The sequence below is a fragment of the Aeromonas popoffii genome, assembly GCF_000820025.1.
Lineage (GTDB): Bacteria > Pseudomonadota > Gammaproteobacteria > Enterobacterales > Aeromonadaceae > Aeromonas > Aeromonas popoffii.
In genome coordinates this window covers 170,050-214,514 of the sequence record NZ_CDBI01000055.1, presented here as the reverse complement: position 1 = coordinate 214,514, position 44,465 = coordinate 170,050, and the positions used below count along the sequence as shown (strand labels likewise).

43 protein-coding genes and 1 pseudogene (1 of these 44 running past the window's edge) are annotated in these 44,465 nt (G+C 56.1%); 6 read left to right on the top strand and 38 right to left on the bottom strand.

Going from position 1 to position 44,465, the window contains the following annotated elements:
* Positions 1 to 518 precede the first annotated feature (518 nt).
* A pseudogene (locus BN1129_RS24220) lies at positions 519 to 1,127 on the top strand (IS5 family transposase); the annotation flags it as partial.
* Positions 1,128 to 1,780: 653 nt separating this feature from the next.
* On the opposite strand, the gene BN1129_RS11560 reads toward BN1129_RS24220, so the two are convergent.
* The 34 genes from BN1129_RS11560 to BN1129_RS23340 form a co-directional block, all read right to left on the bottom strand.
* Positions 1,781 to 1,984 carry a hypothetical protein gene (locus tag BN1129_RS11560; protein ID WP_042036615.1) on the bottom strand — a complete coding sequence of 68 codons (204 nt, stop codon included), beginning with the start codon at positions 1,982 to 1,984 and terminating at the stop codon, positions 1,781 to 1,783.
* 61 nt (positions 1,985 to 2,045) lie between these two features.
* On the bottom strand, positions 2,046 to 11,552 hold the full coding sequence (locus tag BN1129_RS24215) for an LPD38 domain-containing protein (RefSeq protein ID WP_052449344.1): 9,507 nt from the start codon (positions 11,550 to 11,552) through the stop codon (positions 2,046 to 2,048).
* Positions 11,553 to 11,711: 159 nt separating this feature from the next.
* Positions 11,712 to 12,542, bottom strand: a complete 831-nt coding sequence (locus BN1129_RS11540; RefSeq protein WP_052449343.1) for a DUF7946 domain-containing protein — start codon at positions 12,540 to 12,542, stop codon at positions 11,712 to 11,714.
* A 106-nt stretch (positions 12,543 to 12,648) separates the two neighbouring features.
* On the bottom strand, positions 12,649 to 14,049 hold the full coding sequence (locus tag BN1129_RS11535; protein ID WP_084204635.1) for a hypothetical protein: 1,401 nt from the start codon (positions 14,047 to 14,049) through the stop codon (positions 12,649 to 12,651).
* 10 nt (positions 14,050 to 14,059) lie between these two features.
* Positions 14,060 to 14,299, bottom strand: a complete 240-nt coding sequence (locus tag BN1129_RS11530) for a hypothetical protein (RefSeq protein ID WP_042036613.1) — start codon at positions 14,297 to 14,299, stop codon at positions 14,060 to 14,062.
* A complete protein-coding gene (locus BN1129_RS11525; RefSeq protein ID WP_042036612.1) occupies positions 14,299 to 14,679 on the bottom strand; it encodes a hypothetical protein in 381 nt (126 codons plus the stop codon). The genes BN1129_RS11530 and BN1129_RS11525 overlap by 1 nt, the downstream gene beginning before the upstream one ends.
* A 10-nt stretch (positions 14,680 to 14,689) precedes the next feature.
* Positions 14,690 to 15,322 carry a hypothetical protein gene (locus BN1129_RS11520; RefSeq protein ID WP_042036611.1) on the bottom strand — a complete coding sequence of 211 codons (633 nt, stop codon included), beginning with the start codon at positions 15,320 to 15,322 and terminating at the stop codon, positions 14,690 to 14,692.
* 9 nt (positions 15,323 to 15,331) lie between these two features.
* A complete protein-coding gene (locus tag BN1129_RS11515) occupies positions 15,332 to 15,691 on the bottom strand; it encodes a hypothetical protein (protein ID WP_042036610.1) in 360 nt (119 codons plus the stop codon).
* Positions 15,688 to 17,556: a phage tail tip fiber protein gene (locus BN1129_RS11510; protein WP_052449342.1), complete on the bottom strand. Its 1,869-nt coding sequence runs from the start codon at positions 17,554 to 17,556 to the stop codon at positions 15,688 to 15,690. The genes BN1129_RS11515 and BN1129_RS11510 overlap by 4 nt, the downstream gene beginning before the upstream one ends.
* Positions 17,553 to 19,118, bottom strand: coding sequence for a hypothetical protein (locus BN1129_RS11505; RefSeq protein WP_244463049.1), 1,566 nt, complete (start codon positions 19,116 to 19,118; stop codon positions 17,553 to 17,555). The genes BN1129_RS11510 and BN1129_RS11505 overlap by 4 nt, the downstream gene beginning before the upstream one ends.
* Before the next feature lie 139 nt (positions 19,119 to 19,257).
* Positions 19,258 to 19,503, bottom strand: a complete 246-nt coding sequence (locus BN1129_RS11500) for a hypothetical protein (RefSeq protein ID WP_042036607.1) — start codon at positions 19,501 to 19,503, stop codon at positions 19,258 to 19,260.
* Between the two features lie 8 nt (positions 19,504 to 19,511).
* Complete coding sequence (locus BN1129_RS23355; RefSeq protein ID WP_157013355.1) at positions 19,512 to 20,003, bottom strand: hypothetical protein; 492 nt, start codon at positions 20,001 to 20,003, stop codon at positions 19,512 to 19,514.
* Positions 19,987 to 23,001: a tail fiber domain-containing protein gene (locus tag BN1129_RS21845; RefSeq protein WP_052449341.1), complete on the bottom strand. Its 3,015-nt coding sequence runs from the start codon at positions 22,999 to 23,001 to the stop codon at positions 19,987 to 19,989. Before BN1129_RS21845 ends, BN1129_RS23355 begins: the two co-directional genes overlap by 17 nt.
* Positions 22,998 to 23,663, bottom strand: a complete 666-nt coding sequence (locus tag BN1129_RS11490) for a phage adaptor protein (RefSeq protein ID WP_042036606.1) — start codon at positions 23,661 to 23,663, stop codon at positions 22,998 to 23,000. The genes BN1129_RS21845 and BN1129_RS11490 overlap by 4 nt, the downstream gene beginning before the upstream one ends.
* A 13-nt stretch (positions 23,664 to 23,676) precedes the next feature.
* The gene (locus BN1129_RS11485) at positions 23,677 to 24,321 is read right to left on the bottom strand and encodes a hypothetical protein (protein WP_042036605.1); all 645 of its coding nucleotides are present in this window, start codon (positions 24,319 to 24,321) and stop codon (positions 23,677 to 23,679) included.
* The gene (locus tag BN1129_RS11480) at positions 24,321 to 24,764 is read right to left on the bottom strand and encodes a hypothetical protein (RefSeq protein ID WP_042036604.1); all 444 of its coding nucleotides are present in this window, start codon (positions 24,762 to 24,764) and stop codon (positions 24,321 to 24,323) included. Before BN1129_RS11480 ends, BN1129_RS11485 begins: the two co-directional genes overlap by 1 nt.
* Before the next feature lie 66 nt (positions 24,765 to 24,830).
* Positions 24,831 to 25,220 carry a hypothetical protein gene (locus tag BN1129_RS11475; RefSeq protein WP_042036603.1) on the bottom strand — a complete coding sequence of 130 codons (390 nt, stop codon included), beginning with the start codon at positions 25,218 to 25,220 and terminating at the stop codon, positions 24,831 to 24,833.
* 66 nt (positions 25,221 to 25,286) lie between these two features.
* Positions 25,287 to 26,504: a phage capsid family protein gene (locus BN1129_RS11470; protein WP_042036601.1), complete on the bottom strand. Its 1,218-nt coding sequence runs from the start codon at positions 26,502 to 26,504 to the stop codon at positions 25,287 to 25,289.
* Positions 26,505 to 26,575: 71 nt separating this feature from the next.
* On the bottom strand, positions 26,576 to 27,508 hold the full coding sequence (locus BN1129_RS11465; protein ID WP_042036600.1) for a hypothetical protein: 933 nt from the start codon (positions 27,506 to 27,508) through the stop codon (positions 26,576 to 26,578).
* A 274-nt stretch (positions 27,509 to 27,782) separates the two neighbouring features.
* Positions 27,783 to 29,909 (bottom strand): portal protein, encoded by a 2,127-nt coding sequence (locus BN1129_RS11460; protein WP_042036599.1) that lies wholly within the window; start codon positions 29,907 to 29,909, stop codon positions 27,783 to 27,785.
* Positions 29,909 to 31,606: a terminase large subunit gene (locus BN1129_RS11455; protein WP_042036598.1), complete on the bottom strand. Its 1,698-nt coding sequence runs from the start codon at positions 31,604 to 31,606 to the stop codon at positions 29,909 to 29,911. The genes BN1129_RS11460 and BN1129_RS11455 overlap by 1 nt, the downstream gene beginning before the upstream one ends.
* A 66-nt stretch (positions 31,607 to 31,672) precedes the next feature.
* Positions 31,673 to 32,140: a gas vesicle accessory protein GvpU gene (gene gvpU / locus BN1129_RS23350; protein ID WP_157013354.1), complete on the bottom strand. Its 468-nt coding sequence runs from the start codon at positions 32,138 to 32,140 to the stop codon at positions 31,673 to 31,675.
* A 44-nt stretch (positions 32,141 to 32,184) separates the two neighbouring features.
* Positions 32,185 to 33,057 carry a hypothetical protein gene (locus BN1129_RS11450; protein WP_042036597.1) on the bottom strand — a complete coding sequence of 291 codons (873 nt, stop codon included), beginning with the start codon at positions 33,055 to 33,057 and terminating at the stop codon, positions 32,185 to 32,187.
* Positions 33,058 to 33,237 carry a hypothetical protein gene (locus BN1129_RS11445; RefSeq protein ID WP_244463048.1) on the bottom strand — a complete coding sequence of 60 codons (180 nt, stop codon included), beginning with the start codon at positions 33,235 to 33,237 and terminating at the stop codon, positions 33,058 to 33,060.
* A gap of 43 nt (positions 33,238 to 33,280) precedes the next feature.
* A complete protein-coding gene (locus BN1129_RS11440; RefSeq protein WP_042036594.1) occupies positions 33,281 to 33,835 on the bottom strand; it encodes a DUF2514 domain-containing protein in 555 nt (184 codons plus the stop codon).
* Positions 33,835 to 34,326 (bottom strand): lysozyme, encoded by a 492-nt coding sequence (locus tag BN1129_RS11435; RefSeq protein WP_042036593.1) that lies wholly within the window; start codon positions 34,324 to 34,326, stop codon positions 33,835 to 33,837. The genes BN1129_RS11440 and BN1129_RS11435 overlap by 1 nt, the downstream gene beginning before the upstream one ends.
* On the bottom strand, positions 34,326 to 34,535 hold the full coding sequence (locus tag BN1129_RS11430; protein WP_005906222.1) for a hypothetical protein: 210 nt from the start codon (positions 34,533 to 34,535) through the stop codon (positions 34,326 to 34,328). The genes BN1129_RS11435 and BN1129_RS11430 overlap by 1 nt, the downstream gene beginning before the upstream one ends.
* Before the next feature lie 116 nt (positions 34,536 to 34,651).
* The gene (locus BN1129_RS23345) at positions 34,652 to 34,960 is read right to left on the bottom strand and encodes a hypothetical protein (protein ID WP_157013353.1); all 309 of its coding nucleotides are present in this window, start codon (positions 34,958 to 34,960) and stop codon (positions 34,652 to 34,654) included.
* A gap of 383 nt (positions 34,961 to 35,343) precedes the next feature.
* Positions 35,344 to 35,757: a DUF6201 family protein gene (locus BN1129_RS24590; RefSeq protein WP_422614007.1), complete on the bottom strand. Its 414-nt coding sequence runs from the start codon at positions 35,755 to 35,757 to the stop codon at positions 35,344 to 35,346.
* Positions 35,758 to 35,759: 2 nt separating this feature from the next.
* Positions 35,760 to 36,626, bottom strand: a complete 867-nt coding sequence (locus BN1129_RS11415) for a DUF6402 family protein (protein WP_042036589.1) — start codon at positions 36,624 to 36,626, stop codon at positions 35,760 to 35,762.
* A complete protein-coding gene (locus BN1129_RS22515; RefSeq protein WP_042036588.1) occupies positions 36,626 to 37,150 on the bottom strand; it encodes a type VI secretion system PAAR protein in 525 nt (174 codons plus the stop codon). Before BN1129_RS22515 ends, BN1129_RS11415 begins: the two co-directional genes overlap by 1 nt.
* A 136-nt stretch (positions 37,151 to 37,286) precedes the next feature.
* The gene (locus tag BN1129_RS11405) at positions 37,287 to 37,685 is read right to left on the bottom strand and encodes a hypothetical protein (RefSeq protein WP_042036586.1); all 399 of its coding nucleotides are present in this window, start codon (positions 37,683 to 37,685) and stop codon (positions 37,287 to 37,289) included.
* Entirely contained in the window at positions 37,682 to 37,885 is a 204-nt protein-coding gene (locus BN1129_RS11400) for a DUF3283 family protein (RefSeq protein ID WP_042036584.1), read from the bottom strand. The genes BN1129_RS11405 and BN1129_RS11400 overlap by 4 nt, the downstream gene beginning before the upstream one ends.
* Positions 37,885 to 38,382, bottom strand: coding sequence for a hypothetical protein (locus tag BN1129_RS23340; RefSeq protein WP_157013352.1), 498 nt, complete (start codon positions 38,380 to 38,382; stop codon positions 37,885 to 37,887). Before BN1129_RS23340 ends, BN1129_RS11400 begins: the two co-directional genes overlap by 1 nt.
* 170 nt (positions 38,383 to 38,552) lie before the next feature.
* Here BN1129_RS23340 and umuD point away from each other — a divergent pair, with 170 nt between their 5' ends.
* Both umuD and umuC read left to right on the top strand, forming a co-directional pair.
* Positions 38,553 to 38,975 (top strand): translesion error-prone DNA polymerase V autoproteolytic subunit, encoded by a 423-nt coding sequence (gene umuD, locus BN1129_RS11395; RefSeq protein ID WP_042036583.1) that lies wholly within the window; start codon positions 38,553 to 38,555, stop codon positions 38,973 to 38,975.
* Complete coding sequence (gene umuC, locus BN1129_RS11390; protein WP_042036582.1) at positions 38,972 to 40,252, top strand: translesion error-prone DNA polymerase V subunit UmuC; 1,281 nt, start codon at positions 38,972 to 38,974, stop codon at positions 40,250 to 40,252. The genes umuD and umuC overlap by 4 nt, the downstream gene beginning before the upstream one ends.
* Positions 40,253 to 40,642: 390 nt before the next feature.
* On the opposite strand, the gene BN1129_RS11380 is transcribed toward umuC, so the two are convergent.
* Genes BN1129_RS11380 through BN1129_RS11365 form a run of 4 tightly spaced genes read right to left on the bottom strand, consistent with a single transcriptional unit; the run spans position 40,643 to position 42,513 of the window.
* Positions 40,643 to 41,341: a TIGR02642 family protein gene (locus tag BN1129_RS11380; RefSeq protein ID WP_042036581.1), complete on the bottom strand. Its 699-nt coding sequence runs from the start codon at positions 41,339 to 41,341 to the stop codon at positions 40,643 to 40,645.
* Positions 41,334 to 41,759, bottom strand: a complete 426-nt coding sequence (locus tag BN1129_RS11375) for a hypothetical protein (protein ID WP_042036580.1) — start codon at positions 41,757 to 41,759, stop codon at positions 41,334 to 41,336. Before BN1129_RS11375 ends, BN1129_RS11380 begins: the two co-directional genes overlap by 8 nt.
* On the bottom strand, positions 41,756 to 42,073 hold the full coding sequence (locus tag BN1129_RS11370; RefSeq protein ID WP_042036579.1) for a Ref family recombination enhancement nuclease: 318 nt from the start codon (positions 42,071 to 42,073) through the stop codon (positions 41,756 to 41,758). The genes BN1129_RS11375 and BN1129_RS11370 overlap by 4 nt, the downstream gene beginning before the upstream one ends.
* Entirely contained in the window at positions 42,070 to 42,513 is a 444-nt protein-coding gene (locus BN1129_RS11365) for a recombination protein NinB (RefSeq protein WP_042036578.1), read from the bottom strand. The genes BN1129_RS11370 and BN1129_RS11365 overlap by 4 nt, the downstream gene beginning before the upstream one ends.
* 383 nt (positions 42,514 to 42,896) lie before the next feature.
* Between BN1129_RS11365 and BN1129_RS11360 the strand changes: the two genes are divergently transcribed.
* The 3 genes from BN1129_RS11360 to BN1129_RS11350 form a co-directional block, all read left to right on the top strand.
* Entirely contained in the window at positions 42,897 to 43,517 is a 621-nt protein-coding gene (locus BN1129_RS11360; protein ID WP_042036577.1) for a hypothetical protein, read from the top strand.
* A 105-nt stretch (positions 43,518 to 43,622) separates the two neighbouring features.
* A complete protein-coding gene (locus tag BN1129_RS11355; protein ID WP_042036576.1) occupies positions 43,623 to 43,952 on the top strand; it encodes a hypothetical protein in 330 nt (109 codons plus the stop codon).
* A gap of 110 nt (positions 43,953 to 44,062) precedes the next feature.
* Positions 44,063 to 44,465, top strand: the 5' portion of a protein-coding gene (locus BN1129_RS11350) for a hypothetical protein (RefSeq protein WP_042036574.1). It continues 86 nt past the right edge of the window; only the first 403 of its 489 coding nucleotides appear in the window; its start codon is at positions 44,063 to 44,065; the stop codon falls past the right edge of the window.

Sequence of the window (44,465 nt, the reverse complement as noted above, 5' to 3'; positions counted from 1 at the left end):
CGTTCGCGATCTTGCCCTGCGGTGACACTGCCGGATTGGCCGTCGAAGATGCGAACGTTCTGGAACAACGTTGTCGCAGGCAATAACGTTTGTGCGCTGAGCGGGGCTATAAGCATGCCCATTAGGAAAAATGCGACAAATCTAGCGATCATGAGTGCAACTCCCTTCTTCCAACGGTTTATATGGTGGATCAGTTTTCTGGACACCCAACAGTGATGAAATGAAAGGTAGCACTAAATAGTGTTGCTAAAGTGGTTGAAAAACGATCTCCCCATTTTCTGGGGCCCCACCCTTCCAGAAATACCGCATTTATTCACTTCACAATCATCTGAATGGACCTCTTAAGAGGCACTGTGTATGGCTTGAAATTACAGCGCCTGAAATTTTCACACGTTGAGAACACAACCTAATCCGATATGGAGCCTTCCATATAACTCCGAACCGCCATAGGGGCTGTCGTCTTCAACTGATGTATTTCAGTACAATATCAGCCCCGTTAACGTAAAAATCATCGCCTCATGCCAACACCCGCTCACCGCAGCAACGATATCTCCGACCATGTGTGGTCCTTACTCGCACCTCATTTACTGGGCCAAAAAGGTCAATGGGGACGTGCGGATCGTGATAACTGATTTTTTATCAATGCTGTTTTCTAAGTTTTACGCACTGCTGCTCCCTGGCGAGACTTGCCATCTGATTACGGGGGCTGGAAAAACACCCTCCGTCGCTTTTGTCGCTGGCGCGACAAGGGTATCTGGGCCCGGCTTCAAGAACGTCTGAGAAAAGAACCTGATTATGAATGGCTGATGATCGACGCCAGCCATATCAAAGTCCATCCCCATGCCAGTGGTGCTCAAGGTGGTAACCAAGATATGGGGGTTACCAAAGGGAGATAAACAACAAGATCCACTTGGCATCCGACTGACACGGGATACCAATAACATGCATCATCACATCGGGAACGACAGAGGATTGTATGCAAGCCGCGACCTTGATTGATGACCTGGAAGCTGGATATTTATTGGCAGATAGGGGATACGTACCAATGCGTTGCTTGCGTAGCCAGAGCCAGGGCCAGGGGGATAGAGCCAGTCATTCCTTCGAAACGTAATCGTAAGGAGCTGCGAGCAGCATGACAGAGAACTTTACAAGTCCCTGCTGTTGATAGCGTGAAAAAGCAGTGAAGTATTAGGAATATGTTAGGAATCGGTAAAAACAAAAAGGCCACTATTGCTAGTGGCCTTCGTAAGTCTTTGATTTTAATGGTGCCCGAGGCCGGAATCGAACCGGCACGACGCGAACGTCGAGGGATTTTAAATCCCGACTTATTTCATTTAAAATCATATAGTTATGGATTTTCTTGGGAATATGCAAGATCCGTAACTATATGATTTTACAAGCCTCCGTACCAGCGTAATCCCTCACTATTCCCTCAGTTTCCCCCCACCCAGAAGCATAGAAAAGCCCGCGCAGTGGCGGGCCAATCCGAATCCAATCCGCGTCATGACGCGCCGGCTTCTTCGCGAAGTTTCTCAAGAATGCGCGCGATACTTCTCCCCTCCTCCGGAGCCAGATCCAAGGTCTCAATAAACTCTTCCAGTTCGATCAATGCTGATTCCATCCGCTTTCCCTCTTGCTCTCCCAGTCTCTCGACTGTGAAACACTGTATGCACATACAGTGCATTGCATGAATCTAACATTTTCGGACTGATTTGGATATTAAAAATGGGGCCGAAGCCCCTTCTAATCAAAATGACATGTCATAACGCCGAACCCAGGATCACCAGATGCTAATGAGGATATTCAGGGCAAATCCAATCAGACCGATGATGAATGCGAAAGCCATGAAGTTCTCCAGACTATCTCTGTCAGATTTGCTGAAACACCAACACCCGATCGCCGCGGGGAGCAATGCCAGTGTGAAGCTGAAACTGAACGCCTTCAGTGCCAGCACCATGCACCCTATTGCAAGTAACAGCCACATGGTCAAATCCTCCCTAAAAAGGCCTCATTCTAACCCCGTCAATGAGGCCTCGCCAGGGCCGCTATTCCCAGTTTGACATGTTGCTGTTGACCGCCTGATATACCAGATCGTTGCGACGAGCCAACAGCTCATCGATACGGCGGCGCTTCTCTTCCGCTGCCATGGTCTTGTCGCGCTGGATCAGCTCAATCTTGTTACGCACCACCCTGACCTGCTGCTGAGTGCGGCTCAGGCTGCGCCGTGACTTCAAGATCCCGCCCTGTTCTTCCAGCAATTCGCTCGCCTTCTCGGTCAACCCTTCACTGCGGTACTGGTCAACGGTGCGCTTGAGCTGGTTCACCTCGTTCAGCATCCGGTAAAACTCTTCCATATGCTGGGTGGACTTGGCCGGCCCGGTGCCACGATACACGGCTTTAACCAGAGGGATCTCATCGGCACGCCAGCTGGCTGACTCCCCTGGGGTGCTGGCTCGTATCAGGCCATCGGCCGCCGCCATTACATAGCTGCCCATGGTGCCGGTATAGCCGATCACCAGGTGCTCCAATTGCTTTGGTGATAAGCCAGACATCTCGCCTAGCTCCCGCATCAGCAGGCTGGTCTGTTCGTTGTAGCGCGCCTCGGCACGCACGGCCTGATCCTGTGGGCTATCGATAGGACCACCTCTGAAACTGTCGTAGTTGAAAGCAGCCTCCACCATCGGCTTGACGATCTGGGGGGTCGGGTTAAGGGCGAAGGTATCGCCAATCGCGCGCGCCACCGCCTTACCGAACTGGGCTCCAGTATCCTTGTCGCCCAAGGCGCGCACCATGCGCTCAGGGATGGTGCCGAACAACACCCCGATCTCAAACGGCTTGGGGATCCGCCAGTGCTGATCGCCGACAAAGAAATGCCAGTTGGCATCTTTGTCCCAATCTGGCAGCTCCTCATAGCGCTCATCATCCCAGTTGGCAGCCAGCAGCCCGAGCGACATTGCGGTGATCATGCCAGCGCGCTTCGCTATTTCCCGCGGGTTGTCGCGTAGCTCGCGCGTCAGCTTGCCCAAGCCCTGGATACGGGCATTGAAGAACGGCAGCACCATGGCCGCCCCTTGGATGGCGCGAGCCGCCCCCAACATGGAGAAGTCCATCAGGTCCTTCGACTCAAAGGCTGCCTGAGCATGGCTCTTGCCTGCCTTGATGGCTGCATCATAGACCGCCTCACGGTTGCCGTTCTCCACCGCCTCGCCAAGCCGGCTGTACCTCTCCCACACGTCAGCCACAACGCCCTTGGCATGTGCCGCATTGCGGATGATGGACTTCTCATAACGAGCAATCTGCTCCGGTGTCATCCCCTTGCGGCGCAGCGACTTGCGCACGGTATCGGCCATAGCCCCCGGGTCATTGCCATTGACGTAGCCACCCAGGAAGCTGGCTCCACTGAACATCACATCAATGGTGCTGCCATCCATCGTCAAGGTCTTCTTCACACCACGGATCGAGCCGATCACCGGCTTGAAACCATCCTTGCTGATTGCCCAACTGGAGAGAGAGTCGCGCAAGAAGTTGCGCAGCATGAACTCGGGTGATGCTGTTACCCCGGCCGTCAGCAGGCGCTTGGCCTTGGCGGCCACGTTGACCATGGTTCCGAACGGCTGGCGATCAAAGAAGGTCATCGCGCGATACAGGTCAGGATCCTCAACCCGGATCATGTAGTCCTCCCCCTCCATCTTCACGGTGATCAGGTCTTTCCCGTTCTTGAGGGCACGCCAATCCATCATGTTGGGCTTGGCTACCACCTCGATGATGCCCGTTTCAGCCAAATTCCAGACGGTCTTTTGGGCCGCCATGTTCTTCATGGATGCGTCGATCAGCTTGCTGGTGCTGGTAAAGATGTTCTCGAGCAGGTCGTTGGTGTTGGCCTCGCCCCCCTTGAGCTTCTTAATGCCGGCGTTCTGGTTGGCAACGCCCCTCGGCTTGAAGGGGGCAATGACATCGCCGTCGTCAGATTCACGGAAAAAGGGGATATACCACTCACTTTCGAACTCGGCCCGTGCCTCTTGGGTAAACAGGCCTGCCTCCTGCGCCAGATCCAGAGTGGCGGCGTTGAGGCGGTTCCAGCGGGCTTTGGCCGCCATGAACTTGGCCTCTTTGCCCTTACCCTGGGCCTTGAGCGCTGCAATGTCATTGGCATCGAGCAGGTTCTCACGCCCCTGAGCAAGCAGGATCTCCGCCCGGTGACCAGCCATCCAGCCAAGCCAGTTGTGAAGGTCGCTCCCCAGATCAGAGAAGATGCCGAGCAACGCATCTTTCTCACCAGTGCCAGCCTTGCGCTGGATCACTCCATCCTTCCACTCCGGCAGACCATAGAGCATGGTGGCCTGCATGGTGGAGGCCGCACCGGTTGCCATGCGCGCAGCCACATAGCCGGAATCCGCCGCATCAGTTATACCTGCAGCCTCCTCGGCATACTTGATGGGAGCTAGGGCGTCGAGCACCTCGGTGTTGGCCTTCTTGATGAAGCGGTCTACCCAGAACTTGACCACGCCGCGATCCACTTCGCGCAGCTTGCCCAGGTTGGCCTTGGTTTTGTCGATAACATCAGGTTTTGGCCCCAGGTTAAGTTTCCCCATGGCCTTGTCTGTAGCGGTATTGGTCTGACTGAATTTCAGGCTACGTTTGACAATATCCTTCTCACTAAGTACATTTGTAACTGAACCATCCATGCTTGAACCTAAGGGCAATTGCAGCCCAGTGAGTAAAGAGCTAGGGTGGTTTTTCTTTATATACCTTGTCATGCCATCAGCTACCCATCGGCCAACCTGATCATCAGGGCGCCCATGAATACTGGCAATTCTATTTACTTCAAGATACTTACCTGCACTAACACCCAATTGAATGGCAGTTACAACTGGCCGGCCAGATTGATCTTTTGCATCCAGTAACACTACGAGTGATTCACCTGGATGAGTTTTCGAATCAAATATTGCCAGTGGGTCACTTAATAATTCAGGTAGCGTTTCTACTGTCGTTATATCTACGTCATGCTTCACCCCGTTTATAGCCTTGCGCACCGTATCCCGACTAATCCGCATTGTTAGGTTTGGGGCCCCGACAGCCATGAGAACTGCGGGTGTTGAGCCAACATCAATGGCGATATCACTGGTTCGAAGTGAGCTCATTGCTTTAGTCAACTGCTGGCGATAACCATCAGCCTCTTTACTATCGGGAGTAAATGCCTCATTGCCAGAGCTCGTCTCTTGGCTAAATTTCTTGCCACTGTCAGGGCCATTGTCATCAGGGCCTTTGCGCTTCATCTTCTTGCCCAGCACCTCGATAAGGCTTCGTGTCTCAGCAGCAGTAATGCCCTCTGGTACAAAACCGACAGCACGCAGTGCCCGGGTAATCCAAGCAGACACGCTATCCCAGCCGCGACGCCAGGCGCTCTGTTCCAGCTCAGCAAGATGGGCAACAACCTCCTCTGCCTTGGTGCCGATGTCCTCGTCGGCATAGTGAGTATCAACCCAGTCCCATACCTCCTTCATGCTTGGATCTTGCTTGGACTGGATCAGGCGGCTCATCAGCTTGGTGTATTCACCATCGCCCAGTACGTTGGCCAAGCCATAGTGGGCCAGCACTTCATGGCGCAGGATCTCGCGCATCCGCTTGGGGTCAGAAATCGTATCAGCGGCCACATGCAGTGAGCCCGTGTCATCATCGAACGCCGCGCGCCGAATCAGCCCTTCTTTGGCATTGAGCCCCAGGGCCCCCTCAAGTTCTGCCTGTGTGGCGTGGATCTGCACATCAATGCCGGCTGCGCCGCGGTACTGCTTGAACCACTCCTTGGTTACCAGCTCCGCCTCTTTACGGGTCAGGTGCTTGACTGGCCTCTCGCCCTGCGCCATTGCCTGCTTGGAGAACAGCACCTTGGCTCGCTGCTCAGTTGCACCTGACCTCGCAGCACCATCAACCGGCTTTTCAATGGTGATGATCTTGGTGCGCACGCTGGTTGGGTTGAGCGAATCCTTGAATGCCCCCTCCGGCATCATCTCCTCGCTGGCGCCAAGGTCATCAAGCCAATCGCGGAACGCCTGATTTTTCTTGTTGCTACGCTGGCCAGCCATGCTGGATACGATGGCGGCCATGCGTCCGCCTGGCTTGAGGTGACCAAAGGCATGGCGCACATGGTCAATATCCATGTCATTGGAGAATGGCGGGTTCATGATTACGGCGTCATAGCGCTGGGATGGTGTGGTCTCCATAAAGTCATCACCGACCAGAGAGAACCCCTTTTCCTGCAGGATGTCGCGCAGATCGCCAGCCAGCTCCACGGCCTCCACCGTTGCCCCGGCATCCCGGGCAGCTTCTGCCAGCATGCCGTGACCGGCAGATGGTTCGAGTACCACCATGCCAGGCTCAATACCAAGGCGATCCACCAGGTCGGCCGCGTACTCTTCCGGAGTGGGGAAGAAGTCGATAAAGGCGTTGCGGTTGTTCAGCAACCGACGCTTCAATGCGTTTGTTTTTTCTGTCACCGGATCCCGCTGCGGTGCCGTCTCATTCAGCCCGCGCTGCAGTCTGACCAGCTCACGCAATGCCGCGCGCAGTTCGGTGTGATTGGTAATGCCCATGCGCTCTAGGCGACCATACCCGGCGATCTGATCCTTGATGGTGCTGGTGCTGTAGTCATCACTACCAGTGACATACGCCTTGAGCTTGGCAATCAGCTCTGGATCGCTCAGGGTTGTGGTCTTGTTGTCCCTGTTTGCCGCAGCTTTGACCAGGCTCATTACCTTGGCGCCAGCCTGCTTAAAGCCGCTTGCCCCCTGCATCTTTAGGGCCACCTCACGAAGCCGATCGGTGTGGTAATCCATGCCGGGCATGGATACCCCCTCCACCATCTGCTCAGGGGTTGCCTTGTCGCTCCAGGAATAACGGCTGCTGTCATCGCGATTGATCACCCCATCGTTCACCAGCGCATCAATCTTGGTGGCTGGCAGCGACCACAGCCCACGATTGAGCGCCGACTGCAACTCTTCAAGTTGCGCGCCGTTGGCAAGGTTGCGCAGGTAGGTGATCTCCCCGCCCTCGATGCCGGTGGCGATAGCCTCGAGCAAACCAGCAAAACGCAGGTCTCGCTCGGCGTTGGCTCTGGCGTTGGCCGCCATGCTTGCGCGGCGTGCGGTATTCTCCTTGCGATCGGCATTAAGTACCGCCTCCGCCTTGGCTTTCGCTGACGCAGCGCGATTGCGCAGCGCCTCCACCTGTTTGGACTTGCCAGCCGGCTGCACCTCGCTATCAGTAGACTGATCAGGTGTAACCTCTGGGATCGCCCCGCCAACCTGACCTCCCAGCCATGCACGAAACTCGGACGCCCTGTCCTCATCCTTGAACTGGAAGCCTGGCACGGCACCCTTACCTCGAAACGAGGAGTACCACCCGCCCATGCTCTTGGCGTGAGCGTTGATGCTGTTATAGGTGTCGCGATCAACCCGATCACCCATCTGCACCACAAACAGGTCATCACCCGTCTTGGTGTGCTTGGTCTTGATAATGTCGCCGGAGGCGATAGGGGATACCATCTCCTTGCTCTTGGTATCTCGCTCCTGCTCCCTGCGATCCAGATTGCGAGCGGCAACCATGTCCTCATAGCGGGCGCGCTGCTCCGTGGTTAGCTTGTCAATCCCGCGCCGCTCGATGAACGCCTTGAAGTCATCCATGGTTTGCGGGTTGGTGAGCGACTGCTTGAGCTCTTCACGGCGACGCTGCGTCTCGGCAATGTCGGACAACTGCTTATCACGAAATTGCTGATACCGCTCTGGGGTTAGGCCATCCAGCGCTTTGGCAACTCGCTCTTCGATACTCTGGCGGGCGGCACCAATGGCATAGGTTTCACTGATAGTATTGCTATCACCATTGGCAGCCCAACGCAGATCACCGATCAGTTGGTTGTATGCGGCCTCTACTACGACTGCTTTTTTGTCATTTTTGTAGCGAGCAGCATTGAAGTGGCTCATCTGATCAAGCAAATCCTGCTTGGTTTTCTTTTCCAGTTCAGCCTGCAGGGTGGCAGCGTTATCCAAGGCGGAACGGCTCATCGCCTTAAATTCGGAAAACTCCATCTCGCCAGAGAACAAGCGACGCTTCGCGGCGTGGTAATCCGCAGCGCTCTTGGTACCGCTCCAGTCGTTGGCTGGCTTGGTGGTATCACCCTCCTTCACCCAGCCCTTGAACTCCTCCACCGGCATTGCCTTGATGGAGCCAAGCCCCTGCCATCCCTTCTCATAGTTGGCAAGGTAGCCATCCCGGGCGGCCTGCTCGTCGGCAAAGCCCATCATCACCTTGTGCTCGTCAAACTTGCCGGTCTTGGGGTCTACCTGATCCACCACATAGACCGTTTCGCTATCTGGCTGGTCACCGATGAACACATCGACATGATCCCCGTCCGCCCCCAGAGTACGCTTGATATAGCCGTAGTCGTGGGCCATGGTGGATTGCCACGCCTTGCCATCCTTGTCTGTGCCGGAACGGGTAGAGCCCTTGGGGTTCTCGAGCGCGATATCCAGCCCCAGCAGCTTGAGGTGACCCTTCTTGTAATTTCCCGCCTCCTTCTGCGCCTCGGTGGGCTCCGGCGCCACCTCAGCACGGGCTGCCTCGATCTGCTGTGACTTGGCACCAGAGTCAGCAGTCTCGCGGTCGCGGCGAAGCTGAATGTATCGCTCCAACTCCATCTTTTCTTGTCCGCTCTGGCGAGCCCCCTCGCTAGCCACTGCGGCCCCGGTGCGTCGTCCGCCCTTCCCATTCATCTCGTTGCGACCAGCCTGCTGCAAATCAGCAATGGCTCCGCCCAGCTTGCGGCGGCGCTCCTCAAGCTCAGGAATGGTCATTATTCCGAATCGCCCATCCATGCGTTCGGCAAACTCTTGCTCCTCTTTTGCCCAACGTTCAGCGCGAGTCGGGGTGGGAATCCCTTTGGCTAGCGCATTGCGGTATGCATCCTCGGCTCGCTCAACAGCACCCTCCTTAGTGTTGGCAGTAAACCAGCCAGCGCCGACTGCAGAGCGATACTTCCAGCGCCCGTTGTGCTCGGTGAGCAGGTTGCGATCTCGCAGCTCATCCTCACCAATGCGGCCAGAAACAGCAGCCCCGGCATCAGTGGCCGGGGCTGTCAGTGTTTGGTCATCTTGCTGCTGTCCATCAGGTACAGGTGGAGCAGGAGTGTTGTCTGCCGGATTTCCGGATCCAGCTCGATCGGTGAGTCCGGCAATGGCTGGTCTAGCGCCTGCTGCAACTGGTTCGCCTGTGCCAGGCTGATCGCCTTGTCCTTCACTGCTGATTGCAGGTACTGGGGTAACTGGCTCATTGCTCACCTCTGCTTGCGGTTGGTTATTGCCCTGCGGGCCATTGATTGCATTGGAGTTGTTGGCAGCCTTCACCTGCTCGACTTCGGCGATCTCGGCCACCCCAAAGCCGCCACCATTGAGCGGTACCGGCATCTCCTTGCCCTTGCGGCTGGCCATGGCAGCCTCTTTCTCGGTTGCGAACGGCTTGCCTTTGCGGGTGATGCGGAGTGTCTGGAGCGAGCCAACTGACGATTCTGTGGCACTGCCGCGCATCGGTTTGGCGTCAGGCTGTCGCTGATCTGCTCCATAGACCACATCACGGTGTGGCAACTCGGTACCAACCTCGCGAGCCTCACCCTCAATCACCGCGCCCGGCAACTCGCCGGCTGGCTTGGTGGCAGAGGTCTCCGGCGGCAACACATCCCCCTCCTGCCCACTCTGCCAGCGAGTACGCTCTGCGCCGCGGTACTGGGGGCCGGTGCCAGCCTGCTTGTCGTCAAAGTGGCCTTCTTGACTCACCTCCCTGCTAGCATTGGCATCACCGGCAAAGATCACATCCTTGAGCGGCAGGGCTGGGCGGTGGTTCTCCATGGCCACCTGCTGGGCGCTCTTGTTGCCTGCGAAAGGGTCAACCCCGAGCTCGCCAGCCTGAGCCCGCTCATAAAGGCTCTTGCCCTGATCGCCAGCCTGCATCTGGGAAGCAACCAACTCCTGCACTGACTGGCCAAACTCACCGGCCAAGGCGCGCTGCACCTCGCTATCGGCAGCCATGCCCTTGTACCGTTTGGCGGTATCGTCGCGGCGCAGGTAGGCCGGCACATCACGCAGCTCGTCAAACTGGCTGGCGCTGGGGCCAAGCGGGGATTGCTCGCCAGAGGGTGCAACCACCGGTTCGGCCATGGCGTCAGCGGCAGGTGCCAAGTCTGGCTCTGCCGGTGCGGTAGCTGGGTTAGCCTGCACTGGGTCACCCTGCTCAACAGGTACGACATCCTCCACGGTGGCGGGGTCTACCTGTGCGCCCCTTTCGCTTTCGGCCTGCGACTTGCTGCCGCGCATCCCGCCAACGCCACCCAGGGCGCCACCGGTACCCATGCCAATCAGGCCGCCTTCCAGCGCACTGGACACCACTCCTTTCATCGGGTCGATATCGGCAGCGGCCACCTCGTTGAGGGACTCGTTGATGGTGTATTGCTGCACCCCCTCCTCGAGGGTTTCGCCGATCCCCTCACCTACTGCCCCCTTGGCCGCCCCCTTGAGCACGCCGCCAGTCGCCACCTTACCTGCCAACATCTTGAACAACATGGCATCACCCATCATGGATCCCATGGCTGCCGCCCCCCAGGTCTTGGCATCGCTCATGGTCGCGCGACTGGCCACATTGGCGGTTTCTTCCCTGGCCAGTGCCAATTTCTCATCGTCTGTGAGGTGAAGAGTTTGCTGATCTTGGTCGATACGGGAGAATGCCTGGCGGAACGTGTCACTCGCTGCCAGCTCGTCATAGCTCATGCCAAGCACTGACTCTTTGGCATTCACCCCGGCACTGCCTACAGAACCGGTCGCACCGGTTGTGACGGCAGCTCCGGTGGCAAGCTTGGAGACGGCCTTGGCGGCCACGGCCTCTGCCACTTCTTGTGTTGCACCACGCTTGATCATGGATGCTGTCACGGCGCGGCCCAAGGTTGCCTTGGCTGCGACCCCAGTCACGCCGCCGGCAAGCAGGGTTGGCACCAAAGAACCGACACCTTGTGCCATCTTCATGGCCCAGACATCGATATCACCCGCACCGTCCCCCATGATCAGACGGCCCTCCGGCGTTTCATCAACAAGCCGGCGGTTCATGGCCTCTTTCGCATCGGAGCTCATCCCTTCGGTCAGGGACTCGGCGCCAGACTTGGCCAGATCACCGGCCCCGGCAACGAAGTCCAGCACTGGGCTGAGCTTGCTGGCCAGGTTGGCGCGCGCCTGCTCCAGGTAGTCCCCTCCCTGCTTGCCAGCATTCTCTCTGCCGAATTCGCTGGCTTGACCCGCCAGCTCACCGATCCCGCCTACCAGATCCAGTGCGCCAGCACCGACGCCGCGAGCAAGATCGCCAAGCCCCACATCAAGATTGCGAGCCGGGGCGGCTTTGGATAGGGGCGAGGTGGAAGAGACGGCAGATAGGTTGCTATCAAGGTCGCCCCAAAATTGGTCGTTACGGGTGTCGGATTGTTGCGGCTGTGGCAGGGCGTCACGCAGTCCAGGCTTATCCATGGTGTCCTCGGCTTTCGGGCAAAAGAAAAGCCCCGAACGGCGAACCGTTCAGGGCTTGAAATGGTGGGGGCAGGCCGATAAACAGACTGGCCGACTATGGGGAGATGCTAACTCTGGGGGGATTAATATTCAACCGGAACGAACCATCACACTTCGGTGTTAAATTGCATCGCTGACATAGAACCTGTCCAAGTCACCATCTTTGAGCATAGCTTTTGCCTTGATAGTGATGACTTGATCGTGAGCATAACTGGCCAGATACTTATTATCGGGCATCATAAATGCTGGGTCACTGACCTCTGCCTTGATTCGGGCGTTGCTCTCATCACCAACCAAGCGCACCTTGCCGGTTCTTGACTCTTTATCTAACTCGGTAAACACAACCTCCCAGTCACGCAAATCTGTCAGCGAGACATCTCCATCAGACAGAATTGCATCACGGGTGGCCTTGTCTATCGTTGTTTTATAAGGGTCTGTCTTCTTACCAATAGTGAGGGTATCGCACTCCTGACCCACGGGGTCTACAGCAGAGCGAACAGCAGGGCGCAGCGCATCCGCCATCTTCTCGATGGTGGACATCATGCGATCGATAACTTGCTGATCACGGTTGCCAAGTTCTCTAATCGCCTGCTCGAGTCGCTGGCTTAGTAGTTTCATCTCTTCCCTATTACCGCTCGCTTTCGCAACTACAAAAGCAATAATGCCTCCGAACAAGGCACCGCCAAAGCCACTAAATAGCTGTTGCTGCTGTGCAAACTCAATAATAGCTGAAAGTTCAAAGCACTTCGCCCTCGGTTCTGAGGCATAAACTTTAACGCCCTGTGATCCAAATTGCTTGGCATACTCGCCAGTGACAACAAAATGAGACGACACCGCAAGCACCCTGGCAATCCCCTGCAAAGACCCGCCAAGCGCATATAGATCTATCTTGTGCTCATCTGCCATCTTCCCGTCATAGGTAACGGGTACTTCCATTAACTCAATCGCCACTTAGATCTCCTTGATCATTTCAAGGATTTTACGGTGCCGAGTGAAAACTTCAAAGTGACCACCATTGTATTTTAAGAAAAATTGAGTGGCATCTGGCCCCTTTGCATCAATTTCTTGCCTGCGCCAAGCTCATTGCCTGATAAGCATTGGTTTCAGTATCACGCAGCCGATTGGCCGTGACTGTGGCCTGCTCCGTTTGCTTTTTCTTGGCCGCCTGCTGGCGCCACATCTCAAAAGCGGTGTTCATTCTGGTGGGGTTCTCGAGCAGTCCATGGAGCTTGCCATGTTGGTTTGCCTCTTTAATGAACTGCAGTCGGTCAGGATCACGCGCAGTCCACTCCTTGATGGGGGCGCTGTCTGTCGGGGCTTCACGCTTGCTGGCCATGCCATGCGTGTCAGCTGCAGCGGCTTTGCTCGACTCGAGCTGGGCGTCCAATGCCTCCAGCTGGATATCTTTGTCTTCCGCATTACTGGCCGAAATCCGAGCCCGATTCTGGCCATGCTGCTTCTCAAGGTCTGTCACCGCCTTCTTGTAGCCTGCCTGATCCGGGCCTGCCGTCAGGCCAAGGGCGGTGCGCAGCTGGTCAGCGTTGCCGATCATGTGCTTGGCCAGCGCCGCCCGCTGATAGGCCGGTTTCAGGAAGTCATTGATGGGGATCACCTTGGGGGTGTCATCCGGCGCAGAGGTCCGGTTATTGGTAACGGGGCGAACATCGGTGCTACCGTCGTCATAAGTAACCGTGACCCCCAGTACAACACCGCGCCCATCGGGGCTCACCATGATGTTGCTCAGCTCTTTACCAGTGATGGTCTTACCGCTATCCGGGTCGATGTCACCCACGCCTCTGCGGATCTCATCCTGATAAATAGTGTCAAGCGACTTGATGAACTTGCCATCATTGATGAGCGCATGCCCTTCCGGAGAGTTGGGGTCCAGCTTCCCCTCTTGCGCTAAACGCATAAGCTTGCCTCCGTGTTTCACTGCCACTTCTCCAGCATCTGCATAGTCTTGCTGCAGGTATCGCTCAGGATTAAATGAGCCCGCTCGTGGATCACGCACCACATCCCAGAACTGCTGACCCGGGGCCTTTCCTTCTGCGACTGACTGCCAACCAGATTGGATAATGGGAAGATTTTCCTGTTGGAATAGCTGCTTCTCCCGCTGCTCAGTCTGCCACTGATATTCCTTCTGTTGGCGGGCTTCGCTGGCAGAAGCCCGGCGTTCAGCCGCATTTGCCCGAGCTTCAGCAGACTTTGCTTGCCGCTCATTAAGCGCAAACTCTTTCTCATAGCGGGCATCCCCAAGGCTATCCCGCTCTTTGGCGTAATCAACGTTCTCTTGATACCGTTGATCCGCAACCTTCTGGCGGTCCTGCTCGTTCTGCCATTGTGCGTCACGCAGGCTCATTGACTTGTCCATGAGCTCGTTTTCTTTCTGACCACGCTGATACCGGTCCATCGTATTGAAACCAGCCAGGAACCCTTCCGCTAATCCTGAAACACCCATCGACTCCCCCTTAAAACAGACTGTCCGCCAGAAAACCTACGCCTGCACCAATCGCAGTACCAATGCCCGGCATAACCATCGTGCCGACGGCTGCTCCAGCCCCGACGGCGCTCAGGGCCTGCCCCTTGCGTGCAGTTTTGAGGCCCTTGTTGGCCGCCTCCAGTTCTGACTCTCGATTGGCTGCGTCTCGCAAGCCCACCATGCCTTGCTGCCGAGTCTGGGCACCAATATCTAATATCCCGTACCCCATCAGGCTTTACCTCCCGTTTTGATTGCTTCACGCAGCCCAGCATCAGCACCTGTCAAAATGCCCATCTGACGGGACTGCTCTTGCTCGCGCAGCCCGTTCTCCGTCCCTGCCGTCATCAGAGCCATGCGTAGACCTTGGCTGTTGTCGTTGGCGTTCTGATTGGTCCCAACCCCCATTCTTGCCATTCGGTTGTCAGTGGCTTGCTTTGCTGCAACCAGAGAGTGCTGATTGTTCTGGTCAACCCGACCAAGCTGCTCTCGCAACAACTGTCCATTCGTAGCCAGATCCATCAGCTCCTTCTGCTTGGGGTAGAAGCGAGTCTTCCAGTCCTGATACTGCTCCCGGGTGATTTTGGCGTACGTATCTGCGGCATATCCCATGGCTTACCCCTTAGTAACCTTTGTTTTGCAGTACAGATGCCGTAGGGCTGATCTTCTTGCTATCAGCAGCAACGGGGGCTTTCATCTGCCCAAGGCCATACGCAGTTGCACCGCCTAACAAGGTGCCAACCAAGCCCGAGGTTGCCTGCTTATTTTGAAAGGAGGTCTGGGCATCATTGGTGGCCTTGCGAAGGCTGGTGCTTGCCACATCCCCCATTCCCGCGAGGGATTCCGCCTTCTGGCCGGCACCAATACTCACCACATCCTTGAGGCCAGCCACGTACTTGTCCTGTTGACTGGACTGGGCCCGGTTAGTGGTGTCGGCTTGGCTCAGGGCTTGATCCGTTTCCAGTGTGCCCATTGCCTCCTGGTACTTGCCGCTGGTCGGGTCAACCCCGCCCACAGCAAGGCTGTCAGCCAACCCAACGCGAGCCTCACCAAAGGATTGAGCCGTGCCGAGCGCAGCAGTCCCGGCCAGCTTGTCGTATTCCCGCTCGCTGTTGAGGTCGTCCACCTTGTCCATAAAGAGGTCCTCGTATTGCTGCAGATCGCTCTTGTAGAGGTCCCACTGCTCCATGGCCACCCCAGCAGCAGCTTTCTGGGCCTCGGTTTCCTTGATTTCGTTTGAACCGCCCTTACCCATCGCCCCACCTCACAGGTTGATTTGAAATACATTCAGGCCGTCAGCATCATCTGGCTGACGCGCCCACCCCATCTTGGGAGCCACTTTCAGCCACCCCTTGCGTGCCGAATGAAAGCGCAGCCAGCGTGCTCCGATCAGACGAGCCAACCGCTTCACCTCTGGCAAGTGTCGCCCTGGGGCTCCGCCGTCACCCCATCCAACCCACACCAGAACACCAGTAACACCTCGCTCAACCACCGGTTTCAGGACAAAACCATCTGCACCGCGCACAAACAAAAACGCCACCCGGTTTTGGATGGCGTCTTGCAGTTCAGTTGAAAGATTAGGATTTCTGGTATCGCTGGCAATGCGATCAATGCTTGCCTTCATGATAGTGAGCTGCCTTGCTTAAACAGCACAACACGCCCACTTTGAGAAGGGTCGCTACGCACCCATCCGTCCCCCTTGATCCGCTGGATCCTGATGGTGATGAGCGGTTCACGATTCGCGGGGATGGTAATGTCACCAATATAAGAGCCGACTTCATCTACACTGGTCACCGGTCCTTGTGATGGATTGGATGTCGCATATGCTGAGGCCCTCGCTGTCAGCGTTTTCACCACAGCACCATCCATTAAAACGGTAATCTGCATCGTCGTCGAATTGGAGTTCGATATAGGTGAGGAACCACCACCAGATGCAGTCACAGAGCACCCCACCATGCCAGCAACCCCAGGGATAGTAAGTGTTCGAGCGAAACCAACAGGTTGGTTAATTTTGATACTGCAAACATCAATCGGGCCAACCTGTTTTGCATGTGTCACGCAGGCATAGTCTCGGGCAACATATACGTCCCCTACAATGCGATCGGCAAAAACTGTTCCTTTGACCACACAGTCCTGCTCAATGGTGCAATTACGCATCGTCATGTTATCGATACGGCCACCCTGCGCAGTCAGCCGGTTAGTGTAGAGGTTCCCATCGCTGTAGATGATGGTGTACCAGCCCTTCCCCCACCCACTATAAGGCCCCCCGAGGCCAAAACCGGCGGATCCCCCCGACATGAAGGAATTCCCCATATCGAAGGAACCACCCGAGATAGACGGTGCTGAGATGCTGACCCCGGCCTTGATATAGTCCGCCATGATCTTCTCAGAGTTCAGGATCTGGATTGTGGCCTTACGGATGATGGCCTCCGCCATCACGACCTGGCCATTGTCGATAGCAAAAAGCGGAGCCATCGGCTTGCTGCTGTTCGGGTCAAACACAAAGACCTGAGAAGCAGAGATGGCCACCTGACTGGTACCATCCGATTTGGCTATAAGGCCAATCCCAGCAGTGATCTCGCCAGCGCTCGCCTTGGCACTCCACATGGCCAGGGCACCGCCCTTGAGATCCGCGATGGCCTGACTTTGTTGCTGAACGGCTGCCCCTAACTCACCCGCCTTGGCGTTCACTGTGTCAATCCGCTTCCCCAACGCACCATCGGCCGAAGCCCTGGCCTGGGTTTCGGTGGTGATCTGGCCGGCTAGCTGAGTATCTCCTTCCTTGAATCCCGCGGTGACTTGCGTGATCTTCTTGGCCAATGCCTCCTCAGCATTAGTGCGTGCTTGGACTTCTTCATCAAAACTGGCACCAAGCCGGTTGAGGTTGTTGGAAAGCTGCGGCACCTGCTGTATAGGCTCCAGCAGTGACTGGACTAGGTGGCTTGCCTCGATTTTGCCCTGCAGCTCATCCAGGATGTCCTGTACATCTCGGCTGGTTACAGCATGCAACCCCTCGGTGCCTTGATAGGGGCCCTCCATGGCATTCTTGTTGACAAACCGCACCCAGTAGAAGGCTGCAAACTCCTTGCCCACCGCATCGGCATAGACGTTGGCCAGCGTCGCCCCGACCCTGACCGCATGGCTCAGGTTGTCATCCTCGGATCGCCACACCTCGGCAAAGGCGTGCCCCCAATATGTCGGAGCATCCCAGGTCAGCACGATGGTATGAAATGCTCCGCTGGCTGAAACGTTAGCTGGTGCATGGGGCGGCTGAACACCGCTCCACTCCGGATCGACGTTGTTGGCTGGGGGGAGCTCTGGCACCAGTGAGCCGCTAGCGGTACGCCGCAGATTTAGCATTCCCAGGCCAGCGGCTTCCCGCAACGTTAGCGCTTTATCCAGACGGTCCCCTTTCTGACCGGTCAAGATCTGCATGTTCTCGGTTAGCCCCTGCTGGGTGCTGCTGGACCGGAAGGTGCTCTTGTTCATTGCAGACAGATCTCCACCATACTTCCGCCTAGGGTAATCCGCTCAACCTCGGTTGTTCCCCTCACCTCAACTTGCCAGCGCCGGCCCCGTAGCGGCGGCAACCGAAAACCGGACGGCGGGACCTGGCCTTCCATCAGCTCGAACACCCTGGTCCCATCGACAATCAGTACGAAGCTAATTTGATCTACCGCCTCACTCGTCACCCGAGCACAGCTGAGTCTCACACCGGGGGGCAGCACAAACGCCTTTGACCTCCAGCACATTGGCAGGGCGGTAGCGCCACCAAGCCATTGATGCAGTTGCGCGCCCTTGGCGATCATCAAGGCATCAAGCTGCATGTCTGCAACCGCCGCATCCCAGCGCCCGGATATCCAGCGCAGATCACCTGATCTAGGGTCAAACACAAAGCCATGGCTATCGGTCTGGGCCACATAACGCCCCTCGCAGTACCAAGCCCGCAGCGTGTCGGGTTTCAGTGCCTGCCACTGCTCTCGGGTGATGATCCCCTCGGTCACGAGAGCGCCACCGTCAGCCCCCACGCCAACCAACCCATCCGGCGCGGCGTATAAGACCATCCCATCCAGTGCCACCATGGAGCGGGCGCTGACACAAGCCTGTGGGGTGGGCGAGAGTTTCTGCCCAGTGATGGAAGACGGCGACGCACCTTGGAAGAGATAGGGATAACCCTTGGTACCCACAACCAGCGCCGTATCTATGGCAGCGATCGCCACGATGTCATGCTCAGTGGTCAGCTTGTACTTCTCCGGCCAGGCGTAAGGCAGAAACGGCTCAGAGAACAAAACAGCATTACCGACAAACCCGGCACAGATGCCATTGGCCATCTGGCAGATCCCACGCATCTTTTCTGGGGGCATGTTGTAACCGTAGGTCTCAAGCACCGCCCCCAGGTCCCCATCTTTCTTGGCATCGCTGTAGCTAGCTGTCGCAATGGGGATATCGGCAACCAGCAGATAGTCAGCAAGACCACCACCCGACACCGATCGGTAGAGTCGCCGCCGTGTGATGTTGCTGTTGTTGGTCGGGACGGCAGACAGGCCCACAACCACTGTCGAACCCGGAATCGTGATAGTCGTCTTTCCGCTGGCGGGTCCTGGCGCGCCCTCCTCCCCCAGCCCGGTCACGTAGGTCTCCACGTAGAAACGGGTCTCGTCATCCGTCGGATCATCGTCCTTGCTGCCAGAAGGTGGCGTGACTGACTGCACGTTCGGTGGTGTAGCCGGCACAGGTACACCCAGCCGATACCAGGCCGTGGGCTTATTGCTGCCGCCAGTGGCAATCGCATCGTAGGTCAGCTTGGGAAACTCCCCATCGGTGAAGTAGACGCGGTTGTACTGATCCTGGGCGATAGGTGATCGCATGACCTCCACCTGCTTGTTCCAGGCAAACCAGTGCGCTCCGTAGTAGTGGAACAGCGTCTTGGGGGTGATCGGTAACGAGATCCCAGCCGCCTTGTCAGTCATCAGTGGTGCCACCACCCCACTGTCAAAATGACAATCCTGGGCCAGGGTGGCCGCTTCGTCCGGCAATAGATGGTCTGCCACGCGCGGCACCATGCCTCGCATAGTCACGATGTCGATCAATGGCATGGAGTTTCTCGAAGTCTAGAAATGAAAAAGCCCCACTCGTTAGAGCAGGGCCATGATGGAGCTATGCTAACGCTGCACCTGACGATGAGCAAGCTCACCAAGCATTGCGAAGCGGAATCTTGCGTTCGTCATACTCGATGCTGTCCCTGCAGTGCGTCGGGCTGCGCATGATGAAGTTGATGATTTTCTCTGCCCTTATTGCCCAGCGCTTCCCCAGCTTGGCGTTGTAGCCTACGTTGCCAGAGATGGTCTCGTCGGGCCTGCCGCCCAAAAGAGTGTTGCCAAACTGATCCATCGAAACCAGCACGCGGAAAAAGTATCGAGTGACTCGGTTACTCATGATCTTCCTTATCGATAGGTGGAGCCTTCTGCCGTAATGTTCACCGTTTTAACTACGGCACCGTTCAAAATGAAGTCGATTGCAGCGGTAATAACCTGATATCCCGAAGAACCAGGGGCTCTACACCCCACCCCGCGCCACGTTCCATCCGGGGTAAAAGCAGTGCTGTTAGAGGCGCCAGAGAAAATCACCGATCCATCTCCCCCTGTGTGCCGGATCCGGATTTGGCACATCCCTCTTGTGAGCTGGGTATTAGAGATCCCGGAACCACCTCCCCATATGTCATTTCCAAAACGCCAAAAATAAAGCATACCGTCTGCATTCTCTGCCACTGGGTTACCGGGGTTCCCAATTATCGAAAACGCACTTTTACCGCTAAGTTCCCCCACATAACGGGGGGCACTGATACCTGCTTTGCTCAGAATATTGGAAGCCCAGCCGTTCCCCCCAAACTCGCTGTTGGCCTGGGATAGCCAGAAGGGCTTATTGGGAACGGTCATCCAGGGCCTCCACCTTCTTGTCCAGCTCTTTAATGGCTTCGACTACCAGTGCCAGGATGCCCGCCTGAGCCAACGACAAGTAACCATCGTGGTTTAAAAATACTGATTCAGGCTGCACGGCGGCCACCTCCTGCGCGATCAACCCTGCTTCACGCCGACCCATTTTGTCGTATAGCTTTCCGTGCAATCTCTTGACCTTACCTAACGCATCTCGAATCGACTCAAAGTTCCTTTTGAGTCGTGAATCTGAGCGAATGTAGACATCATTGAAATTTCCGTTCTGCGCAACAACATCTGCATATGCGCCAGCGCCTTGTTTGTAGAAATAGAACGTCGATCCATCTCTCATTTGAATGCTGCCAGCAAACAACCCGGGTTGGTGGAATCCATAGGTTGGGAACACAGTGTTGGCAGCTCCATTCCCATTTGCCTCAAAACTCCCTGCGCTGTAGTCATTCCCTGTGCCGTAACCAACCCAACGAGTAGGTTTACCTGTTACTTCGCCCCAAGATGGCCAACGCGTGGCAAAAATTGGTAACCCCGTCAGTTGTGACCAAGCGTGAGTATGGCTCGCCGCGGCCGCACCAATTTCCCCCGGCGTCGGCTTGTTCAGGGTGTTGTATTCCCTTGCCCACCCAGTCCACGCTCCAGTGCTGTACTGCGCTCGGGTCCAAACCCGTGAAGTGTTGTAGACGTGGTAACGCTGCTGAACTCCAGCGCCAGAAGTCACTGTCAAACTGCCAGCCAGATTCTCCGGATAGTTTCGTGCGGCCGAGGTGTTAACGTTGGCATGCTGGGCATACACCTTTGGGTCAATCAGTGTATCAAGGTCCTCGGTGCCCAAGTTGATGGGATTGAGCCAAGAGCCTGGATGATTGTGACTAGCGGCAGCCAGATCCGGTTTGCTGGTCACCTCTCCCCAGGCAGGCCACCGGGTCGCCTGAACCGGAACCTGATCAAGTTGACTCCACTGATGTCGATGAGCTGCAGCAGCAAAATTAGGCTTATCAGTCACCTCGTTAAAGCTCGGCCAGCGGCTAGCGGTTACTGGTACCTCATCCAGCTCACTCCAGGAATGCCGGTGTGCCGCAGCAGCGACACTGGGCTTGCCGGTGATCTCGTCCCAAGCTGGCCAACGAGACGCTGTGACTGGGATCTGGTCGAGCTGGCTCCAGGGATGTCGGTGCGTCGCAGGGGCCAAATCAGGTTTATCTGCCACCTCCCCCCAAGCTGGCCAGCGGGTCGCATACGCAGGGATCCCCGTCAACTGCGCCCAGGAATGAGTGTGGCTCGCGGCGGCAGCTCCCAATTCTGCAAGAGTGGGCCAGCGTGAAGCGTAAACGGGGACGTTAGAGAGCTGCGACCAGGGATGAGTGTGCTCAGAGGGTGGAATGGTCACCGGTTTGTTGGTGATGTCAGCCCATCCGGGTACCCAGCTGGCTGGCCTGGCCCCCACATCGGCAGCACTCAGCACTACGGCCCCTGTCATGCCATTGACCGAGATCACAGCGTCAGAGCCATCTATCTTGAACCAGGTGCGAGTGCTCGGGTCCCAGTGCAGATAGTCACCCGCCACATAGGGGACGCTGGCAATCACCCCTGGGTGAGATATCCGATAAAACGGCACGCCACGATTCGCGGCTGGCACAGCTGGCGCCCCCGCGGCGGCATTCCAAGGACCAGACCAGACCAACTGCGAAGAGATGGCCTGTGCCCACTTCTGAGCCTGCAGCGCCCAATGCAAAGCTGAAAACTCCCCGGGGCGCCCGTTGATATCGCTCCCTTCCGGATTCTGCGCCCAGGCCTCCGCCATGCCCTCTGACACGCCGGCCCGCAGGGCACTAGCGTTGGCCGAGGCCTGATCTTGCGCTGCCTGGCTCGCCTTTGTGCTCGCCGTATCTGCCGCAGCCTGTGCCTGAGCCGTTTTCACGACCACCACATCCCGCATGCCCTCAACGGCGGTTTTCGCCTGTGAGACGGCATAGGTATTGGTGCTGACTTCCTTGTACTGCCCGGCGACTGTCGCCGCGTTCGCCACAACCTGAGTGGCCTTCTCCTGCACTTGAGCACGATCAGCTGTGACCTGCTGCGCCAACGTGCTGACCTTCGCCGCGTTATCAAGCGTCAGCACCTTTGCCCCCTCTGCCGCCAGGGCCGCCTTCTCGGCATTATTGGCGTGGGTACCTGCATTGGTCGCTGAGGTGGCCGCAGCGACCTTAGCATTGTTGGCGGCACTCGCTTGAGTGGCCGCTGCACTAGCACTGGTTGCGGCCTCATTAGCCTGGGCTGTGGCCTTGGTTGCACTGGTATTAGCCTCGGTAGCCTTGGCTGATGCGGTACTGGCACTGGCCGCTGCGGCCATTGCGCGTGCCGCGGATTCCGATGCCGAGGCATTTGCCTTGGTCGCGTGGTGCAATGCGGAATACTTGCCGGGAACCACCGCCATATCCACCGGATTCTCAGCCCACTTCTGGGCTCTGCCCGCAGACTCAGCAGCCACTCCTGCGCTGGTTTCCGCGTCACTAGCCTTATTGCCTGCAGTTAAGGCCGATTGAGATGCCGCCGCAGCCTGTTCAGTGGCTTGCTGGCTCGCCAGCTCCGCGGCACTCACAGCGTTACCTGCTTTCTGGCGGTCCTGAGCGGCAGCCTCAGCAGCGAACTCGGACCTTTGCATTGCCTCCACGGCTCGATCGAGTAGAGGAGGTGTCAGGGTGATACCACCATCAACCAGGATGTCGTTCAGGGGGCCATCTGTGCTGTGAATCGTCACTACCCCGGTACCCATGTAATCCATGTCCCCACAAAGATCGTTCTGGGTGTAGACATCATATGTGCCGACTGCCAGCTTGAATCGGTACCCCCCAGCCTGGTCGCATTTAAAGATCATTTCTGAGCCCATCAACACTTCACCCGTAGTGCTGAGGGAGCGCAGCTCGATGATTGCCCCCGGAACCAACTTGCCAGAGGGGTCAGTGATCACACCGTGGATCAGGATCATTGACGCCCCCCTTTGGTGCTGGCCTGACTGTCACGCATAGCCAACATGGTGGCGTCCGTTTCGGTACTGACCGACAGAGCATGCGTGAAGGATTGAAGGTGAAGCTGCCCTCTTGATGCATTGGCCGTCACCTCTGAATCACGCATAAACGCGCGATACATGATCCAATCCAGGCAAGGGGTGACGTATCGGTCATCTATCTGAACAGAGGCACCTGACCCAACCTCGCTTTTAGTGACTGGAGTTGGGAGAATACTTAACACGAGATCGACACTCGTCCCCGCCTTTACTCCCGGATACAGCCAGAAAGTCGTGATATTGGTTGGCTCGTGGATATAAAGCTCCGCCTCTGTTCCACCGACACTACTGGCCCAGCTCGGGATTAAGCTCTCCAGATCGGCGCGAGAGACGTAACGGATCGTTTTGCCGGTCAGCGAGTTGCGTTCCACATCGATTAGTTTGATGGTCCCTGCGGGGGCGGTTTGCCGAGTACCGGCGGCACAGGCAAAAGGCTGGGTCTTAATGAAGATGTCGGGTCTGGCGCTGGCGATCGCGGATATCGCACTGTTGTAGTAAGAGATCAAATCCTCCAGACCCCAGCTAATCCGCGGTGTATCAATCAACTCAGTTGAGGCTCTATTCAATAATTCACTGACCAGCATGGCTCACCTCAGATTAGAAGAAATCTCTCTTTCGGACAGGGTTGTGAATCCTTGCACTTGCGGTTTGCTCTATGCGGAAGCGGTACGCAGAGCGAATCCCGTCATAGAACTTGCTGCGGTTTAACTGAGCCAGCTCATGGTTTGTCCATGGCTTGGCTGGAAGCTGCTGCAGGAGATAGGCCGCACCACACACCAGCTCATGCGCATAATCCTCAACCAGTGCGCAGGGAATGAGTATTGCCGTCGGTAAAGGCTCAATAGCCCCCACAATACAAACGCTACTCAGCGGCTCAAGGAAGCGGATAGACTCGGCTGACTGTGCGTGATAGTGCCTACCAGGCGTCAGAGGGATGCCGTTTGCAGTGATGCGATGAAGTACCGAACCGGTCACCTGTGGTACTCGCACATTTTGCCTAGCCTGACGATTGATACTGCTGGCCATCGCAAAGCTGACAGTTTGTCCTTCGAGGACACTGTCGAAGTGGCGCTCCAAGTGAACAAGTGAGCTTTCTTTACAAAAAACGATTGCAGCTTCGATAAGGTAGCTATGTATTAATGCGTCAGCGCCTTCTGTGTGAGGCAAGTGGAGAACCCGCTGGCGAACCAGCGGGATCAGTGTGTCCGGACTAACCAGACGGCTATCCAGCACCGGTACCATTACTCACCACCCAACCCAGCGGCAAGCTTGGCCTTCATGGCATCACGAACGCGCACCCGGAAATCGCCGACCTTCTCTTGCGGGCCCTGCGCCTCGATATCCAGATCTTCCCCCTCCACCAAGGTGGCCAGCTGCGCAGAGGTCAGCTTGGCCAAGTCGCGGCCCCCGACAACCATGCTCTGCTCTTCGGCCAAGCGAGCTTCTTCTGCCGCCAGGCGCTCAGCCTCTTCAATAGCAGCTTGTTCCAGTGCTTCTTGTTGGGCCTTCACATCACCCAGCTCTTCGGAACGACGCCATACAGAGGGGAATTCCAGCAGCTGCATAGCGATGTGGCTCTCTACATCCACCGGGTTGTGACGAGGGAACACCAGGCGGGAGCCGGTGACGGTGTCTTTCTTGCTCGGCTTGTCGCCGATATAAACCACAGCAATCTTGTCGCTCACGGTTGTCTCTCCAATCCAGAAATATAAACGCCCGGCACAGGGCCGGGCGCACAGTGATGGGCAACCTTAGAGATTGCCGACCACCTCGTAATGCAGCTTGATCTTGACGGTACCCGTTGCAGTGCCGCCGCCGACGGTGAGGCTGATCTCCTGATCCGCCTCGGTCATCAGGTCATCGACCGGGATGTACTTGGCCACCGCCGCCGCTGTGCTCTCGGCATTGATGATGGAGGTAGCGCCGACCTTGGCGGTGATGGTGGTGCTCGCACCCAGGGCCCCACTGAACAGGGTGACCCCCACCACTTTCAGGTTGGGCTCCACCTTGTCACCAAACGCGACAACATCGCCGGCGGGCACTGCAGCCAGTTTGGCCACCAGGGTCGGGGAGATAGAGAGGTTGCCGAACGCACCGACAAACCAGCGGTACGCTTTGGCAATCAGAGTAGTCTTAGCCATGATATGGCTCCTTGTGAGGTCAGATAGTACAGAGAAGGGGCCGGATAGCCCCCCTGGGTTGGTGGCTTAGCGGCCGATGGCGCTCACTGCGGTATCCAGTGCCATGCAACCGTGGTCCTGAATGTTGCCGTTCTTCTGCTTGAAGCGGATCTTCTGCAGACCGGACACCCAACGGATAGAGATCTCGTTCGCGTTACCGTGATCGGTCGGCTCTTGGTGCATGCCGAAAGAGCCGCCCTGCTCGCCAGAACCGAAGGCATTGGCCAGTGCCTGGCCTCCCAGCAGTACGGCACGGTCGATCAGGGTGCCGGCAGTCTTGTCCACTTCTGCGCCGGTCGTGGAGTTGGCAGCACATACCTTGACGGTACTGCCTTGGTTGAAGCGGATCGGCATGCCCTTGTATTGCTTGACCAGGATGCCGCGCCACATGGCACCTTCCCCGCGGAAGATGGGGTGGTTCCAGCCTTTGGCTCGTTCTGCCACTGCGGCCAGCATGGCATTCCAGTCTTTACCAGAGCTGGAGGTGTAGAAGTCATGCCATTGACGGGGGGTGACGTAGAGCACATAGAGCGGCTCACCACCGGACGGGTCGGCTACCATCCGGATCGGCTGGATGGGGTTGGCCATCTCCGCCAGGTAGAGCGCCATATTGTCCACGCAGCCGAGGTTGAAGCGATCCGCCGCGTCGATGGCTTCGAAGGTGGTCGCGTCACCACCGAAGAAGTGGCGCTCGTAGGTCGGCGCGGTCAGCGGGTTGATCATGATGTCGGCAAACTCAGCATCATCTGCCAGCGGCAGAATGATGTCGGTGGCCGCGTAGTCGCCGCGTGCGCCGGCCAATTGAGCAAAGCCGCGCTGGTCAACCAAACGGCCGTAGTAGCCATCCCCCAGCAGTACACGGGCGGTCTTGATGAGATCGTGCTTGGTGCGCTTCTGGCTCATCTTGCCGCCAGCATCCACACCATGCCGGGTCTGGTTGATCTTGAGCGAGAAGTCGGCGAAGGACATGCTTTCGAGGCGCCCGGCCAGCTTCTTGTCGCCCATGGTCGGACGGCCAGACAGTTGGTGGAACAGCTGCATATCGACTTCGTCGCCTGCACCCTTGCCGAGATCGGTGATGCGAACAACAGGGGCGCCAGCACTGGTCTGCTTGCCGCCGTTGACCTTGGCCCCCTTGGGAGCCTCTTCGGTCAGCATGTTCACCAGCGAGTGGGAACGATTGGCGGACGTAAACAGTGCCGCCTGCAAAATCTTGTTGGCTTGCGCCGAGGTGACTTGGGTCATGGTCCTCTCCTACATGAAAACAAAAACCCCGACACAGTGGTCGGGGTTGGCTTGTATAAACGGGTTGTTGGTTAGTACCCGGCCTGCTCCAGCAGCGCCTCCATTTGGGCTTCCGTCATGGCGCCCATCTCGCCGATAAGCTCGGCTTGAGACATGGCGCCATAGCGCTCCACACCAGTTGGTGCTGCATGATGGGTTTGGCCGAGTACCGAGGGGCTGGACGGGATGAAGTCAGCGGGCTTATCTGCTTCCTTGCTGGGTGCCTTGGCTGGCGGTGGAGTAGTTTCCACGGCATCACCAAAGGCCAGCTTGGTGCGACGAGCCGCCTCTGCAAATCGCTCGTCCAGTGACCTGCCTTGCCACGCAGGATCAGCCTGGAGCTTTTCATCAACGATGATGGCGAAGTCGAAGCGGTCTTGGTCCTTCTCCCGCCAATCAACCAGATCAGGTACCGCCTGCAGCGCGGCCTGCACCGGATTGGTGGCTGGTTGAACCGGTTGTGCTACTGGCTGTTCCAGTCGATGGATCTTGTTGGCCATCGCAGTCAGGGTCTTACCGATCTCCGGATAGTCCTGAGCCAGCAGCTCTACCTCCTTCAGGTCGAGCTGGTCCGGGTCGGCATCAGGGTTAATCCCGTGCTTCTCCAGCAACGCCTGAAGCTTGTCCCGTTCGACCTGAGCCTGCTGAGACTGGCCAAGCTGCTCACGCAGGGCCTTGTTCTCATTGCGCGCCTGCTCCAGCACGTCATACGGGATGGTGTGTTGACCACTCTTGGCCAGGATCACCTTCTCAGGCGCCTTGGCCGCTTCACCGCCCTGATCGGTGTTCGCTTGTTCAGTACCGGCTGCTACTTCGACCGCCGACGGCGCGGTGTCTACGTCCGTTTTCTCGGTGGCAGTACCATCACCCAGCTCGACATCGGGCGATTGCTCGATCTCCGCCAGCATGGCTTCCAGTTCGTCCAGGCTTTCAGTCCCGGTCAGGTTGTCGATGTTCGTATCCATGGTTGTCCTCGTGGGTTTTCAGTGGGTGGTATCGCTGCCCAAGCGGGGGAAAGTTCTCGGGGAAAGCTATCCCCGGCTGGGGCTGGGCACAAAAAAACCCGCACGAGGCGGGCAATAGAGCATGACACTACAGGTGAGGAAAGCACCTGTCTGAGATTGTCCTGCGTTTAATTTTTACTAACAACTGTCAAATGTAACAAACAAAAAGGCCCAATCTCGAAAGACTGGGCCATGTTGGGGAAATCCTAACGCTGGGCGGTGAGGAAAGCAACTATCAGAGCGTGATGGCGTCGATCTGCTGCTCAATGGTTGCTAACAACTGAGCCTGTAGGGCCGCTTGTTCAACCTGGATCCCCTCTTGCTCTGCAACAAGCAGTTCCATTTCCTGCAGAGTCTTGCCGGTCTGTGCCTGCTTGAGGGCATCCTCGAACCGGATAGAGTCTGTCAGCTTGGCGATGCGCTGTGCCTCAGCTTGCCACTTGGCGGCCTTGCCCTCTAACTCGGCCAACTTGGCCTGCATCTCGCGCATGACCATCTCCTGCTCCATCTGTTGCTGCTGGGCCTGCTGTTCGGCGACGGCACGCTCCTCCTCGGTCATCTCCTCTGGATCCTTCTGGATGTTCAGCGCTTTGCGCACTCGCTCCACGAACTCAGCCTTGCGTGGCACGTCCATCAGCTCAACCAGCAAGTCAAAGCAGGCGCCGGCTGCCTCTGGCGGTAGTTGCGACATCGCCTGGGTCATCCGCTCAGCCAGCTGCTGCTTGTAGGCGGCGGTCTGCTGGATCGGTGCCAGGGCAATGTGGGCGCGCAGGCGAGTCACGTCATTGGTGAGCTTGCCGTCCTCCTGCTCCACGTTGATCACAACGGCCTTGCGGCGGCGCGGGTCATCCCTGTTCACCGTCACCTTGTGGTTGCGCTTGCTGGCCATGTCCTCAAGCAGGTAAGAGAGCGCTAGCTGTCCCACCTGCTGGCAACCCATCCGGTAGTTGTCGTTGATCTCGGAGAGTGTGGTGGCCCCCTGCTCTACCAGGTTGCTGATGGCCACACCAGATTGACCAGTGGTGCCCTGCCCCAAGAAAGCGGCGTAAACCCCCATGGTGTCCTGGATCAGCTTCACTGAATCCTGCATCACCTGGAACTGCTGGGCGGCAACGTTGAAGTCCTGCTCCACCTTGAAGGCATCACTCACGCTGGTCTTGTTCGCCCGATCTGGGTTGAGCTCGATATAACCATCAGGGCGCTCGACCTGTTCCAGCACCTGATCCCGGCTCATGTTGGTGGCGTCCTTGTCCATGATGACGCGCTTGGCCTGCAGCAGGAAGGTAAGCTTGATGCGGCGCAGGTTTACTTCGTCCTGTGCCGGCATGGCGCGGGCAATCAGGCCATAGGGCTCGCCAGAGCGGTCCTTGCGGTATCCCCAGAACGGGACAAGCGGGTACATGTTGTGGGGCGCAGTGCAGGGGCGATCCACCAGATGATGGGGACCAACAAACCAGGACTCCCGGATCGAGGCTACCGGGCAGCGTTCCAGCTTGGCGCGTCCCATGGCCACGGCAGCCAGGTGCAGTTGATTGGTCTTGTCATACTCCAGCGCCCGACCAGAATCCAGCATCAGCACCTGACGCATGGTGTAGGTGCGGTAGTAAACCACCTGCAGCAGCACCCGATCCCGATTGCGACTGCACCACTCGACCTGTTTGCGGTCGAAGTGCCCCCACTCCTCAAAAGCGCTGGCAAGATTGGGGTCCATCCCCTCTATGGTGCTGAGGCTGACAAACCCGTCCCAGTCGTTCACTCCCCAGGTGAGAGCCTCGACCTTGCTCGGGAACATGGTCTTTGCCTCATCCAGATCTACCCAACGGCGCCGCATCAACCAGCGGTTGTCACTCAGGTCTGGCTCGCGGCTGTGCCAATCCCAGTAAACCTCGTCTCGCGGTACATTGCTGAACCGGTAGCGTGGGCCAAAAGGGTCATCATTGCGGCGCACCTCCACCCAGCCGATGCCGGTCTTGATCTGACCTGCGTAGGCTTCCCCACGGGCGCGGTCCAGCCCACCAAGTCGGCACATGTCGGCGTATTCCGCATTGACGGCCTCAGCCAGCAGCTCCAACTCGTCATCGTGGTCGTCGGCAATGACCATCAGATCGGTGCGGCTCTTGGCCTCCATGCCCAGCACCCCATCAATGGTGGGCGCGATCAGGTTGTGAATGGTGATCGGCTGCCCGCGCTCCTCGAGCACCTTGACCACTTCTGGCGGCAGCTGGTCGCCGTCGTAGTAGGCGCAGGCTCGGTTGGCCATGGTGCGCCAATCTGGCTGGCCATCTATGTCGCTCATCAGATTGAGCAGGCGTGAGGTATCGAAGCCTCCCTGTTCGGGGGCCTTGGGTTGGGTCTGGTTCATCAGTTGGCCATCCAGTGCTTGGGTTTACGGGTGGTTTCGGATTTGACGATGCGGGCAGGCATGCGGGCTCGCATCTCTTGGGCGATCATGTAGCTCATCAACTGGTCGTCGTAACAGCCGGTCTGGGCGTTCATGCTGCCGCTTTTGTCGTAGACGTAGGTGGTTGCCTCGGAGATGGTGCCAACCCAGCGGATCCCGGACTGGCCGGCGCGCAACAGGTCTTTGAGGCCATCAACCACGATCGGCTTGGATTGCCGGGTAGTGAGCCAACCAAGGCGCGGCGTCTCGTCGTCGCGGTCCCGGTCGATGTACTCCTGGGCATAGATGCGGCGCACTGGGTAGTGATCCCGCAGGGCCAGCAGCACCGCATGGCCGTGGTTGTTTCGCTCTGGGCCAATGAAGGCTGGGCCATGCTCAGCGGTGCCGTACCACTTGCCCACATGGGCCAGCAGTTGGGCAAACAGCCCGGGGTCCAGGTGCCCAAACCAGTGGGCTACCTGCCGGCCATCGCTCTTGGCCACAACATCAAAGCTCGAGCGGTCGCCATGCTCCAGGCCTTCAGCCACGTCAGCGCCGACGGCATAATCCTCATCGGGGTCAGGTAGCTCCCAGACCAGCAGCATGTTCTCGAGCGAGCGTTGCCCCCGCTCGTCCAACTGCTCTGGCTTGCGAGCCTTCTCGCGCCTGCCGGTAACCGGGTCCATGTCATAGACGATGAGCGGGGCCATGCAGTCGCCCTCTGCCTCCATCGTAACGATGGGGTCGAACACTCTGCGGCCTGATGTCAGGAAGGCCTCCAGCGGCGTGCTGGGGAACTCCTGTTTCATCTCTGCGCCCTGGTTAGCCTCCTTGAGTACGTACCATTGGCGCTGCTCGTCGGTGATGGTGCAATCCATCGCCTTCTCGACGGCGGCGAAATACTCGGCCTGGGTCTTGCTCATCACCACGCCGGATGCGGGAACGTCGGCGCGATACTTGGGGTCTTGCCACCAGGCGAAGAAGTGAAACTTCCAGTCGAGCTGGCTCAGCTCACCAGAGGCTCGCGCCAGCTCCAGAGACTTCATGCTCATGCTGTGGAAGTCGCCGCCCACTCCTTCCGCTGTGCTCTCGATAAAGGCGATTGCCCCAGGGTGAATGGCGTTGAGGGTACCGGTGCGCACCTCCTTGGCCTTCTCTGGGTACTTGGCGCAAATCTTCCCGTGCTCGGATACATGCAGGCGCTGGACGGTACCGGAGCGAAAGGAGGTGGCCACCTGAATGCTGGAGCCATGCCGGAACAGGATATGGCCGCCATTCGCCCCGCCACGCCGGGTCACCACCTTGAACTGGGCCTTGAGCCAGCCAGGCAGGTTATCGAACGGCACTTCAATCTTGGTCCGGTATATCTCGCCGGCCGCAGTCAGATCCTGGGCGATGATCCCGCACTTGATGTTGTTGTTGAACAGCGCCTCGTCCAGCAGGTAGATATCAATGGCCGTGGAGAACCCGAGCTGGCGCGCCTTGAGGATGATGTTCAGATACCACATGGTCCGGAACAGTAGCTCCTGCGCCGGGCGCAACCGGAAGCGTACCAGCTTGCCCTGCTCGTTCTCGATCATGTAGAGGTTGTTCATCCGCCACCACTTATCGCTGAGCTTCAAACGGATGTAGTCCATCTGCTCCTGCTCAGTCATGATGGAGATATCGAGTTCAGTCATGGGGGATCTCAGGCAATAAAAAACCCGCCGAAGCGGGTTGGTTTACTTACTGAAATATCTACTTATTTAATCCTGACTCAGTGATCCAAATGTAAATCCAGACACATCACACAGCTTTCCGCGCCAGTATGCCCCCTTCTGTGGAATAGCAGAGCCACCGATATAATGCCGAGCATCTTTAAGATGAATATATACAGTATTGACTGGCCTTGGCTTAGAACTTGAACTATACAAAGTTTCTGAAATATTCTTCATCCCTTCGGAAATCCCCATTGAAAGTGAATTTCCACTATCCTTTCCAATCTCCTCAGACAATGAATCGAAATACTCTTTTCCCGAAATTAGCAAACCCGAAACCAACGCACCATTAACAGTCAATGTAACGCCAATGCTGACACCGGGATGATCATTTGTAAGAGCAACTAAATTAGCTAAGTGCCAATCTATGTCATTACTTTCAACTAATTGAGCAGGTGTTTCAGTCTGCTCATGACTATCTTTAACTTCAATAACATCAGCCACTTCGTTGTTCATCATTAGCTCCATTTGATTACATGAATAGCCACAATAACTGTAGTTCAACGACTCATCAATCCCCCAGTCCCCATACCCTGCAGCTCTGTGACCATCTCGCTGACCGGAGTTGACTCACTACCACCATCCTTCTCTAACCGGTCGGCCTCGACGGTCAGCTTGCGGGTCGCAGCCTTGATGCGCTTGGTGTCGGCCTCAATCTTCGGCCCTGTAACCTCATCAATCCGCAGGACGCTAAGCGTTCGCTCGATTGATTCGATACGCTGGATGTTGCGGTCGAGGGCCTGCTCAGCCCGCAAGATCTTGTCATAGAGCGCGATCCGGTCGGTCACCTCTTTTGCCTCGACCAGATCTTGCTGTAGGGACTTCATGGTTTTGGTGACAGAGATAACGCGAGCTCGAGTGAACACCAGCTCATCCGTCAGCCGCAACGCCTCGGCATGGTCGAACAGCTCATCGGCCTCGAGGAACTGGGCGTAACCACCATGGGTCAATGCAGGCCGGTCGCCGGGCTTCCACTGATTGGGTGGGTTGGGATTGCCAGGGTTCCCCTCGATGAAGCGGCCACTATGGTCACGGCCGTTGGTTTTCGGGTTCTGGGCCGAGTCAGCCGGGGTGCGAGTGGATGAGGATGACTTTCCCCCTCTTCTCTCTCCCCCTTTGCCCTTGGCTTCATTCCCCTTGGCTTGCGCTCTTTGCGCAGATTGCGCAGTTTTGCGCACTTCGGGATGCGCAGTTTGCGCAGCTACGCGAGATTTATCGGGTTGCGCAGGGGATTGCCCCCGAGATTTCAAATAGCGACGCGCCGAGTTGTAGTTAAGGCCGCGGCTATCGCACCAGTCTTTCGCACTGATGCCGGTCGCTTCATGCTCCTGCAGGAATTCTGCATTGAGCTCTGCCCAGTCGGTCTTTGCCATTTAGAGAGATAACTCGCCTTCAACGATGGTGTCACCAGGTACAGGCTCATGGGTTGCCGGTACCACAACGGAAACACCGGAGGAAAGAACAACCAGAGCCTCGCCTCCGTCGTAGTGAGCTACGCTGGCGATGACCCCAGTCACGTCGATACCGTTTATCACTTCACTGCTCCAGTTCATCTGCATCACCTTCTCCCCTTCCCCAGAAAGACAAACCCCGCAGTTATGGGCGGGGTTTCATGGTCGCGGTGCGCAGGGAGTCATAGGCTCGTTCACAGGCTAGTCCTGATGCTCGAGCTCTGTCATACGCTGCTGCCAGCTCACCCGCTCTTTCATCAGCCCGGCTGAGCAGGTCGGCGAGCACCATTGCAGGTTGTTCGGCTGCCGGGCCTCCTTGGGTAGAGCCGGGATAACTGGCGCACTGACTTGCTCGGGCTGCCAAGCGGCGGGCTTGCTCGCGCAACCGGCCAGACTCAACGCCAGCAGCAGCTGCATCAGCTTGTGCCTGGGCGATTTCTTCTTGTGCATGCTCTCTCACCTCATCAATTTCAGCCTGCCGGCGATTCTCTTCTTCCCGGGCTTCCTGCTCAGCCTTGGTTTTGGCGATGGCGAGCCTGGTGGCCTCTTCATTCCACTTCGCCTGCCAGGTCTTGCGCTCCCCCTCTTCCCCATCGGAATGACCGGACTGGTAGAGCGCCACCCCGCCACCGGCCAATGCTGCTATCACCAGGGCGCCAGCCAGGAACGGCAATGCTCTGCTTTGCGGGATCGTCACCATCACTCCCCCTTGCACTTGGCATTGAGGCGCAGCCGGTCTTTCCACAGCCCAGGGCATACCCGATTCCCCGGCGCAGAGCAGTCTTGTGTGCCCGAGCGCTTGAACAACAGGATTGCCTCACACGCCCCGGGATAATCGCCAACGTTCAGTCGCTTCACGATGGTTGAGCGGCAGAAGGCCCCTGGGCCAATGTTGTGGGAGAGCTCGACATAGGCATCGAACTCATACTGATGGAGGGGTGCTTGGATGCAGGCCTTGAGGGAATCCTCGAACACCCGCACCTCCCGCAGGCTTCGATTCACCGCTGCAACAGGGGTAATGGTGTCGCCCATCTTGACCCCTTCGGTGCTCCCGAACCCGATAGTGGGAAGCTTGGTGCCGTGTACCGGGTCGGGATAAGCCACTGGGCCATACCCCTCCCGATTCAGGATCCCCACAAAGCCGGCTGCGCTCAGCGTGAGAGCAGCGATTGCGATGCGGACCTTGCTCACTATGCACCTCCCTGCTGGCGGCGCGGCTTGATGATATTCGACCAGATGAACCAGCCCATCTGGACCGCGATCCACGTCAACGTGGCCGCAAGCACCCAGTCATTGAGCGAGTACCCGGCCAGCGTCATGCCGGACACGACCACTGGCGGTGCGGACTTTGCCACACCGGCAGCAGCCGCAGCCGTCGCGAACTCCTCTTCTTTCCCCATTTACTCGCCCTCCAGAAACGACAAAGCCCGCACGAGGCGGGCCAGAAATGAAAAAGGCCAGGGTCACGGGGACTCTGGCCATCTTTGAGCAATACTAACGCTGGGACGTCGGGGATTCAACCAGCGGAAGACGAGAGTGCAGAGGGATGATGAATCGCCACGAATTCACGCCATTCGGGTTCAAGGTCCAAGGCTAATTGCTCTTCTTGGTTCAAAGACACCCAGAATGGCAACCAAAAATTCATCCACCAGTATTCCACGTCGCCCTGCAGTGACCCCAGAGCTTCGGGATCAATCCATGGGAATGAGTCTGCTGGGAGAGGTGGGGCTAACCTTGTCTGTTGGAGAGCCTCAAGTACATTGAGGTCATCACTGGCAAACGAGACTACCGTTCCAGCAAAGGAAGGATGCAGAAATAGCACCATCTTCCTATCCAAAGGATCATCTGATCGCTCTATGACCTGCGTATTCAGCCCTGGACTCACCAGATATCCTATCTGAGAAAGTGCTAGTGTCAGCCTCTCCATGCAGCCTTCGGATACCAAGAAGCGCACTAGGTAAGCCCCTATTCCAGCATCTAGTGGCAGTGAGGCTGGGTACCCACGGTACGCCTGAGCCAGCACAGCAGTGGCACCAGAACCCTTGAAGATTGAGTCCATGTCCAGAGGGCTAGACACTCCCTTTTTCCCTAGCAATTTATCAAAAATCACTCTCCACCAAGTTCGCATACTATATACCATTATCAGACAAGCATCGCGCTCACCTCATAATGTCACCCCTCCATTACATCTAGGATCTTACTGCTCTTTTAATTGAAGGGTGAAAGCAAGACACTCCACCATCTTTTATTTACTGTGCTTACATTCAACTCGCCGTTATACTCGTCATCAAAAACGACAAAGCTATTTACATCAGTTGTAAACTTCTCCCCTGGGAATCGGAAAGGGACATCATTCCACTTCCCATAACATGTAAAGGGGGATGATTGCCCTATATAATCTCCATTGGCATTATATAAGGCAAAGTATATTGGCGACTCTGTAGTTAGCAGACAATACAACCCTATTGGGTTTATTGGAGACATGTCTCTCAAGAAGACCTTGTACTGACCATCTTTTGAGACCTCACTAATGGGATCACTCTTGTCTGAAAAGGTCAACGAGACATGTGCAAGCAGTAGCCAATATGCTAAAAAAAGCATCGCCATCAGTTTAGCTAACATCTTCATAGATATATAATTCTCTGATGAGGGAGCGGCTGTAACCAAAGCACATCGGAGAAAACAATGAAGTCACCTCCCGCATTATGTTTATCTTGCCACTCTCTAAAATCACTATTATACACAGGGACAAACCCACTCCATTTACGTGCTAAGATCCCGAAAAGACCTGCACCGTAAGAAGATAAGTACGCTGAACTTTCTGCCTTAGTAAGTACGCGGTCTTTACTCCACACGCCCAATGGTTCAGATGTAAACCTATTATCATCCACAAAGTCATACGTATCTTTTATATATACTCCGACTCGATCAACAAAAAAAGCAGACCGATTTTGATGAGTTCCAGAGTAACCACTCACCGCATATTTCAAGTTCGCATTCCCAATAGCGCCATACCAGTCATCAATGGTATCTAGTAGACCGCCAACTCCAATCGTATTCACATGTGCTGTGGCATCCAACACCCTAGCACTATCGCTCATACCTAATGGAATACACATTTTTGGAGAGTAACCTGCAGATTCCAATCTATTACGCAGTTCAGCGATACCGGCAGGAGAGTTCCAGTTTTTCATTCTCTCCTGCAATTTTTCTTTAATGAATGGTCGAGCCCATTCCATTTTAACTATTGTATCGTTGAATCGGTCATTTGGGATCGTTCTCGCATCACCACGCAGCAGCACCCTTTTTGTATCTTCTGTAAACTTGTATGATGGCTTTAAACTAAACCAATGACGCATAAGCTGAGGGGCTATCTTCCAACCCATTTTTTCCATTGCATCGGGAATTTGATCAATATGAAATATATCAACCTTTACTTCTTGGCCTTTGGTATTATCACTGGGTGACAACTTTGTGTTCGCGACCGTCATTAACGAAGTCCTACCTTTATCTGGAATACATAATCAAGGGTTAAATCTTCTTCAGCTTTACCTCTCACTTTTGAGGTCTTACCACTTGCATCAACAACACCTTCAACCATTCCTGTTGAAGACGTCATACCATAGGCTAGATGTTTAAACGGAGTACCTGTCCCGCTATCCATGATACAAAAGTGCTCATCAAACAAACCTGCGATATTTAATGGAGTAGTAACAGGAGGAGCAATGTCCCCAACAATGACCGTACCAGAACCAATGATCACCCCACCACAATCAACTGCCCCCCCGGTAATTGCCAGTGGCTTGCCATTAACGAAAACCGTTGATGAACCGGAAGCGATCTTGCGTGGATGTGGTGGATGGTTCGGCTTATCGTGTGGCGCTAGGGGATCGCCTACCCTGGCAGCAGGGATACCATCGATGAAAACGTCAGGAGAGCCAGCCGTTATGGCCGTGGGGTGAAAGCCATCATGGTCAGTTCCAATGTTACCGACCTTGGCTGCATGCTTTGACATGTGAGCTCCATTACCTCAAATGAGGGGCACAGTACAATAAAATGATTTTCTTTTGAAGCCTGATATCACAACCTCAGCGAGTTGGAACTAAGCATGCAATGGTGCTGACCTCTCAGTGCACCGGCTTGGCAGTGATTCAACCAGAAGCGGACGCTCGCGCAATTTGTCTCCAGCGTTTCACCAACAGCACGATGAGACACAGCGGGCCCAATATCAGCATGAAAACCAAGCTCACCATTAGCTTTGCAAACTTCCGGTCAAGCGATCCCCTTATTGAACCGTCATAGATGATCTGCTCACCTCCATTCCAGTAGCCAATGATCCATTGAACTGCGTATCGGCTGTATGGGTACAGCAGGGCCATCGCCAGGAGCACAATAGGTATGAGCAGCCAATTAACCATTGGTACATCATGTGCCGATGGCTTTATGAGGAACATTGCAACGGGGAACACCACGAAGATGCATAGCGATACAATAAACTGCCTTTTGAAAAACCAGCTGGGCAGCAATAGGAGTGTTTTTTCTTCGGTCATTTCTGCTTCCGGTACCGCTCCACCTGCTGCAGGAAGTAGGCCTGCATCTCTCCCTTGTAGTTCCCCGCCTCACTCTCGGCTGGCACCTTGATCTCGGGGTTTCTTTCCTTCCATACCGCATAGGCGGCGGCCTTCTCGACCTCAACTCTCTCCTGCTGCTCTTTCGGCAGGGAACACAGATTGAATGACGCCTGACTCACTATGCACCACCTATTTCATTGCGAATAATGCTAAAAGATTGAATTGGATCATCTTCAACTGCGGTCACATCTTCCGACAACGCCCAAGATATTTCGTGCGCATAGCCGCACTCTACGCACTGAACAAATTGTTTCTTTGTTGAGGATACAACCCTTACGTCAGGCACGGTTTGCCGCTTACTGCATCTGAGGCAGCTAAACGTCAATGGCTTAATCATCCCGCCCAGAGCTGCGTGTGACATTGCCTTGTAGTAATTTGCTGATATAGCGCTAAAAGCATCTTCAGAATCCTTTCTTGGGTTTCCAAAGGCACCATTTCTTACTCCGGCAGGCATACCACCAAACACGGCATCTGCTATTAATCGTGGCAACTCATTAGTGGCGCACCACCTGCACACTGATATCTCCGAGATATCCTCACCTTGACACATCCATGTGGCAGCAGCGGTACGCACTCCACACATGGTGCAGCGCTTGTCGATCTCATTCTCAATCATGATGCCCCCAGAACAATCGTGTGTATGTGTCACGATTTTGCACCATGGTGCGCTGGGGGACAAATGTATCTGCATAGGCCTGCGGCAATCAGGAGCCAATCGCTCCATGATGATCTTCATCGTTGGCGCAGCTATACTGTATTTATATACAGCACAATAGAGTTCCAAACATGTACGCAGTTCCCGATTTCAACGCCCCGACATTGGAAATCCCCTTGTTCCTCTCCCCTGCAGCGTGCGGCTTCCCCTCCCCCGCCCAGGACTACGTCGAACAGACCATCGACCTGAACCAGCTCTGCATTGCCCACCCAGCCGCGACCTATTACGTGCGAGCTGCAGGGGATAGCATGGTGGATCACGGGATCCGCGATGGTGACATGCTGGTTGTAGACCGTAGCAGCAAGCCAGTTCATGGCAGCGTGGTCGTGGCAGCCGTTGATGGCGAGTTCACAGTGAAGCAACTCCAGCTCAGCCCGTCGGTCTGCCTCCTACCGGGAAACCCGGCATATCGCCCTATTCACTTCTGTGATGGGCAGAACCTAGAGATTTTCGGCGTGGTTACCTTCGTCATCCACAGAATGCCGGCCCCATGAACAAAAGCTGCGCTGTGGCGCTGGTCGATGTGAACAACTTCTACGCCTCTTGCGAGCGCCTGTTTCGCCCAGACCTCAAGGGGGTGCCTATTGTCGTGCTCTCCAACAATGACGGCTGCGTGGTAGCCCGATCGGCTGAGGCCAAGAAGCTGGGGATCAAGATGGGTGTGCCCTACTTCCAGATCCGTCAGTTCTTCGAGGCGATCGGCGGCGTCTGGTTCTCCAGCAACTATGCCCTCTACGGCGACATGTCGCAGAGGGTGATGACGATTTTGGAGGGAATGGCGCCAGCGGTGGAGGTCTACAGCATCGACGAAGCGTTCATCGAGCTGAGCGAGAGCTGGGCTGGCGACCTGGTGGAGTATGGCCGCCAAGTTCGCGAGCGGGTGCAGCAGTGGACTGGGCTTGTGGTGGGGGTCGGTATCGGCCCAACCAAGACCCTGGCCAAGCTCGCCAACTACGCAGCCAAGAAATGGCCGGCCACTGGCGGTGTGGTAGATCTGCGTAACGAGGGGCGGCGCGCTCGCCTGATGGCCATCACCCCGGTGGATGAGATATGGGGCATCGGCCGGCGGCTGTCGGCAAAACTCAACGAGCAGGGCATCAAGACTGTTGCCGAGCTGGTTGCTGCTGATCCAAAGGCCCTTCGCCGGAGATATGGGGTTGTGGTAGAGCGAACGGTGCAGGAGCTGCGGGGGATCCCCTGCGCCGAGCTGGAGCAAGAGGCCCAGGCCAAGCAGCAGATCATCTGCTCCCGCTCCTTTGGCGAGCGGATCACCACCATGGAGCCCATGCATCAAGCCCTGGCCGGCTACATGGAGCGAGCCGCCGAAAAACTCAGGGCGGAGGGAATGTGCTGCCGTCATGTGACCCTATTCATCCGCACCAGTCCGTTCAGTGACAAGGCCCCCTATTACGGCAACCAGATCAGCACCAAGCTGGCGGTTCCCACCAATGACACCCGGGCCCTGCTATCTCTGATCGCCCCCCTTCTATCTCGGATCTGGGTTGAAGAGCAGCACTACCAGAAAGGCGGTGTCATGCTTGCCGACTTCACCCCTACCGGCATCCAGCAGGGGGACCTATTCATCAACGAGCAGCAGGATCCCCGCAGCGATGCTCTCATGCAGGTGATCGACAGGATTAATCAGGGGCGAATGGGGAAGGTCTACTTTGCTGCCCGTGGCCGGGACAACAGGGAGTGGATGATGAAGCAAGAGAAGCTCAGCCCACGCTACACAACGAGCATCAGCGAGCTCCCCGCGGCGAAGGCATAATCTTAACCAACCTGGCCAGCTGCTGCTGGACTGGCTCCCACTTAGGGTCAGAGGGCACCTTTACTGCTCTCGGCGGAGGCTCTGGATGGATGGCTATCACCTTGATGAAAACCCGACGGGGGCTTCGCTTCCCAGGCTCACGCTTGCAGCTCCTTGTCTCGGCAACTGTCTCCACGTAGCTAAGACGACGCAGGTAGACCAACACGTCGCCAGCTACCGCGTCCGACACCCCAATCAGACCGGAGATTGAATGCAGATCGAAGAAGTCGCCATAGAGCAAACCCCATCCGGCGACCTGTAAAGCCATTGGTTTCAGCCTGCTATCCATTTTCCCTCATCAAGCTGCGTATTGACCCCACCACAATGAATAGCATTGCTTCAACCATTTACTCAAGCGGCTCTCATCTCCCGCACCTGCCGGTCCATGACCCTGGCTAGATCTGACGCCTGGTGAATCACCTCATCAACGGCATGCTCAACCGCCTGCCGCATCTGCACACCGAACCGGCGAGAGACCAACTCAGCATCCGGTACCACCCGCCCGGTACCGTGGCACTTCGGGCACTCATCCGCCTTGCGCGGGCGTAGTCCTGTCCCATTGCAGTGCGGGCAGCGGCCTGACTGCATCATCTCAGCCACACAGTGGTCACGGGCAAGGCCCAGTATCCCGTTCCGCTCATCCAGCAGGCGCCGGTATTCGTGGTCATTCCCAGCACGGTGCGCCCGCTTGGCCTTCTCCATTACCACAGCAGCCCGGCGGCGCTCCTTGTCATAGTGCGGGTGAGACAACACTAGCCGCTCCAACTGCTCTGGCAGGGGGCGACGCAACAGGATAGCCATGGCCATGCCACCGGCCTCTCCGCTGCCCAGAGTGGTGCTAAAGTGGGCCAGCAGCCCCTGAATGGCTTGCTCATCGCCCAGGTGATCAGCCATCAGATACTGGAGCCCCTGCGGATTGTTCTTGGCGGCCACCTGTAAAGCCCCGAGGAACTCGTCACGGCCCAGGTTGCTGACGCTCCCGGACGATGGCTCATGGAGCGCCCCTTTCGGCGAGAAAAGGCGCAGCACCATCTCAATTGCATTACTCATGGTCGGGTCCTCGGTTGGTGTTCTGGTCAAATGCCTTGAGCAGCCAGGCACGCAGCTGGCCGGTCTTGATGTGCTCGGGAGTTGCCTCGATGACAGTCCACCCGAGCAGGGCGGCCTCATTCATCTTGACCCGGTCCTCTACGAACCCCCGACCCCGGGTATGCCGGCCACCGGAGTGGATACCGCCGTGGATCTCGACGGCGATCATGCTGGCTGGCCAGGCGTAGTCGAAACGCCATTTGCGCTTGGGGTGGAACAGCAGCTCTGTAACCGGGTCGGGGAAGCCGACAAGCTGAGCCAGCACTAGACTTTGCAAACCCTCTATGTGGGGGATCATGTGCGCCTTATTGGCTGCGTTCCTGACTTTGGGGCTGTTACCCAGCAGCTGGGCCGCATCGAGGGCGGAAAGGTGGATCATGCCGCCCTCCCGATGGTGTTCTTGCGCAGTTCGGCGACCTCTTGGGCCACTTGGGCAAGCAGGGTCTCCTCACTGCCGTGCTCAGCCTGCCAGCTCTTGGGGGCGGCATGGAAACCGGTGGGATAACAGGCTCGGTGATGCCGCGGGCAGAGAGGGAGCACCTGGGTGTGAGCGGCGCGCTGCGCAATCCCGACGCCAGAGCGCACATGGTGAATTTCCGCAAGGCTCGGCCCTAGGCCTGCATTGCGGCAGGCGACACAGCCGAGCGAGCTCACATCGTCCAACCACTGCTTGTCGGCCATGGTCCTGCTCACGCTGCAGCCCTCCCGTATGCGGCCACCCAGTCGAAGCCGCGGCGCGACTCGTCCCCAAACCGCACACCATGCTGGGCGCCGAAGGCCTGAGCCATCTCGATGAGATCGCGCATCTCGCGAACTGTCATCTTGGAAGTGGACTTGCCCAGCACCACGAAACCGGTGCCGTCGATGTTCGGCACCACGTCCTGCTGGTACAGGGCAGCACTGAGAACGTGCTTCCAGTCCTCCTTGGAAAGCTTGCGGCCGTGCCAGTCCACCTGCTCGGCGATGTCGGTCAGGGATGCCCACATCATGGCGTTCTGGGCCAGGGAGCGGGTCATCTCCTTGATTTCGATGACTAGCGGCTTGTCCTGGTCTACCGGCAGGCCAGCGACCAACTGGCAAGCGCGGGACCGGATTTCAGGGCTACGGAGGAAATACTTGGGGTAGGCGCTCATGCAGCATCCTCCCCTATCAGCTTCTCGGTGCTCACATGAGGGGGGATAGACTTGATGCTTTTGATGCTGGCACAGCCGCGTGGGCGTGCTGCGAATAGATCTCGGGTATGTGGTTTGGTCATGGTCTGGGTCCTTTTGGTCATACACAGCCGGGTGGTCTAGGTCCGGCACTGACTATGGTACCCACTATCGATAATTTCTGTCACGCACCAGAAGCGATCTCCATCATTGCTCTATCCACAATACATAACGGGGTGACCATCATCCCAGATGCATGCTTAACTAAAACCGCAAACTATGTCATATAAAAACAATGCATATCAGATTGAGTCCAATGTATGATGAGTTATTGATGACTGACAATTTAAATTAAGAGGTAACACATGCTCGATTTGGCTGAGAAAATAACTAATCACCTTCAATCAGGCCATATTATAGTTCTAGTCGCAGCCTTTGCACTTAGCCTTGCACGTAGATATTTCCCTTTACTGAATGCCTACCATGAACACAGGAAGAGGCGAGTCACAGAGCTAGAAAACATTATAAAAAGTAGACACATAAGCCCACAATTCAAGAGGAACCTCAAAGAGGAAATTGAGTGTGAGCACTTTAAGTGTGTATACGGTGTAAGAGCACGAAAATCTCTTATAGATCAAGTTTTCATGCTTCACGAAATAATTAATGGAGAGAGAACGCTAAACCAGTTTGCGAATGCACTTAAGCTTTATCCAAAAGTGATTCAAACCCATGATAGTAGTTACCGTCTTAAAGTTGGCCTGCTGGATTATTTCTTTGGATTTTACCATCTATTCTTTGGATTGTTGTTTTTGGTTGTCGGAGCGATTACATTAACATATCAAATAGATAAAGGCCTATTTGCACTTGGTGGCCGCCCCCTGATTCTGTCACTAGTAGTAATAGTTGGAGGTCTATATATGCTATATATGAGCACATCTATTTACTCATTGATGCTCATCAATCGAACACTTAAAACCAGGACCTAGTTACACCTACAGCCTCCTCAGGGTGGGCTGACGCCCTCAACAAACGGAACCATTCGGGTTACCATAACCCCTCTAACCGTAGTCAGCAGTCTCGAGGGAATTACAGTGGCATTCTGGTGGGTAAACCATAAGCAAACGTACAGTGCAGAGGTCGGGGGCGGCTACATCTGGTCGCCCATGACCAACCGCAACGGCTCGAAGAACCAGACCTATATCAACCTCACGCTGACTCGGCCAGGTGATGTTGTCATCTCCTACGCCGGCGATCTGCTGTGTGCCGAGCCCTGTATCGAGCAGGCCCTACAGCAGTGGAGTATTGTGCTGCCCAAGAACGTCGGCCCGTTCGACCACAAACAGGCTAAGTTCCTTGAATATCATCAAAATGAAATCTTTAGAAGAGTCTCCATCATATGTTCTGGGCCTACTGCATCATGAAGCTGGAGTCTGCCATTCGGATATTTAATCTGAGAAATGTCATCATACTTACATACTTAAAAAACGACAAACCATCCACATTATTATGTATTTTTTAAAGGGGACAGAATATGTATGAAGCAATAGGTGTCAGTGTACTTTATTTAGCAGTAATTATAACTTCCCTTTACTTATGCATAACCCATAAGTTCATGAGAAGACCATTTATATTCATTGTAATCGGCTTTATCCTATGTGTATTTTCTGCATTTACAATATTTATATTCGACAACATCACCTCCCACTTCCAAAGCAATGGCAATAAAGCCATGTTTGATATTATAAAGAACGCATTTATGTTTTCGATAGTCTCACTTGGTGGAGGTCTTATTAGCTCAGGACTAATAAATAAAGCTCAGATCGCTCATGAGCGTCACATAAAATCAAAAAAAAATCGATTAAGCGAGACAGAGGATAGACTACAGAAAATTTACAAGCTGATTGAAGAAAACAAAGAAGTTTGGAGCCAAGAAG

Excerpts from the sequence above, each read along its gene's own strand:
- BN1129_RS11560 (WP_042036615.1), bottom strand. The coding sequence starts at position 1,984 with ATGTGGCTGTTACTTGCAATAGGGTGCATGGTGCTGGCACTGAAGGCG.
- BN1129_RS24215 (WP_052449344.1), bottom strand. The coding sequence starts at position 11,552 with ATGGATAAGCCTGGACTGCGTGACGCCCTGCCACAGCCGCAACAATCC.
- BN1129_RS11535 (WP_084204635.1), bottom strand. The coding sequence starts at position 14,049 with ATGGGTGTTTCAGGATTAGCGGAAGGGTTCCTGGCTGGTTTCAATACG.
- BN1129_RS11530 (WP_042036613.1), bottom strand. The coding sequence starts at position 14,299 with ATGGGGTACGGGATATTAGATATTGGTGCCCAGACTCGGCAGCAAGGC.
- BN1129_RS11525 (WP_042036612.1), bottom strand. The coding sequence starts at position 14,679 with ATGGGATATGCCGCAGATACGTACGCCAAAATCACCCGGGAGCAGTAT.
- BN1129_RS11520 (WP_042036611.1), bottom strand. The coding sequence starts at position 15,322 with ATGGGTAAGGGCGGTTCAAACGAAATCAAGGAAACCGAGGCCCAGAAA.
- BN1129_RS11515 (WP_042036610.1), bottom strand. The coding sequence starts at position 15,691 with ATGAAGGCAAGCATTGATCGCATTGCCAGCGATACCAGAAATCCTAAT.
- BN1129_RS11510 (WP_052449342.1), bottom strand. The coding sequence starts at position 17,556 with ATGAACAAGAGCACCTTCCGGTCCAGCAGCACCCAGCAGGGGCTAACC.
- BN1129_RS11500 (WP_042036607.1), bottom strand. The coding sequence starts at position 19,503 with ATGAGTAACCGAGTCACTCGATACTTTTTCCGCGTGCTGGTTTCGATG.
- BN1129_RS23355 (WP_157013355.1), bottom strand. The coding sequence starts at position 20,003 with ATGACCGTTCCCAATAAGCCCTTCTGGCTATCCCAGGCCAACAGCGAG.
- BN1129_RS21845 (WP_052449341.1), bottom strand. The coding sequence starts at position 23,001 with ATGATCCTGATCCACGGTGTGATCACTGACCCCTCTGGCAAGTTGGTT.
- BN1129_RS11490 (WP_042036606.1), bottom strand. The coding sequence starts at position 23,663 with ATGCTGGTCAGTGAATTATTGAATAGAGCCTCAACTGAGTTGATTGAT.
- BN1129_RS11485 (WP_042036605.1), bottom strand. The coding sequence starts at position 24,321 with ATGGTACCGGTGCTGGATAGCCGTCTGGTTAGTCCGGACACACTGATC.
- BN1129_RS11475 (WP_042036603.1), bottom strand. The coding sequence starts at position 25,220 with ATGGCTAAGACTACTCTGATTGCCAAAGCGTACCGCTGGTTTGTCGGT.
- BN1129_RS11470 (WP_042036601.1), bottom strand. The coding sequence starts at position 26,504 with ATGACCCAAGTCACCTCGGCGCAAGCCAACAAGATTTTGCAGGCGGCA.
- BN1129_RS11465 (WP_042036600.1), bottom strand. The coding sequence starts at position 27,508 with ATGGATACGAACATCGACAACCTGACCGGGACTGAAAGCCTGGACGAA.
- BN1129_RS11460 (WP_042036599.1), bottom strand. The coding sequence starts at position 29,909 with ATGAACCAGACCCAACCCAAGGCCCCCGAACAGGGAGGCTTCGATACC.
- BN1129_RS11455 (WP_042036598.1), bottom strand. The coding sequence starts at position 31,606 with ATGACTGAACTCGATATCTCCATCATGACTGAGCAGGAGCAGATGGAC.
- gvpU (WP_157013354.1), bottom strand. The coding sequence starts at position 32,140 with ATGAACAACGAAGTGGCTGATGTTATTGAAGTTAAAGATAGTCATGAG.
- BN1129_RS11450 (WP_042036597.1), bottom strand. The coding sequence starts at position 33,057 with ATGGCAAAGACCGACTGGGCAGAGCTCAATGCAGAATTCCTGCAGGAG.
- BN1129_RS11445 (WP_244463048.1), bottom strand. The coding sequence starts at position 33,237 with ATGAACTGGAGCAGTGAAGTGATAAACGGTATCGACGTGACTGGGGTC.
- BN1129_RS11440 (WP_042036594.1), bottom strand. The coding sequence starts at position 33,835 with ATGGTGACGATCCCGCAAAGCAGAGCATTGCCGTTCCTGGCTGGCGCC.
- BN1129_RS11430 (WP_005906222.1), bottom strand. The coding sequence starts at position 34,535 with ATGGGGAAAGAAGAGGAGTTCGCGACGGCTGCGGCTGCTGCCGGTGTG.
- BN1129_RS23345 (WP_157013353.1), bottom strand. The coding sequence starts at position 34,960 with ATGGTGCTATTTCTGCATCCTTCCTTTGCTGGAACGGTAGTCTCGTTT.
- BN1129_RS24590 (WP_422614007.1), bottom strand. The coding sequence starts at position 35,757 with ATGTTAGCTAAACTGATGGCGATGCTTTTTTTAGCATATTGGCTACTG.
- BN1129_RS11415 (WP_042036589.1), bottom strand. The coding sequence starts at position 36,626 with ATGACGGTCGCGAACACAAAGTTGTCACCCAGTGATAATACCAAAGGC.
- BN1129_RS22515 (WP_042036588.1), bottom strand. The coding sequence starts at position 37,150 with ATGTCAAAGCATGCAGCCAAGGTCGGTAACATTGGAACTGACCATGAT.
- BN1129_RS11405 (WP_042036586.1), bottom strand. The coding sequence starts at position 37,685 with ATGACCGAAGAAAAAACACTCCTATTGCTGCCCAGCTGGTTTTTCAAA.
- BN1129_RS23340 (WP_157013352.1), bottom strand. The coding sequence starts at position 38,382 with ATGATTGAGAATGAGATCGACAAGCGCTGCACCATGTGTGGAGTGCGT.
- umuD (WP_042036583.1), top strand. The coding sequence starts at position 38,553 with ATGTACGCAGTTCCCGATTTCAACGCCCCGACATTGGAAATCCCCTTG.
- umuC (WP_042036582.1), top strand. The coding sequence starts at position 38,972 with ATGAACAAAAGCTGCGCTGTGGCGCTGGTCGATGTGAACAACTTCTAC.
- BN1129_RS11380 (WP_042036581.1), bottom strand. The coding sequence starts at position 41,341 with ATGAGTAATGCAATTGAGATGGTGCTGCGCCTTTTCTCGCCGAAAGGG.
- BN1129_RS11375 (WP_042036580.1), bottom strand. The coding sequence starts at position 41,759 with ATGATCCACCTTTCCGCCCTCGATGCGGCCCAGCTGCTGGGTAACAGC.
- BN1129_RS11365 (WP_042036578.1), bottom strand. The coding sequence starts at position 42,513 with ATGAGCGCCTACCCCAAGTATTTCCTCCGTAGCCCTGAAATCCGGTCC.
- BN1129_RS11360 (WP_042036577.1), top strand. The coding sequence starts at position 42,897 with ATGCTCGATTTGGCTGAGAAAATAACTAATCACCTTCAATCAGGCCAT.